Origin of the sequence: Shewanella sairae (assembly GCF_023283535.1) — a bacterium.
In the GTDB taxonomy this organism is placed as follows: Bacteria; Pseudomonadota; Gammaproteobacteria; order Enterobacterales; family Shewanellaceae; genus Shewanella; species Shewanella sairae.
The window spans coordinates 1-44,047 of sequence record NZ_JAKILT010000048.1 but is presented as its reverse complement, the minus strand read 5'-3'; the positions used below and the strand labels follow the sequence as shown (position 1 = coordinate 44,047).

The following is a 44,047-nucleotide window of genomic DNA, read 5'->3' as shown; positions in this document are numbered from 1 at the left end:
CCTACACACGCTTGCTTTATCTAGGTTGGGCTTTAGCCCATCAGCATTGATGACAAAATCCAAATAACTGACGGCATCAATGCCGACCTACACACGCTTGCTTTATCTAGGTTGGGCTTTAGCCCATCAGCATTGATGACAAAATCCAAATAACTGACGGCATCAATGCCGACCTACCACGCTTGCTTTACGTAGGTTGGGCTTTAGCCCATCAGCATTGATGACAAAATCAGAATAACTGACGGCATAAATGCCGACCTACACACGCTTGCTTTATGTAGGTTGGGCTTTAGCCCATCAGCATTGACGACAAAACCAGAATAACTGACGGCATAAATGCCGACCTACAAGGTTAAGATGCTTTACCTAGAATCTAGGACTTAAAAGCTTAAATCCCGTATCGGTCGCGATAAGCGCTTACCGTTGCAAGCTCTGCTTCCATACCTGACTTTTCAGACAAGTAGTTAATCAAGTCTTCAAGCTTGATGATAGACACGATGTCACAGCCAAAGTCGCGCTCAACTTCTTGAATCGCAGAAAGCTCGCCCTTGCCCTTCTCTTGGCGGTCTAGTGCAATCAACACACCAGCCAATGCTGCTTTATGCGCTTCAATGATTTCCATAGATTCACGAATCGCGGTACCGGCTGTGATCACATCATCAACCAACATTACGCGGCCTTGCAGCTCGCTACCCACCAAGCTGCCACCTTCACCGTGATCTTTCTTCTCTTTACGGTTAAAGCAGTAAGGCATGTCGATATCGTGGTGATCGCACAGTGCTACCGCAGTAGTGGTTGCGATTGGAATACCTTTGTATGCAGGGCCAAATAGCAAGTCATACTCAATACCTGAGTCAACTAGCGCCGCAGCATAAAAACGACCTAGACGCGCTAAGTCACGACCCGTATTAAATAGGCCAGCGTTAAAGAAATAAGGGCTAGTGCGGCCTGACTTTAACGTAAATTCGCCAAATCGAAGTACCTGACGTTCTAGGGCAAATTCAATAAACTCACGTTGATAGGCTTTCACAATCTCTCCTTAAAAATGTAGGGGTAATACTTTGCGTATTATTTAATATTATTTGGTTTTCTTTACTTACAAAAAGGACCCCGTAGGGCCCTAATAACAAAAACGATGATTAGCTTAACGAAGCTTTCTGGATATCAACGATTTCGCGAATACCGTGCTTAGCCAAATCAAGTAGGCTCAATAGCTCTTCGTGGCTAAATGGTTCACCTTCTGCAGTACCTTGGATCTCAATGATCTTACCGGTCTCAGTCATTACCACGTTCATGTCAGTTTCAGCAGCGCTGTCTTCGATATATTCTAAATCGCAGATTGGCTCGCCTTTATAAATACCAACACTTACCGCAGCAATCAGGAACTTAAGCGGGTTAGTCTTCAAGATGCCTTTACCACGAGCCCAGTTAAGCGCGTCAACTAACGCAACACATGCGCCAGTAATCGCAGCAGTACGAGTACCACCGTCCGCTTGGATCACGTCACAGTCGATAACGATAGTGTTTTCGCCTAGTAGCTTCATGTCTACAGCAGCACGTAGTGAACGGCCAATTAGACGTTGGATTTCTTGAGTACGACCAGACTGCTTACCGCGAGCGGCTTCACGCTGCATACGGCTATGAGTAGAACGTGGCAGCATGCCATATTCAGCAGTTACCCAACCTTGGCCTTGGCCTTTAAGGAAACGCGGTACGCCTTCTTCAAAACTAGCGGTACACAGTACTTTGGTGTCACCAAATTCTACTAAAACCGAACCTTCGGCATGAGCAGTAAACTGGCGAGTAATAGTCACAGGGCGAGACTGTGCTGGAGTTCTGTTGCTTGGGCGCATGATGAATTCCTGTATTTAAGGGCATGGGGTAATTTGGCTGCATATTATAGGGACATGTGCGCCACTATGCTATCTGAATCCGTAAACTCAGCAGAAAACAGCCTTCTGATTTTGCGCATAAGCTCGCAATAACCGCAATCTATGAATAAAAGCCGACAACAGCGCCTTGTTATCACGCCTGCATGAGCAAATTTACCACTAAAGCCTGCACCTTAAATTTGTTTGGGTATATAATCACAATTCACTTAGACGAATCACACTGGAAATCATCAATGATCCAAAGCATGACAGCCTACGCTCGCATTGAGCACAAAGCAGATTGGGGCACCGCCTCATGGGAAATCCGTTCAGTTAACCAGCGCTACCTAGAAACTTACTTGCGCCTACCAGAACATTTCCGCAGCTTGGAGCCTGTTCTTAGAGATCGTCTACGTAAACGCTTAAACCGCGGTAAAATCGAAGTAAACCTTCGCTATGACCTAAACGAAAAGAGCGATAGCGAGCTACAGCTAAACCAAGATCTAGCTAAGCAAATTATCAATGCCGCTAACTGGGTGAAGAACGAAGCGGGCCAAGGCGAGCTAAACGTGGTTGACGTACTACGCTGGCCAGGTGTGATGTCAGGCTCAGAGCAAGACATGGACGCACTAGGTAAAGAGTTGTTAGTGGCTTTTGATGCGGCAATCGATCAGTTTATCGAAGCCCGTGGCCGTGAAGGTGACGCAATCAACACCATGCTACAAACTCGCTTAGACCAAATCGTTGAGCAAGTAGCAGTTGTACGTGGCCACATGCCAACCGTTATGCAATGGCAGCGTGACAAGCTAACTAACCGTTTAGCTGAAATCACCGGTGAACTTGACCCTGCTCGTATGGAGCAAGAGATGGTATTGCTAGCGCAGAAGATGGATGTTGCCGAAGAGATGGACCGTCTTGACGCCCACGTAGCAGAAACACGCCGTATTCTTAAGAAAGGTGGCGCACAAGGTCGCCGTCTAGACTTTATGATGCAAGAGTTTAACCGTGAGTCAAACACCCTAGCGTCTAAGTCAATCAGCAACGACGTCACTGCAGCAGCGGTAGAACTTAAAGTATTGATTGAGCAAATGCGTGAGCAAATTCAGAACGTAGAGTAAGTCTCTATCGATTCAAATTAGTGCTTTTAAGCCCAGTTTATCGCTGGGCTTTTGTTTGCCTTTTTCGAGAGAATTAAGCTCTTTGACTGGAACCTTAACTCCTAATTACTCAGCCGTCAGTCGTTTTGCTCTATCCTTTAAACCATCGAGAATCGAATCTCTTATATGTACAGGAAAGTCACCCGGCAGCTGAGCCTTTACCCTCATAATCACATCATCGACTGAATCAGCAACCTCTCGTAAAATGGCAGTCATAGTCTGGGTATCAAACCCAATAGCCTTTGCAGTTTGCATAAAGTGTCTTGGGAAAATCTGGGCTATTTGATACTTCTTGCCTTTAGTCGCTTTAAGTCCCATCGCAAGCTTAGCATCACGAATATTTAGGCCCTTACCACCAATAACTGGATACATGGATATAATGTCGTAAAAGGGAGTAAGTCGATACCCGCCACCGGCCTCAATGAAGAGTGAGAAGTTCTTAGCATGCCCGTCTGTCGCCGCTAAAAGCCAGAACAGCACTTGCGATTTCATAAAGTTATACCTGTCTGCTTCTGAGTTCATAGAGCCCAATAAATAAGGCATGATGTGCTCAATATCAGGGCCACCATGACTTTCATACTTTTTAGCCGATGGAATATTTAATGTCTGGCAAAAGTCCTCTTGTGGCAATCGCATAATCCATTGGCTATCACTAGATAATTTACGATCAAAACGTGCGACTGCCAGCGCCTTAATATCACCCACCTTAATTATTGAGCAATGCGGCACATCTAAGCCAAACTCACTCACAATCATCATGCACAGGTATTCGTTTTCAACGCTATCAGCCATATCAATAGTAAATGAATGGCTCTGTATCTCACCAATAGGCAACTTAATGATATGTGTAGTCGGTGTCGCTTTAATTGGAAGCTGCCATCGGCCATCTAAATTAAGTAAAGCCGTCTTCTCTTGAGCTCCCGCAATTGAGATCCGAAAATCATCCTCATCGGCTAACATGCCAAGCGGGATATCTGACTGATAGCCCTTAAGCACCTTTTCCAATGCCTCATCAGATAAAGGCTTAGCTTCAATCTTTTTAACCTCAAAGGGGGGCTGTTCATGGGGTACTAACTGCAATGCTCCAACACTGTCTTGGCCGACTTTAGCGAGTAGATCGAACGCTTGAGTCGATTGCGCATTATGGCGAGCTACAATCCTGTTTCTCACCTCCATGTTATCTGGCAATAAATTATCAAAGAAGTTATAAACTTCGTCACCTTTATACACTTTCGAACGCAATGGCATAGACAGTGAAATAGGTCGACTTCCTGAAGTATCAAGCCACTGACGGGTGTACTTGAACAAATGAGAACCAGTAGTCGACTTAGTCAATTGCCCAACCAAATAGCCATTCATATAAACATCAAGAACAGCCATTACCACTCCTCCTTCCACTCTTGCTCGGGGGCAGTGCTTTTATCATCGTTCAGGCGTTCCGCGAGTTCTGAATTTCTAACCTTTATATCCAACTCTAGATTAAGTGCTGACAGAATTTTAAACAGCGTCTCTAGCTTGGTCGAGTCTGGGTTCTGCTCAAAGCTTGAAACGGTATCCTGACGAATGCCAACTTTACTAGCTACCTTGCTTTGCGAGAGCTTCATATTCAGCCGTGCATCTTTAAGATATGCGCTAAGCTGCTTTGAGTTTGTCACCTTCATGAACACTACCTGTAGAGTTAACCTTAACTCTACTTTACACGCTAAAGCAGGTAAATCAAGTTTCACACGCTGCAACCGTTAAATAAGGTTTCACACGCTATAAGCATTAAATCTAGTTTTACACGCTATAAGCGTTAAACCACTAACTACACGCTATAGCGTGTACTCATAATGTAATTGAGTTTAGGTTTATTACTAGGCTTTTCGTATAGAGCAAGAGATTGTTCTGCTAGCGCAGAAGATGGACGTTGCCGAAGAGATGGATCGTCTTGACGCTCACGTCGCAGAAACGCGCCGCATTCTTAAGAAAGGTGGCGCACAAGGTCGCCGTCTAGACTTTATGATGCAAGAGTTTAACCGTGAGTCAAACACCCTAGCGTCTAAGTCAATCAGTGCCGAAGTCACTGCAGCAGCGGTAGAGCTTAAAATTACTTATCGAGCAAATGCGCGAACAGATCCAGAACGTGGAATAAGCTTTCTGCGTTTGGATAAGTCGCTTTGAAAAACAAGCAGTAATATATTAGTAGAGCCCAGCTAAATGCTGGGCTTTTAATTGGCTGTGGATCAGTATTTTAAGTTCAGGTGATTAGTTTTAACGTCACTACTTATTTCTATTAATCAATTCAGTTATTCTTAGCTAACTTCAAATAATCAAAGCACTTTTAATGAATCAAACCGGCGTATACGAGCAACTGATAACTCAGTTAGTCGAGCAGAAATTAGATCGAAAAGCTTTCTATGTTGGCGAACGTTCATTAGAGAATGGTGAAGCCGCCTCTTGGCTCTCTCGCTTTTTAACTCGAATTATCGAAATAGCGATAGACTCAGTACCTAGTAGCGATAACCGTGTTTTTGAGCAAATAAGTTTAGCCAATAAAGTCATCGAATGGCTTAGTGCTAACATTGCAGATAGTGAGCTCATCACCGAAAATCTGATTGATAGCCAAGGCAAGATCCTGACTGCATTGCTCGACAAGCAAAACCCAATATCCTCAGATTTCCCAAAGTATATTGAAGGCGTTATGCCGCTAACAGGACTCACTCAGAGCGAGTTATTTTGCGGAAGTAATGCAGGCGTATCTCTTGAAACTGAGATTAAACGTGAAATCCAGTCATCTGATAAGATCTATTGGCTAGTCTCATTTATCAAATGGGCTGGGATCAGGATCTTTAAAAAAGAACTTGAAGAATTTACTCGCAGCGGTAAACAGCTAAAGATTATCACCACCTCCTATATGGGCGCGACAGATGCCAAAGCTGTTGAGTTTTTGGCAGCTTTGCCAAATACGCAAGTGAAACTGAGCTACAACACCAATAGAGAACGCTTACACGCAAAATCCTATTTATTTATGCGTAACTCGAGCTTTCATACTGGTTATATCGGTTCATCTAACCTGTCACACTCTGCCTTAACTAGTGGGCTAGAGTGGAACTTAAAGATCACATCGCAAGAGATCCCGCATATTATTGAAAAATCTCTCAGTACATTTGAAACCTACTGGGAGTCACCAGATTTTGAATATTTTGATGGTAAAACCCAAAGCAAAGAGCGCTTAGTTAACGCCTTGCAAGAAGCCAGAGGCACTTACGATACATCCGCACAAAGCTTTTATTTTGATATAAAACCTCACTCACATCAGCGAGCTATTTTAGACAAACTAAAAGTAGAACGTGAGCTACACGGTAGGTATCGAAACCTTGTCGTTGCAGCGACAGGCACAGGCAAAACGATTATCTCAGCATTTGATTTCGCTGAATTTTATGCAGAGAATCCTGAGGCTAAGTTTTTATTTTTAGCGCATAGAGAGGAAATCTTAAAACAAGCGAGAAGTGCATATCGCGGTGTGTTAAAAAACAACCAATTTGGCGAATTGCTCGTAGGACAAAATAAACCACAAAGGTTTAATCAGTTGTTTGCATCTATCCAAAGCTTAAACAATCAGCTAGCGACGATTCAATTAACCGAAGGGTACTTTGATTACATTGTTATCGATGAAGTCCATCACGTTGCAGCAAACAGTTATCGAGCTATTCTAAAACACTTTACGCCACAAGTTTTACTCGGTTTAACAGCCACACCAGAACGCCATGATGGCGCTGATATTCTTAAAGACTTTTGTAATGTCATTGCAGCTGAAATCAGGTTACCAGAAGCTATTAATCAACGTCATTTATCACCGTTCCAATACTTCGCAATTGATGATGACACCGATCTCACAAAGGTTTCATGGGCAAAAGGCCGTTATGATGTCGCCGAACTAACTAAACTCTACACACACAATGACCAAAGAGTCTTGCGAATACTGCAAAGCTTAGAAGAGATCATTACAGACATATCGCAGATGCGCGCATTGGCGTTTTGCGTAAGTAAAGATCACGCTAAATTCATGGCGCAAAAGTTCACTTTAAGCAATATCCCTTGCGGCGTACTCACCAGTGACAATTCAAAAGAACGAGACATTCAGCTGCAACGTTTGAAATCAAAAGAAATTAACGTGTTGTTTGTGGTTGATATATTCAACGAAGGTGTCGATATTCCGGAGCTAGACACATTACTGTTTTTAAGACCAACAGAAAGTCTGACTATCTTTCTTCAACAATTAGGTCGTGGCTTACGACTGACTAAAGATAAAGAGTGCTGTACCGTCATTGATTTCGTTGGTAACTCTCGTCCTGAGTATGACTTTTCGCATAAGTTTAGAGCGCTTATCGGCAAAACCAACCAATCTATTTCAAAGGAGATCAAACAAGGGTTTCCACATTTACCTTTGGGCTGCCGAATAGAACTTCAAGAAAAAACGCAGCAAATGATCTTAAGGAACATATCGCTAGCAACCTTAAACAAAAACAGACTGCTTGGCTTAATTTCAAGCTACCCTAACGTGACAGATTTACCTCTTACGCTAGCAAACTTTCTGCATATCTATCCTGACTTGTCATTAGAGGATATCTATAAAGTAAAAGTAGGTAAGTTTGGTGGTTGGCGAGCACTTGTAGAAACAAGCCGCGGTGAAGAAATACAGCAGAACGAACTAGACATTTATGCCGCTTACTATCGTGCAATCAACAATCGCTTATTAAGCTGCACTTCTATCTCTTATTTGCGGTTTATCAAAGCATTATATGGAAACAACTTATCAGTGACCACTCAAGCTGCTGTAGGGTCTGATGCAGAACAACACCGTCCAGTTTTCTCAACCATGTGTCATTATGACTTTTGGGATAAAACGGGTAAGCAAGCCGGATTTGATACCATTGAGCAGAGTTTACTTGCGCTAAAACATAAGAAACTACAAGACGAGCTTAATGACGTTATTTCACTGCTTATTGAACGCTTAGCCACACAAGAATTTAAGATGCCTGCCGTAGGTAATATTGTGGTGGATGGCTCTCCGTTAAAGATGCATGTACGTTATCCCAAAGAACACATATTGGTCGCGTTTGGTGATAGTACATTTGATAAGAAATCATCCAGTAGAGAAGGTGTACTTAATATTGCAGGTGCCAATACTGAACTGCTGTTTGTTACCTTAGATAAATGCGAAAAGCAGTTTTCAGCAACAACCATGTACCATGACTACGCGATCAGCCCCACGCTATTTCATTGGCAAACCCAGAACAGTGCCAAGCCAACCTCAGGTAGAGGATTAGGCTATATAACGCAGCAAGAAAACAACAAGACGTTCATCTTATTTGTTAGAGAACAAGCTAAAGATGAATATGGGAAAACCATGGGATTTGTCAATTTTGGACCAGTAGACTTTGTTAAGTATGAAGGCTCTCAACCAATGAATATTACATGGAAGCTAAAACAAGCTATGCCTGCATATATGTGGCATGACACAGCTAAGCTAGCTGTTGGCTGATAGGTAGCTTTGCTAAACACACCACCAGCCTATTCCCAATGATAAAATGAGTGGCCCTTTCTCAAAGTAGAAGTGCGCCACTCGCTCATCTTAGCAAGCGAAAGCCTCCTTTTTTGACAATTTCAGAGCCCCTTCAAGCCGCGGATTCCTCACTTTCCACCGCCAACTCTGTCCTACTCAGCTCTAATTCGCCCCACTAACTAGCCTGTTTTTTTAAACACTGTTTTCTAATTTAAAATCATTGCCAAACGCGACGCGCTCAACAAATAAACGCCTTTTGAAATATCCTTACAAAATAAGTGGTTACAGCTGCATGAATTTAGCTACAAAAGCTAAAAACTGAGCACTTTTTAGGCCACCGAAACCGCAACAAGTATTTTACTTTTCATTTCGTTGTTTAGCCTAAATCTCGTTGCTACCATCCGCGCACTTTCCATTCGAAGTTATTTGTCATGCCAACTTGCGAGCAGCCAACAGCTGAAAAGTTAGACCCTGAACACGTAAACTCTGAACAGTCACACAATGAAAAGTTACCCTCAAAAATGCTAAATCCTATCTTAGTTCAAGGCGCGATGGACGTTGAAGTCGAAACGCTTGTTGCCGCCCTTAGTGATGTAAAACAACAAACATTTGGTGCGTGGACGTTCTGGCAAGGCCTATTAGATGGCTACCCAGTTGTAGTATCGCGTACCGAGATTGGTTTGGCTAACGCCGCCGCCTCTACCACTTTGGGCATTGTGCATTACCAGCCAAAAGTGATCATCAATCAGGGCACCTCTGGTGGCCACGATCCTAAGCTTTATCGCTCTGACATCGTCATTGGTGAAACCAGCTTTAACATGGGCGCTTACAAGATTGAGTTCGTGGAAAAAGGCCAAGGCATCCACCCAACTACTTGGCAGAACTTCGATATGCCAATGTACCTACGTGAAAACGGTGTGGTGGTTGAGCACAATCACTTTAAAGCCGACCCAAAACTTGTTGAAATCGCCCTGTCGCAAGCAAGCAGCTACACCCACGGCAAAGTGGTCGTGGGTAGAATTGGTAGCTGTGATGAATGGAACCGCGAAGTTGACCGCATTAACTGGTTCCACGAGACCATGGGCACTTCAGTTGAAGAGATGGAAACCTCTGCGGCTGCGCAAGTTGCCGAAGCTTACAAACTGCCTTTTGTGAGTATTCGCGTGCTGTCTAATACCGACCAACATAAGCAAGACTTTGAGCCGCAAACGGCGATTGATTGTCAGGTTTATGTGCTTGATGTCATCAAAGCATTAATTAAGACCTTTTAAAGCCAGTTAAAAAAACATCTAATCAACAAGATGAATGACGGGAATAACAATGCTATTCCCGCCCGCTTTCGCTCGCTTTTAAAACGCTAATTTAACGCTTCATTGTTATAAAAAATGCTTTAAAGAATGCTTTAAACATTGCTCTAAAAATCGGGGAGAACATTAGCCTCCCCTTTACATCAACTTAGATAGTAATAGACAAATTCAATGCAAATTTTAATCAGTATTGTTGGCATCATCACCATTCTTGTCGTGGCTTTTTTGGCCTCTGAAAACCGTAAAGCCATTAACTACCGCACGGTTGGTTTGGCGTTTTTACTGCAGTTAATCATGGGTGCGTTTGTCATCTATTCATCGTTCGGCCAGGCCGTTATCTTTAATATGGCAGAAGCGGTTTCGACCGTGATTGGTTACAGCAACGAAGGCATGTCGTTTATGTTTGGCGGCCTTGTAAGCGATAAGATGTATGAGCTGTTTGGCCCAGGCGGCTTTGTTATCGCCTTTAAAGTGCTACCGATTATCGTGTTTTTCTCGGCAATTTCAGCAGTGCTATATTACCTAGGCATTATGCAATGGGTAGTTCGCATCGTGGGCGGTGCGCTGCAAAAAATCCTTAATACCAGCAAAGCAGAGTCTATGTCTGCTAGCGCTAACATCTTCTTAGGTGTGACCGAAGCGCCGCTGCTGATTAAGCCTTATATTCCTAAGATGAGCCGCGCAGAATTGTTTGCAGTAATGTGTGGTGGTTTAGCCTCGATTGCTGGCACCATGCTAGCGGGTTATGCCCAGCTAGGCATTAAGATGGAATACCTGTTAGCAGCCTCATTTATGGCGGCGCCAGGTGGTTTACTGTTTGCTAAGTTATTAATTCCGCAAACTGATAAAGTAAACGACCAAGATCTAACAGTTGTTGAGGAAAATCCACCAGCCAACATTATTGATGCGGCAACAACGGGCACCATGAATGGCCTGTCGTTAGCTATGGCAGTGGGCGCTATGCTATTTGCCTTTGTCAGCTTAGTGGCACTAATGAATGGCATGTTAGGTGGTATTGGTAATTGGTTTGGTTTTGACGGCCTAACCTTGCAGCTAATTTTAGGTTATGTGTTTGCCCCTATCGCTTGGTTGATGGGGGTGGCATGGGATGAAGCGCTACTTGCAGGTTCGTTCATCGGCCAGAAGATTGTGATTAACGAGTTCTTTGCTTATATCAACCTAGCACCATACCTAAGCGGTGATGCGATTGTTGAAGCAACGGGTATGCCGATGTCTGAGCGCACCCAAGTGATTTTATCATTCGCACTGTGTGGCTTTGCTAACCTTGGTACTGTTGCGATTGCAATTGCCGGTATTGGCGGTTTAGTGCCAGAGCGCCGCTCTGAGATTGCATCACTAGGTTTGAAAGCATTATTCGCGGGTATCTTGTCTAACCTAATGGCGGCAACCATTGCCGGTTTGTTTATGAGCTTTGTTTAATCGGCTCATTGTTCACAGCATTAGTAGCTAGTTAGCCAGCAGGCCCATATGGCGTAACGTCATATGGGCCTGTTTTGTTTTACACGCTATAACCGTTACAACTTAATTTACATGCTGTTGCGTGTAACGTTAAAAAACGAGAGTAATTAATCCGTTTTTACTAAATCACTTTTCGCTAAATCAGTACGGAACATCGGGGTGATATTAGCTCTTGCTTGCTCGGCGGCGGTTTCGGCGTCGCCGGCACAGATAGCTTGCACTAATGCCTGATGGCTTGAGGCACTATCCGACAAGTCGTAATCTTGGTGAGTAATGGCAATGTAGGCCTGCAGTGGATATAAGATCTGCTTATATTGATTGAGCATGCGTTCACTGCCACAGATCTCAATGATCAGCTGATGTAACTGCCAGTCCATCACACTGATGCGGCGGGTGTCGTCACTGTGCTGTAAACACAACAGTTGATACTCTTGAAAGAAATCCGCTAAGCGGCGTTTATCGTCGCTGCAGGCCCACTTGGCTGCCATCGCAGCGGCTTCGCCTTCTAACGCAACACGTAAATGATACAGCTCCCATAAGTCTTGCTCATTTATCTCAACCACTTGCCAGCCTGAATAGGGCTTTTGAATGACTAAGCCCTCATTGACTAGCGAGTTCAGCGCCATACGCACTGTGCTGCGCGACAGCTCTAGCTGCTTGGCTAACGCGCTTTCCACCAGCTTTTCGCCGAGTTTGATATGGCCTTCCAATATATGCGTGCGCAGATAACGGATGGCTTGCGACTCCAAACTTTCTTTAATGATTTTCATATCGTTTACTGATGGCTCAAATAGTGCGTAGGTATCATGTTAAGTAACCAAACAAGCGAAATAAACTCGACTAATGTCGAAGCTACTCCAGCATGGCTTGGTGAACAAACTGGATAAAGCTATGGGCTTGTGGCGATAACGGCTTATTTTTACGAGTCAAAATATAATATGCCCGCTGATGGCGCACTTTTAACTCAGGAAACGGCATCACCAAACGACCATCGGCAAGCTCTTCTTGGATCTGCTGATGGGCACACACTGCCACACCTAAGCCACTCATGGCCAGCGACATCACCACTTGGCTTTCACTGGCGTAGTGGCACTTTTGCAGCTCTAGCTTGGCCACTGGATAATAATTTAGCCAATAGCGCCAGTCGAAGTTGTCTCGGTCATGAATAATACTGGCATCGGCTAAGTCTGCTGGCTTGGTAAGCGGTTTGCGCTTGAGGTACTCTGGCGAGCACACCGGCACGTAATCTAGACTACACAAAAACTGCGAATCAAAACCTTCCCATTCACCGTCGCCCCACTTAATAGCGAGCTCAGTTTGCGGTAAAAAGTCAAAGTGATTAGTGGTCAGCATCTGCCCGACTAATAACTTAGGGTACTGAGCCAAGAACTTAGGCAGTAATTTACTGATCACTTGGCGGCTAAACACTGGCTCCATCTCAATGTGCAGCGTGTAGTGCTCGGCATCATTATGGAAACCGTCAACCACGCCCATTAACTCTTGGATCGGTTGATTGATCTGTAACAGTAATCGCTTACCATCTTCGGTTAATTGAATTTGCCTGCCACCACGATAAAACAACTTAGTCCGCAGCACTGCCTCAAGTTTAGCCACTTGTTGGCTAATGGCTGACTGAGTTAGGCACAGTTCGCGGCTAGCCTCGGTAAAGCTTTGCTTATCTGCCACCGCTTTAAATGCCATAAACCAAGATAACTGCGGTAAGCGGGCACTTGCTGAACTAACTTGAGTTGTATTCATAACATCCTGCGATGGTAAGCCCCTACCGCAACGTTGTAGGATAAGGGCATTGCACTATTAACGATTAACAGCTAACAATTATTAACTGCTAATACGTTAAAACTGATTAGCAGCCAGGCTTAAAACGTAATACCGTTTCTAAGCGTTGGTCTTTTTGGTACAAGCTGCAATAGCTGTAACCAATCTCTTCAATATTGGTCTGCTGCCCTTGGGCAACACAGCCAACTTTGGCGACGATGCGCTCTGCAACACTTTCTACACCTTCTTCGGCGCGCATGATACCAGAAGCGTCAATATCTATATCTTCATTTAGTAAATATTGGTTACCGCTCACACGGATCACTGGCACGATAGGGTTATTGAAACCAGCACCACCGGTTGTCCATAAAATCAGATGGGCGCCCAATGCCGCAAAGTGCATACCTGCACTACCACACAAGTGTGTGGCTTCTGATAGGTAGAAACCAGCCGTGGTTGGTTTTTCATGCACCAAATGGTTTATCTGCAACACACCTTGGATTGGGCGAGTGCCGGTTTTGCTCAGTGCACCAAAAGACTTCTCTTCTAACGTCGTTAAGCCGCCAACACTGTTACCAATACTCATGGTTTCTACTTCTGCACCGTCTACGTGCCAGCGCGCTTCTTCTTCATGGATTAAACGCTCTAGCTTGTCAGCGACTTCAGGTGTTACCGCGCGCTGACGTAAAATAGTTTCGCAGCCCACAAGCTCAATCAGCTCACCGGCAATCGCGGTTGCGCCTAAATCCACTAAGGTATCAACCGCGCGGCCAACACTTGGGTTTGAGGCAATACCAGAACTGGTATCAGAGCCACCACATTTTACCCCAACCACTAGCTTAGAAATCGGCGTTTCTATTCGCGGCGCGGCATTAGCCGCTTGCTGTAACTCTTGCGCTAATGCTTTACCTTGGTTAATGGTCGCACGTGTGCCTTGCTGCTTGATGCACACCAATGAAAACGCTGGGCGACCGCTAGCGCGAATAGGCGCGGAGACGATTTCAGGATCGATACTGCCACAGCCCATAGCTAGCACCAGTACACCGGCAACATTGGGGTTATTGCCCGTATGTACCATGGTGTTGATCATCTCTTCGTTACCACCATACATACAGGTGTTGTAGTTGGTGACCACAATGCCATTATCAATGCTGTCGGCAATGGCGCGAGCTATGCCGTCGCAACATTCATCTACCGCCATAATCAATACATGATTACGAATACCTACTGTGCCGTCTGCGCGGCCAAAGCCCATAAATGTGTTCATCATGCTTGCTCAATGCCCATCTGTTTAATAATTTCTTCAATGATGTTGTCAGGAATATCTAATCGTTGGCTACGCACATTTTGCACATGGGCTAATTCGCCGCGAGGGATCGCCATAATCGCCACACCTACTGGGTAACCCGCTTTAGTAATAAGCTGCTGGTCGGCAATATCAGTTAACGCCACTTTATTACCAAAAGTAATGGCTTGTAGGCAGGTAACAACATCAATGACTTGGTTGTTGGCAGAGATAATTTCTATCTCATCGCCTTTAACGGCATCAACAAGTAGCGTGGCTACATTGTCGTTAGGGTCGAGCTGGATGGCTTTTTTCATTCTTACTAGCGATAAATTGTCAGACAATCCTACAATTTAATTGTTTTTTGCTATTTTTCAATCCATAAATCGCCATCTTGTGTGCTCAAATAGGCTTGGTTTATATGAAATGTGATGCAGCATCCACTTTGAGCGCTATCTCTTTTGCTAATAACAGCAGCTAATGCAACAACCTCGGCGACTTTGTTTGCAGCACCGTATCTCTGGCAATCACCTGTTGCGGCTTAAAAAAGGCGATGTAGGCCACACAAGTGCCGAGTTAGCAACACAAGCTATTAACAGCTACCACACTGACTCAACCTCGACTGAGAAATCACTACAGAAAGTTTAATGTTTAAGCCATCACAATGGTAAAACCACCTACGTGACCTAGCTCTTACTATTACATTTGGTAATAGCTAAATAAGCTTTTATTGTTGTCACTCTGCGCCAAACTCGCTCAAAATCCGCCCGAATAAAATTCCCTGTGTGGTTTACCTAATATACGTAAGCCGCACTTCTACCTTTTGTAAGGATGTAGTCGTGACTGATACAACAGCGACACCGGCAGCAGAACAAAATGCTCCCCAGCAATCCCCAGTTCAAAACGATAAAGTGCAAAACGACAAGCTGCTGATCTCAGTAAGCTTGGCAGTAGTATTTGCTGTTGTAATGATGCTGGTATTTAACCCAGATCAAGTGCAAGCAGCGGGTAAAACTGCGTTCGCAGCATTAACCAATACTTTTGGTTCTTTCATTCAGCTGTTTGCCTTTGCATCTGTTTGTACCATGTTGTACATCGCAACCAGCCGTTACGGCACTATTAAGCTTGGCGATGGCGCACCTGAATACACCAACATGAGCTGGTTGTTCATGTTTATCTGTGCTGGTTTAGGTTCGGCGACCATGTACTGGGCGTTTATGGAGTGGGCTTACTACTACAATGGTATTGGTCTAAACATTGAAGGCCAGAGCAACGAAGCGCTACGTACTAGCTTGTCTTACGTGATGTTCCACTGGGGGATTACCCCTTGGGCTATCTACGGTCTTGCGTCTATCGCAATGGCGTACCACTTCCACGTAAACCGCGCTAAAGGTCTTAACCTATCATCGCTAATGGTCTCTATCCTTGGCATGAAAGAAGACAGCACGGCTAGCCGTATTATGGGTCGCACGCTAGATCTTATTTTCCTATTCGCAACGTTTGGCGGTCTTATCCTAACCACTACAGTTACGGTAAACACAGTATCAACTGGTTTTGCTGAGCTGTTTGGCATGGAAAACACCTTCGCGATGAAGACGATTCTATTACCACTAATTACTCTGACATTTACCTTAAGCTCTTACATTGGTATTGCTGAAGGCCTACAAAAAATTGCTCACGCAGCTTGTGGCATGTGTTTTGTGTTTGCTGTGATTGTATTGGTTCTAGGTGACACTGGTTTTATCGTTGACTTCTTTGTTAACTCACTAGGTCTGACTCTGACTAACTTCGTTGAGATGAGCCTATTCACTGACGCGACCAATGGCGGCACCTTCAACAAAGACTGGACTGTGTTCTACTGGTTATACTGGTTCACTTACACTCCAGCGGTAGCAATCTTCGTTACCCGTATCTCTAAGGGTCGTACTATCCGTCAAGTAGTTTTAGGTCTGATTGCCGGTGGTTGTGCGGGATGTTGGTTCTTCTTCGGCGCACTAACAGGTTACTCTGTTGACGCTATGGTTGATGGTGTTATCAATGCTCCAGCACTACTAAACAGTGCTAATGGCGACATCGCAGTGGCTCAGCTAATTGCTAACCTGCCATTTGGTACCATCTTGTCAGTATTCTACTTCGTACTAATGATGTTGTTCCTAGCTTCTCACTTAGATGCGACTGCGTTTACTGTAGCGGCGGTAAGTACTAAGAACCTTAAGCAAGGTCAAGATCCAAGCCGTGAACTACGCGTGTTCTGGTGCATTATGCTAAGTCTATTACCGCTAGCAATGCTATATATCAATGCGTCGCTAGACACATTGAAAACAGCGGTAACCCTAACTGCAGCACCATTTGTAATCGTACTCATGCTATGTATGTTCGGTCTAAAGAAATTCCTATCAAACCACAAGTTTGATGACGTTGCAGAGAAATAAATCATGTTGAAAATTACCGATATTGAAGTGATCCACCTACGCGTTCCAGCAATGGATGCCGATTGTGAATGGGGTGAAGACGCCGTCATCGTTAAGGTGCACACTGATAAAGGTATCGTGGGTATTGGCGAAGCTGACTCTAGCCCACTAGTGGTTCAAGCTTGTATCGAAGCACCACAAACTAACTTCTACTGCAACGGTCTTAAGCGTCTGTTGATTGGTGAAAACGCGCTAGAAATTGAGCGTCTGTGGAACAAGATGTACTGGGGTTCTAACTACATGGGTCGTCGCGGTGCTGGCATTCACGCCATTAGCGCTATCGACATCGCCCTGTGGGATATCGCCGGTCAGTTCTACGGTGTGCCAGTACATACGTTACTAGGCGGTAAGTACCGTGAAAAAATCCGTTGTTACGGTACTTTCATTCCAGCTGACAAGCCAGAAGACAACGTAGCCGTAGTACAAAGCTTGAAAGACCAAGGCTTTACCAGTATTAAGTTTGGCGGCGGCGTGATGGGCGATGACCCAGACACTGACTACGCTATTGTTAAAGCGGTACGTGAAGCAGCGGGTCCAGAGATGGAAGTGCAGATCGACTTAGCGTCTAAGTGGCACACTTGTGGTCATTCAGCCATGATGGCAAAGCGTCTAGAAGAGTTTAACCTCAACTGGATTGAAGAGCCGGTATTAGCTGACAGCTTGATCAGCTATGAAAAGCTATCACGCCAAGTGTCGCAAAAGATTGCTGGCGGTGAGTCTTTGACTACGCGTTACGAGTTCCAAGAATTTATCACTAAGTCTAATGCCGATATCGTTCAGCCAGACATCACCCGTTGTGGTGGTATCACTGAAATGAAGAAGATTTACGACATCGCACAGATGAACGGTACTCAGCTGATCCCTCATGGTTTCAGCACTGGCATTTTGTTGCATGCTTCAGTGCATTTCTTAGCGGCTTGCGAACAAGGCACGCTGATGGAATTCTCACAGAGCAGCAGCCCACTGTTCACTAGCTTAGTGAAAAACCAACTGCAGTTCGACAACGGCTATGTAGCCGTTTGCGACAAGCCTGGTTTAGGTATCGAGCTAGACGAAGAGTTGATTGCCAAATACCGTGTGAACTAGTATCGAGAAAATCAGCATCGAGTGAACTATTCGCCCAGTGCTGGTTTAATCGAGTGACTAAATAGACAATGCCAGTAAGCTTGCTTACTGGCATTTTTATATTCTGCAATTCAAGCTTCAGCTGCTCAGCAAGAAGCCTTATCTTACTAGTGTTTAGCTTCAACAACAGCCATACTCTTAGCAACACCTTAGGCAATTAGAGACATTTCCATGTGTGGTCGACTCAATATTATTGATGACATGTTTGTACAAGCATTGATGGAAGACTTGCGGATTAAAAATCAGCAACAGATGCTGTTTGGACGCTTTAAAATGCCGACTAATGACATCAGTATTGTGCGTGAGATTGATGGCGAGCGCCGATTACAGACCGCCACTTGGTGGTTACTGCTTGAAACCGCTTACGAAGGCTTTAAGCCTAGCCGTTACACTTCATTTAATAGCCGATTTGATAAACTAAATACGCCCAATAGCGCGGGCTTTCAGCCATTTAGAGAGAGCCGATGTTTAGTACTAGCCAGCGGCTTTGGCGAAACAGAAAACAAAGGTAAAGATAGCTATTACCACGACTTTATCGCCGAGAACTCAGCGATAGCTTTTGGCGGATTATTTCGAGACTGGCAACACCCAAAAACCGGTGAAACAATCACATCTTGCTCTATTATCACTAATCCACCGCATCCTGACTTAATGCCATATCACAGCAAAGCCAGTCCGTTGATTCTGCCACAAAATAGTGAAGTGCTTGATGCTTGGCTAAACCCTGCTAACCAGCAAGTAGAGATGTTTGATGATTTGCTAAAACCGGCACTGAGGCATGACTTTACAGTGCAGCAAATAAATAAGCCGAGCCAGTATCAACCTATTGGTCAAACTGCTCGGCTTATTCCTAACGACTATTATTCCTAACGACGATTTTGCCTAGGCCGTATTAAATAAAAACCTATTTTAGGTAAGCGCTTAATGTGTCTTGCTGGTTTAATAAGCTTTGATACATGGTGAACTGATTCGCAGCGCGCTCTAGGTTGTGGCCTTGATGGTGAATTTGAAAATACACATCACCATTTAAATGGTCGGTTAAGAACCTCACACCAATCATCAAACACATGACTCTTGCACCAAGCCATAAGCTCTTGCGCTCATCATCTAAAAGCACATCACCCAGCTCGCTTAAATAACCTTTACAGATGGCACCAAAAATAGACTCTCGTACCTGCACTTTGTCTAGCGCGGTAGAGTCTTCCTCTTCTGGGCTGCAGAAAGTACGTACCATGTCACCAAAGTCATACATCAGATAACCTTTCATGCAGGTATCTAAATCGATAATAGCTAAGCTCGACATGTCACGCTTATCAAACAGCATATTGTTGATTTTGGTATCATTATGACAAATGCGTCGCGGCAGTTTAGCTTCTACGTCTTGCAGCTCTTGTAGTAAAGATTGCTGAGACAACACAAAATCAATCCATTGCTGGCAGTCTTGTGCTCGCCCGTGGCTATTATTGCTAACCGCTTGCTTTAACGCCTCAATACGCCCTGGCAAAAAATGGAAGTTAGGAATAGCGTCTTCTAGTAACTCAGCATCAAGATCGGTCAAGGCACTAGAAAAATGTCCAAAAGCTTTTGCTGCTATTTCGGCGTCAGCCTCACAACTCACCACGTCAATACTGTGGCTAAATGGCAAATAGTTAATCGCACGCCAAAAGCCATGCTCGTTAAGATCAACATACAGCTCATCATCACTGGTGCTTTCAGGCGCGACAACTTTTAACAGGTACTCGCCAGTAATGACCTTAGCTTGCAAATGCTGGCTCACTTTAAAGGCGTTATTCACCAGTGCAGTAGGTGTTTGAAAAACTTCAGTGTTAATTTTCTGAAGTACAAACTCTCGGTCTTGGCCACGCACTAAAAAGGTATGGTTAATATGACCATTTCCTAACGAGGACACTTTGGTGTCTTCCGCATTAACACCAAAATGCGACAAAACATTTTGTCTTATAAAATCAATCACCCAACACTCCAGTATTTCTGTATCTCTGCTATCTGGCATTGCGTATCCAGATGTTCCCTGCAGCTTCTTATTAAAAAAAGGATTTAACTTGCTACTATTACTGATTACACAGTGTTTGTTGTAGCTTCTCTCTCACCCAAGTCACATCTTTAGGGTAAGTCACGCCATACCAAGATTCCTTAGCAACACTGACATTAACGGTTTTGCTAGGTATTGCAGCCGACTGCTCATCGAGCCTAGCTTGCACTACCGTTGGTAAATAACATTCAGCTTTTGGATGTTGACCATTAAGCTCAAGAAAGTGATTAAACTGCTGCTCAATTACGCTAAAAATATCAGCTTTGAAGCCCCAACAAGTCATCGATACCACGGCATCTTCGGCAATCGCTAACCGCTGTTCGTTTAACGTACCCGTTAAACCTGATACTTCACAGCGAATGTCTAGCCATTCGGCAACGTCAACCAATTTTCCCGCGGCTACCTGACATAAGCCTCGATTAACGCCACCATTGTCTGACAGTGTCAGCCCTATTGGATAGGCGACCATCATCCAGTCATCATTAGCAGCAACCAAACCGTCAGCTAACAAACTAAAAGCACTGTCGCCATAAAAATCATCGGCATTAATCACCGCCATTGGGCCATGCACATGCTCTCTAGCACTCCAAAGTGCATGGGCTGTACCCCAAGGCTTTTGACGCTGGGCTAAATCAACATATTTAGCAGCACCTGCAGGCAAGTCATCCATAGATTGAATGCAATATTCACAGCTAAAGTCATCAGCCAGCTTACCCGCAAGCGCTTCATCAAGCATTGCGGTTAGTTCAGGTCGAATAACCAATACTGCGCGATTAAACCCGGCTTTGTAAGCACTTGCTAACGAGAGCTCCAACATGGTTTCGCCGTTAGGTCCCAGCTGTGCCAGTTGTTTATCGCCACCAAATCGGCTACCTAGACCCGCAGCAAGGATAACTAAAGTGAGATCCGGCTTATGGTTAGTCATTAAATTTTCACTCTCTCAAACAATCAATGCATCGCCGTGCGACAAGGCGAGGCAGTTTAATGAGTCTATTAGCTAAGATCCAGCGTAAAAATAGCACGCCTAACACTTGCCTATAGGTAATCTCTAAAAGCCGCTTCTTTGCCTAAGGCCGCTTGGCTGCCCTTGAGGCTAAAGTTATAGCCACAAAGGCTAACGTTACCTCTGCGAGCCATATCAACAACAATCGCTTCTGTATCTAAAGGAGAGAAACGTGCCTCAGTGCCAGTATCTGCAAGTAAATCAACTATCATTGGTCGATATTCGGTGCCATTGTTAAAGCGTAAACGCGAACAGGTTTTATCACCTTTAGCGGTTGCTAATGACCACAAGTTAGTTGGCGAACCAGTGTCACCAAGCCAGCGCATAATTAAGACATCGTCTTCAAGTACCAAGCTAAAACCATCAGGCATTGTAGTTGAAATACGTTTTGCTTCAGGCGCACTAATTACCTGGTTTTCTACAGCTTCAGGCTTGCTATCACTTGTCTCAGACTCTGGAAGCAAGGACCATAAACTCATAAACAACATGCTGCCAACGATTGCAGCAGCACCAATCATGGCACCTTTCTTATTGTTTCGAAGCCATTGTTCAAGCTGCAATAGAGTAAATTTAGACGGTTTTTCACGACGACGCTGCTGATAATCATTCTCTGATGGTGGCGCTTCGTACTGCACTTGAGCAGAGTCTTGATCGACTTCAACCTCTGCAGCGATAAAAGCATCATTGAGTGCAGAGTCTGCACCACCTAAGGTAGGTTCAACTCTCATGCGAGGATTGTCTTTACGCGCGGGACGTGCAACCTCAGCCATATCAACGGGACCAGAATAACCTTGAACGTAATGTGTTTTTGCTACCGCAGGCAATAATGCTAAATAGCCAATAGTCATCGCCGCCACAAGCATTAAGGTCAATAACAACATCATGCTTTGGATATGAACTAGGGTGACGAGTACCAAGAGAAAAGGTAATAAAGTCAGCAACACAAAATGCGCTGGTTTGGCGCAGTCACGCAGCCTACGTAAACTTGTTAATGCCAATACTGGCGCCAAGATAATTGCAGGGATATATAGCCCAGCGCTAGGACCAAGCAATACCACAGCAAGCATTAACGCAAAATAAACCAACCCACTAATCGATGCGAAACGTTGCGCATTATCTAAACCCGCAAAACAAAAAACCGACTTTATCTGCATACTTCAACTGACCCTACATAATTCAATATATGTTGCCGCAATCCAACTTAGGGCTTACGGCATTAGCTATTTATGCTCAGGCGAAAGCACAAAATCAAAACAAGTAGACTACCGAATTTAGTCCTCAATGTCAGTGTTTTCGGGCAATAAACTCTAGTTTAGCCGCTTTATAAACTGAGTTTAAAACCGTTAAACACAGCATTTAGATACGCAATAAATGCATCTGTGACTAGCACAAATATCACCCTAGGCTGTATAATGGCTCGCTTAATCTTTTACCCGCACGATTTGAGCTTACCGCTCCAATTAAGTGCACACATCGGATATAGCAGCTAATGACCGCTCGCGGAAACCTATTTATCGTCTCGGCGCCAAGTGGCGCAGGTAAATCATCGCTTATTTCAGCCCTGTTAAGGGATCAACCTGTAGATATGCAAGTTTCAGTTTCGCACACCACAAGACAACCACGTCCAGGTGAAGAAAACGGTCAACATTATCACTTCGTCAATCAAGACGAATTTAAGAGCCTAATCGCAGATGAAGCTTTTTTTGAATGGGCTGAAGTATTCGGTAACTATTATGGCACTTCACGTGTCACGATTGAGCAAACGTTGGCAAAAGGTATCGATGTATTTTTAGATATCGACTGGCAAGGTGCCCAACAAGTTAAAAAGCTAATGCCTGAATCGATTGGCGTTTTTATTTTACCGCCATCAAAAACAGAGCTAGAGCGCCGTTTAACGGGCCGCGGTCAAGACAGCGCAGAAGTGATTGCAGGCCGCATGGCACAAGCAGTTTCTGAGATGTCACACTACAATGAATATGACTTCGTTATCGTTAATGATGATTTCGACAAAGCATTGGCTGATTTATTAGCGATCATTCGCAGTCAAAGATTAACCTCTGCTAGCCAAATTCATACGCAGAATGGTATGATTAAAGATCTGTTGGCAGGCTAACTGTCTTCATGTACAATTTTGCGTCATTTTTTCAATCGATAAAACACTGGAGTTTCCAAACATGGCTCGCGTAACTGTAGAAGATGCCGTAAACCAAATCGGCAACCGTTTTGATATGATTCTGGTTGCAGCGCGTCGTGCTCGCCAAATCGCTGTTCAGGGTAAAGACCCTATGGTTGAAGAAGAGAACGACAAGCCAACGGTTATCGCCCTGCGCGAAATCGAACTAGGTTTAGTCACAGCTGATACTTTGGATGCCGATGAGCGCCAAACAGTTCGTGAACGTGAAGCAGCTGAAATTGCTGCTGTTGCTGCCATCGCTGAAGGCCGCAACAACGTCATATAAGGAGTAGAGTCACTTGTATCTGTTTGAAGGTCTCAAGGAGTCTGCTTCAGGTTATTTAGAACCTGAGCAGGTAGAATTACTCAAGCAGGCCTATCAGGTGGCGCGTGATGCCCATGAAGGTCAGATGCGCACGAGTGGCGAACCTTATATTACCCACCCGGTTGCGGTTGCCCGCATCCTGGCCGATATGCGTCTCGATCATGAGACGCTTATGGCCGCCCTCTTGCACGACACTATCGAAGATACCCCGGTAACCAAAGAAGAACTGGCTGAGCTATTTAGCGAGTCGATTGCTGAACTGGTTGAAGGTGTTTCTAAATTAGACAAGCTTAAATTCCGCGACAAGAAAGAAGCCCAAGCTGAAAACTTCCGCAAAATGATGATGGCGATGACCCAAGATATTCGTGTCATCTTAATCAAGCTTGCCGATAGAACTCACAATATGCGCACCTTAGGTGCTCTGCGCCCAGATAAGCGCCGTCGTATTGCCCGTGAAACCCTCGAAATTTACGCCCCAATCGCCAACCGTCTTGGTATTCATAATATTAAGAGCGAGTTAGAAGAGCTAGGCTTCCAAGCCTACTATCCGATGCGACATCGCGTACTTAAAGAGGTGGTTAAATCTGCTCGCGGCAATCGTAAAGAAATTATTCAGAGTATCGAAGCAGCAATTACTACACGTCTAGAAGATACTGGCCTACAAGGCACAGTGAAAGGTCGTGAGAAAAACCTTTATTCCATCTATAACAAGATGTGTAATAAAGAACTGCAGTTCCAAGAAGTCATGGATATCTATGCCTTTAGAGTCATTGTTGACTCTATCGATACTTGCTACCGCGTAATGGGTGCTATGCACGGCCTTTATAAGCCACATCCAGGTCGCTTCAAAGATTATATCGCTATCCCTAAAGCTAACGGCTATCAGTCACTGCATACTTCGCTTTTTGGCCCTCACGGAGTACCGGTTGAGATTCAAATTCGCACCGAAGATATGGACCAAATGGCTGATAAAGGGGTCGCGGCTCACTGGCTGTATAAGAAAGGCAGCTCAGCAGAGCAAGGCACCACAACCCAAGTGCGTGCCCGTAAGTGGATGCAAAGCTTGCTGGAACTTCAGCAAAGCGCCAGCACCTCTTTTGAATTCGTTGAAAACTTTAAGACTGAACTCTTCCCTGAAGAGATTTATGTGTTCACCCCTGAAGGCCGTATTTTAGAGCTACCAGTGGGCGCGACACCTGTCGACTTTGCTTACGAAGTGCATACAGACGTAGGTAATACCTGCGTCGGCGCTAAAGTTAACCGCCAAGCGTATCCGCTCAGTCAGCCACTTATCTCCGGCCAAACCGTTGAGATTATTACCGCTAACGGCGCACGCCCTAATGCGGCCTGGCTTAACTTTGTGGTTACCGGTAAAGCACGCGCTAAGATTCGCCAGTTACTTAAGAGCTTAAAAGAAGACGACGCTGTACTACTCGGAAAGCGCCTACTGAATCACGCTCTGGGTGAAACCAAGCTAGATGGTTTATCACAAGAACAGATAGACAAAGTTGTTAGCGATACCAAGCATGACTCGCTTAACTCGCTTCTTGCTGATATTGGTTTAGGTAACGCAATGAGCATTGTGATTGCACAGCGCTTACTTGGCGACCAGATAACGCCTGAAGATCATAAAGAAAACAACACCATGTCTATTCGTGGTGCTGAAGGCATGCTGGTTACCTTTGCAAACTGTTGTCGCCCAATTCCTGGGGATGCCGTTATTGCCCACGTGAGTCCAGGTAAAGGGCTCGTGGTACACATGGAAAGCTGTGCCAATATTCGTGGCTACCAAGGCGAGCCAGACAAGTACATTCCAGTACAATGGGATAGTGCAGAAGGCGTTGAGTATCAAGCTAACTTACGCGTTGAAATTGTTAACCACCAAGGTGCATTAGCGAAAATCACCTCTATCGTTGCCTCGGCAGGTTCAAATATTCACAACTTAACCACTGAAGAACGTGATGGTCGTGTGTTCCTGATCAACTTACGTATTTCAGTGCGTGACCGTATTCATTTAGCGAACGTAATGCGCCGGATCAGGGTGTTACCTGAAGTATTACGTACATCTAGGAATCGTTAACACACAGCATTGTAATCAGTTAATACAAGGACAGATCATGGCAGAAAAAATCATTATCGCGACCGCTAAAGCGCCACAAGCAATTGGCACTTACTCTCAAGCAGTTAAAGTGGGTAGCACGGTTTATCTCTCTGGTCAGATCCCATTAGATCCTGAAACAATGGCAATGGTAAGTGACGAGTTTGAAGCGCAAGTTGTACAGGTATTTGAAAACTTAACTGCCGTTTGCCAAGCGGCTGGCGGCTCACTTAGCGATATCGTAAAGCTGAATATCTTTATGACTGACCTAAGTAACTTCGCCACGGTTAATGACGTTATGGGCCGCTACTTTGAGCAGCCTTACCCTGCACGTGCAGCGATTGGTGTAAAGCAACTACCAAAAGATTCACTTGTTGAGATGGACGGAGTGATGGAGCTTTAATCAACCCTCACTTTATCAATTGGGCGCTACGGCGCCCATTTTGTTTTAACCCCATTATTTAATACCATACTAATTTAGAAGCCAATCATGAGTCCTGAACGTTTCGCCCGCATCAATGAGATGTTAGATAATCGCCAACCCGATCTCACCGTCTGCTTAGATACCGTACACAAGGGTAATAATATTGCCGCGGTACTGCGTACTGCTGATGCCGCCGGCATTCACGAAGTCCACGCGGTTTGGTCTGAGCTAGAAATGCGCGTATCAGGCAATACCGCTTCAGGCAGCCAGCAATGGGTAAAGACTCGCGTACATCAGAGTATGGCGCAAGCGGTTGAAGAGTTTCGCGCTAAAGACATGCAAATTCTAGCGACCACGTTTTCCGATACGGCCGTCGATTTCAGAGCGATTGATTACACTAAGCCCACTGTGATTATTATGGGTAACGAGCGCGATGGCGTGAGCCCTGAAGGAATCGCTGCAGCAGACCAGCACATCATTATCCCTATGATAGGCATGGTGCAGTCGCTAAACGTATCAGTAGCGTCCGCACTGATCATGTATGAAGCTCAGCGTCAACGCACTGAAGCAGGCATGTATGGCACCCGCAAACTCGATGAAGCTTATTGCCAAATAAAGCTATTCGAGCAAGGCCACCCGATTTATGCCAAAGCTTGTCGCCGTAAAAAGCTACCTTACCCAGCCGTTGATGAAAGCGGACAAATTGTTGCCGATGATGACTGGTGGCAAAAAATGCGGGCCCCTTCTGACGAAGAGTAAAAACTGACAAGTCAGCACTATAACGTCATTTAGTGCTGACCCATTCCCCTATCGACAACCTCTCTTCCCCCACATAAATCATTTCCTTGTCATTCGCGCCCTTTCATCACTACAACAAAATTGTAACACCCGTTTGAAAAAGTTTGTCTTAGATCACATTTTTCGCCATACTCAAGATGAAACCAGCTTATTAAACGAACGATTAAAACAACTATATAGATATAAGCTGAATTGGAATCAACTGAATCAATATGGAAATGCGATGGAATCTTCTATGAAAACACCAATTGAGATGCTTGAACATTGGGTTGAAAAACAAGGCGATCAAGTTTATCTAAAGCAGCCAATTGATGGTCAATACAAGACTTTTACTTGGCGTGATGTACAAACCAAAATGCAGCAGATTGCTGGCGCATTAAGACATCTCGGCCTCAATCCTGGCGACAAAGTTGCCGTACTTTCTAAAAACTGTGCCGAATGGTTTATTACTGACTTAGCCCTAATGCATGGCGGCTATATTAGTGTCCCTATCTACCCAACCGCTAACGCAGACACCATTCGCTACACCCTAGAACACAGCGAAGCTAAAGCGATTTTTATCGGCAAGCTAGATTACTGGGCCGATCAAGAAGCGGGCGTAGGCGGCGATATTCTACGTCTTGCTATGCCATACGACACCATGCCGTCTCAATACCACTGGGACAAGATGCTCAATATGGGTCAGCCTTTAATTGATGCACCGCTACCAACACCTGAGCAGATCATGACCATCATCTACACCTCAGGTTCTACCGGTAAACCTAAGGGCGCAATTCAGAATTTCGCTAGCTACGCATGGACCTGTACTGCGGTAGTGCGCGATCTAAAAACGGATGTTGAAGACAGACTACTGTCTTATTTGCCACTGGCACATATTACTGAGCGTGTGGCGATTCAAGGCTCATCATTCTATTCAGGCAGTAGCGTTGCTTTTGTTGAAAGCCTAGACAGTTTTGTTGCTGATGTGCAGCGCGCAAGACCGACAGTTTTCTTCTCGGTGCCACGCCTTTGGAGCCTATTCCAAAAAAATATTATCGACAAAATTGGCTACAGCAAGCTTAACTTCCTGCTAAAAGTACCGATTGTTAGTGGTATCGTTAAGCGTAAAATCCATCAAGGGCTAGGTTTAGAGCATTGTCACCTGCTGGGTTCAGGCTCAGCCCCCATTCCGCCATCATTGGTTGAGTGGTATCACAAGATTGGTTTGAACATCTCTGAAGCCTGGGGCATGACGGAAAACTGTGCTTACTCGATTATTAACCATCCGTTTGATCCTCGTAAAATAGGCTCAGTTGGTCGCGCCGTTGAAGGTTGTGAGGCTAAGCAGTCTGATGTTGGTGAATTACTGGTTAAGAGTCCAGGCTTAATGCAAGGCTATTACAAGCAAGAAGAAGAAAGTGCCAAATGCTTTGATGCGGAAGGTTTCTTCCATACAGGCGATCTTTGTTCTATCGACGATGAAGGCAACGTCAGCATTACTGGCCGCGTTAAAGACAACTTTAAAACGGCTAAGGGTAAGTATGTAGCCCCTGTCCCCATCGAGCGTAAACTGGCACAAGATCCCCATGTAGAGATGATCTGTGTTATTGGTTCTGGTCTGCCGCACCCTATCGCGTTAGTACAGCTATCAGAAGGTGCAGCTCTACAACCAAGAGAAGAAGTACGAGCCTCACTAAAAGATACTGTTGATGCGGTGAACCCACATCTTGAGTCACATGAAACTGTCGACGCTATTGTTATCGTCAGTGAGCCTTGGGACGTTGAAAACGACGTGTTGACCCCAACATTGAAAATTAAACGTCATGTACTTGAGAAGAAGTTTAGCGAGAAAGTGGATGGCACTCGCGGCGGCAAAGTTTGCTGGGAAGATGAAATTTGAACTTTTTTTGTAAAACTAGGTAAGTTATTACGGCACACTTCAAAGTGTGCCGTTTTGTTTTTGTGACAAATAATCAGCAATTAACTAAATTTAATGAGTAACACGCAGTTTTTTATTGCGCAATTTTGGAAAGAAACTATTCTTGCCATCCTTTCAAAGAAACCCAATTTATAGAGTCAACCATGTTTATTTTATTGTCGATACTCGGCGGCTTTCTAATTCTTACTGTTGGCGCAGAAGCCTTAGTAAGAGGAGCAAGCCAAATAGCCCTAAGATTAGGGCTTACACCACTTATTATTGGTTTAACCATTGTTGCCTTTGGTACCAGTGCGCCAGAACTTGCAGTAAGCGTAAAATCTGCGATTGCCGGTAATAGTGGTATCGCTTTAGGTAACGTGATTGGCTCTAACATTGCCAACATCGGCCTAATTTTAGGTATTACCGCGCTTATCCGTCCGATCAAAATTGAGTCGCAAATGGTGCGTCGTGATATTCCAATCATGATTGCTGCGTCACTATTATTCTGGAGCCTGCTACTCGATGCTGGCTTAAGCTTCTGGGACGGCGCAATTTTATTTGCATTACTAGTGGCTTACTTAACTTTCAGCTATTTCGCTGCTGAAAAGCAAACTGACGATGATGTTGAAGATACTAAGCAAAACCCAATGCTATCTGTGCTATTTATCGTTATCGGTATCAGCATGTTAGTGGGTGGCGGCATTTTATTCGTTGATGGCGCTGTTGCTCTGGCGCAATCATTTGGCATTAGCGAAGTGATTATCGGTTTAACAATTGTTGCTATCGGCACCAGTATGCCAGAGCTTGTGACTTCTATCGTGGCAGCACTTAAAGGTCAAAGCGACATCGCAATTGGTAACGTTGTTGGCTCAAACCTATTCAATATTTTGGGTATTTTAGGTGTGACTGCACTTATCCACCCAATCAGCGGCTGTGAAATTACCACTTTAGACTGGAGTGCGATGATTGCCTTTGCGGTGATCTTACTGCCTTTTGCTTACACAGGTCTGCGTATTGGTCGTCGTGAAGCTGCAATACTGGTATTAAGCTATCTAGGTTACATCGGCTACTTGGTCGCTCAAGTTTAAACGCTAAACCTTTAGTTCAAAGCTAAATAGAAATGGCCTAAAGTGCACTGCACTTTAGGCCATTTTTTTGTCCCTAATTCCCATCAGCATAAACAGCCTCTTTATAAAAAATTACAAATGTCACCCTAAACTGGTGACGTTTGTGTCTGCATTTATCTGTCGCAATCTTCAATACTAGAACCGTACCCAAGAATACCGCCCACGACCAGGGTCGGTAAAACACTCAAATGGAGATTGATATGAAAACACTATTATTCGTTACATCACTTGGTATTTCATCTGCTTTAGGTAGCCAAATCGCCAATGCTGAAAGTATTGAAAATATTGATGCCGCTGCAAACCATATGGATGTAAAAACACTGACAGATTACGCCCAACAGGGTAATGACTATAGCCAAGCTTATGCTAATTATCGTCTAGCAATCAGTGCTAATATTTTAGGCCAACCACAACTTGCCCTTGCAGCTCTAGAAGATGCCAAAGAGACTCTCGAAAGCCTAATCAGTGCCAGCAGTAATGCCGACAACCTTGCACTGCTATCATCTGTCTACGGCATGCTTATCGCGCTTGATAACAGCAAAGCCGTTACTTATGGCCCGAAAGCTGGCAAGGCAATACAACAAGCCAAGCAACTTGAGGCTGATAACCCAAGAGTCGCGCTAGTACAGGCCATTAGCGCATTTAATACACCCGCTATGTACGGTGGTAGTATGCAGCGCGCAGCAGACTTAGCGACTCAAGCCATTGAACTTTACGCCAATCCTTGCGATAACATCTGTTGGGGATACGCTGAAGCCTATACTTGGCGAGGGCTAGCCAAGCAAAGCTTAGGGGATTTAGAGGGGGCTGTTGCTGATTGGCAGCAAGCATTAACAGTAGAGTCAGACTACGCTTGGGCGCAGTTTCTTTTACAACAGAACACTCAACAAAACACCAAAAGCTAGCGGTGTAATTGAGTCAAAAAGAAAAACAGTTCGAAAATGGAGAGTGCTGCACTTAAAGCCCTCTCCAACTAAAAGGAATTAACCATGACGCAAGACATACCAAACCCAGCAAGCAAGACAGAAGACAAGTATGCATGGGTCTATCTGATCAATTTAGTTTTCTACTTTATCCCCTATTTCATTATCGATATGCCGCAGTGGCAAATTCTGCTTAGTTTGGCTGCATTAGCGCCGTTTATTTATTGCTACTTCTGGGCTTATCGAAGTAACAGCAGTCGTGCACACCTGCCCATACTAGCGATGATCGCCATTGCGATAGCTGTCACCCCAATTAATACCGGCTCGTTATCGCTATTTACCTTTGCCGCCTTTTTTATCGGTTTTTTCTACCCACTTCAAAAAGCAGCGCTGGCTTTAATTAGCCTCATAGGCGTGCTGGCATTACTCAATCTAAGCCTTAACTTTGATCATTATTATTGGGTCATTTATGGCGCAGGGTTAATTGCCGGCGTTGGCCTATTTGGTGTGATTGAGCGCAGACGTATTGAAAATCTATGTAAACAGCAAAAAAGCCAACAAGAGATCCATCAGCTAGCCACGATGCTGGAGCGGGAACGGATAGCCCGCGATCTACACGATATTATGGGCCACAGTCTTTCGTCTATCTCACTCAAAGCCGAGCTTGCCGAAAAACTATTGGCTAAGAATGATATTGAGCAAGCACAGCAACAACTAAGCGAACTCAATAGTATTGCCCGAGACAGCCTAAGCCAGATCCGCCAAACCGTATCGGGTTATAAGCATAAAGGTCTTGCCGCCAGCGTAACTAACTTATGCCAAACCTTGCGTGATAAAGGCTTAAGTGTGCAACTAGAGGGAGATATCCCTAATCTAAGTAGCGATCTCGAGACCCATTTAATTCTCAGTTTGACTGAGTTGTGCAATAACGTTATCCGCCATAGCCAGGCACAGGAATGCAGCTTAAGCTTTAGCCAGAATGAGCAACAGATTATTATTCAGATCACTGATAATGGTCAGCTAGACAATTTAGAGCAAGGTAACGGTCTCAAAGGGATCCGCGAACGTTTGCAACAGTTTCAGGGCACGCTGTCATGGGATTTAAGCCAGCAATGCCAATTTACCATTAGACTGCCACAGTCAGGAATGCCACAACGATGAAAATACTCTTAGCCGAAGATCAAGCCATGGTACGCGGGGCGCTCAGTGCATTGCTCAGTTTGAGTGGTGAGTTTGATGTGGTGCAAGCTGCCGATGGTGATGCAGCTTTAAAGTTACTGCAACAGCAAGAGTTTGACTTACTCCTTAGCGATATAGAAATGCCTGGTCTCACCGGGCTAGAGCTCGCCACTTGGTGCCAAAGCCATAAACCTGAATTAAAGATAGTCATCGTCACCACCTTTGGCCGTGCAGGTTACATTAAACGTGCGATAGAGTCTGGGGTTGGTGGATTTTTACTAAAAGATGCTCCATCAGACACATTGATTGCCGCCATCAACCAAGTCATGGCTGGCAAGCGGGTAATCGACCCGGAACTTGCCATTATGGCAATTGGTGAGCAAGATCCACTTAACGATAAAGAGCGTCGCGCACTCAGGCTAGCCGCTGAAGGCAAAAGTACAGCAGACATAGCAAACACATTGTTTATTGCCGAAGGCACAGTAAGAAATTATCTTAGTGAGGCGATGAGCAAGTTACATGCCACTAACCGTATTGATGCCGCTAGAATCGCCAAACAGAAAGGCTGGTTATGATCAGCATTAGCCATCAAATTTGCGTAAACCAATAACTCTGATAATATATGTATAAATTTACAGTGTTTGAGTGCTAACCTTTTGCAAAGACTCGATCTTGTCCCTATTACAGCTCTCAAAGGCGTCGCGAAAAAGATGGCCGAGAGATTAGCAAAGCTGAGTATAACAACAGTGCAAGATCTGTTGTTCCATCTGCCGCTGCGCTATGAGGACCGCACTCAAGTCTACCCTATTGCCTCGCTTTACCCTGGCAGTTACGGCACCATCGAAGCCGTTATTCAATCGAGCCAAATTATTCAAGGCCGCAAGCGCATGCTCACTTGCACCGTGCGCGATGATACCGGCAGCCTCACCTTACGTTTTTTTAATTTCTCTGTTGCCCAGCGTAACGGCTTAGAGATAGGCATGACTATTCGTGCCTATGGTGAGATCCGTCGCAGTAATCATGGCGTTGAAATTATTCATCCTGAATATAAATTGATTGCTGCGGGTGAAGATCTACAGTTAAGCGACACACTGACGCCAGTCTATCCAACTACTGAAGGCTTGAAGCAAGCCAGCTGGATAAAGCTCACCGAGCAAGCATTGGCGATGCTAGACGATGGTGGCTTACCAGAGCTATTGCCGCCTAATCTGCAACCGAACAATTTAGATTTAAAGCAAGCCTTGCACATTTTGCATCGCCCCAATAATCAAGTATCGCTATTTGAGTTAGAGCAAGGCACCCACCCTGCTCAACAGCGATTAATTCAAGAAGAACTGCTTGCACATAACCTGAGTATGCTGCGCCTACGTCAGCGCAGTAATCGCGACCATGCTGTGAGCATGAATGCCACAGGTCAATTGCTCAATCCATTTTTAGCATCACTGCCATTTAAGCCAACGGGTGCACAGCAACGAGTGGTTGCCGATATTGGCCGCGACCTAGAAAAGCATGAACCTATGATGCGCCTAGTCCAAGGTGATGTCGGCTCAGGCAAAACCTTAGTCGCCGCATTAGCTGCACTGCAAGCCATTGAAAGTGGCTATCAAGTGGCCATGATGGCACCAACTGAATTGCTTGCCGAGCAGCATGCCATTAACTTCGCTGCCTGGTTTGAACCACTCGGACTCAAAGTGGGTTGGCTTGCGGGTAAACTAAAAGGCAAAGCCAGAACGCAATCATTGGCTGATATCGAGTCTGGTGACGCACATATTGTGATTGGCACCCATGCCATTTTCCAAGAGCAGGTGGTATTCAATAAACTCGCTTTGATCATTATCGATGAGCAACATAGATTTGGTGTACATCAGCGTTTAGGTCTACGTGAAAAAGGTATTAGCCAAGGCTTTCATCCGCATCAATTGATTATGACGGCTACGCCTATTCCGCGAACGTTAGCAATGACAGCTTATGCCGACTTAGACACTTCGATTATCGATGAGCTGCCCCCCGGCAGAACGCCAGTAACAACGGTGGCAATAGCGGATCAACGCCGTGATGATGTGATTGAGCGCGTTAGGCAAGCAGCCATTAACGACAAGCGCCAAACTTACTGGGTATGTACGCTCATTGAAGAGTCTGAAGTACTCGAATGCCAAGCCGCGGAAGATACTGCAGAAGAGCTAAAACGTGCGCTACCAGAGCTAAAGATTGGTTTAGTGCATGGTCGAATGAAACCAGCTGAAAAACAACAGATCATGGCTGACTTTAAAGCCGGCGCACTTAATTTATTGGTTGCTACTACTGTAATTGAAGTCGGTGTGGATGTACCTAACGCCAGCTTAATGATTATCGAAAACCCTGAACGTTTAGGCTTAGCACAACTGCATCAGTTACGCGGACGCGTGGGGCGTGGTGCAATAGCCAGCCACTGTGTATTACTCTACAAGGCGCCACTATCTGCAACAGCCACTAAACGCCTTGGGGTACTAAGGCAGAGTAATGATGGCTTTGTGATTGCCCAACAAGACTTAGAGATCCGCGGTCCAGGTGAAGTGCTCGGCACCAAGCAGACAGGTATTGCCGATATGAAAATTGCCGACTTAATGCGCGATCAAGCACTTATCCCTCATGTGCAAAAACTCGCAGCCCATGTTATGCAGCAAGCGCCTGAATGTGCTGATGCCATTATTGAGCGATGGCTCGGCGATCGTGAGCAGTTTGTACAAGCGTAAACCACTGCTTAAGCCTGTTATAGAAATTAAATATCCTTAATAGAGCCTCAGCCTATAGACAATCTGTTGGAATTTTGCAGAATGGGTGAGAGCTATAATTTATCATTAGTCGTATCACTGCACGGTAGCAGAGGAGTTAAAATGCAACTCAGTCAAGAAGATAGAATTTCACCACAGGAAAAGAGTTCAGGCACCAATGGGCTGGCGATTTTGGCAATTGTTGCCGTTGTGGCGCTATCAGCTGGCGGCTACTACTACCTCAGTGGTAATGAGAAAACTGAAGAACCACAGATAATTGCGCCTGTTGTTATTCCAGATCCTGTGCCAGCAGAACCACTAGAAACAGAAGCAGTGCCTGAGCCTGAAGTGGTAGTGGTTACCCCTGAACCAGAGCCTGTTGCTGAAGTTGAGCCTGTACCAGAGCCAGAACCACTGCCAGCTTTAGCTAACAGTGATAAGTATGTGCATCAGCAAGTGACAGCTGTAGCCGACGGTATGGAGATCGAGCCTTTGCTCATCGAAGATAACGTGATCCGTCAATTTGTAGTGTTTGTTGATAACCTAGCTCAAGGCGAATTAGCACGAAAGGTTAGCCCATTAAAATCACCAAGCACTAGCTTTACTGTCTCTGATATTGCCAATAAAACTTATATCAATCCAGACAGTTACCATAGATACGACTTGTATGCCGATTTTTTAGCGAGTCTCAACGATGAGCAGTTAGGCAAAACATTTAAAGAAGCAACGCCGTTGCTAAATGAAGCGTTTGCTGAACTGGGCTACAGTAAAACTTCATTTAATGAGCGCATGCAACAAGCCATTGAAGTGATGCTTGATGCACCAATCATTGAGCAGCCTATTGAGCTAGATGGCGTCAGTGTTAACTACCAGTTTGTGGATCCTAAACTTGAAGCTCTGCCAAACGCGCAAAAGTTAATGATCCGCATGGGACCAGAAAACTCACGCAAGGTGAAATCAGCACTGCGTAAATTACAGAAACAGCTGAACTAAATACTCAAACATCCCGCACTTAAAAAGAGCCCTAATGTTTAGGGCTCTTTTTATATCCAACATACCTCTTACCTTTAAATGACACCTGTATCGTAAAAGGACTTATGGCAGCTAAGTTTTTTGATGTAGAATAATGTCATCAATTTCAGCTTTTATTTGGCTCCAAATACTGCGTCAGCGGTATAAACCAAAAGAGCTTTCCATTAGTCAGGCAATACGAAGGGAAATTCGTAACAGAGGCAATGCATTTGAAGTTCAGCATTCTTTCGTGGGGCGCATGGTCGCCGCAGCACCAACAAGCCGAGGATTGGCAAAATTGGCCTGCAAAAAACTCAGCAGAAGCTGAGCAAGTAAGCACAACGCCAAAGCTTGCTCATGTGCCTGCGATGCAACGTAGACGCCTAAGCAAACTAACCAAAATCATACTAGAAGCCGTGCATCAATGCAGTCCTGCAGCCCAATGCCGTAGCATTTTCGCTTCCCAACATGGTGAAATAAACCGCACTATAGGCTTGCTAAACGATATCGTCGATGAATCGCCACTCTCTCCGACTGGCTTTAGCCAATCGGTGCACAACACTGCGAGTGGTATCTTCAGTATTTTCAATGACAATCGAGCTGCTTCGACTTCAATTGCTGCCGGCAAAAATACGCTTTCTCAAGCCTTTATCGAAGCTTACGGCCAGCTGCATGCCGACCCTGAACCGCTTTTATTAGTCTATGCCGACGAACCTGTGCCACAAGTTTATCGCCAATTTAGCTCCGAGCCTGAGTGGCCAATCGCCATCGCATTTATGCTCTCACCAGCAAATGATTCAAAGCAAGCCATTGCCAGCCTGAGACTCACGCCCATATCGAACCAGCACCAATACCCACTAAACTATGGTGAGTTATTAGCTTGTATTGCCAATAAGCGCAATATCAGCGGCATCTTATCGGGTTGGCACTGGGAGCTGACTTGTGACTAACCGAGCGCCACACCCTCAGCCTATAGCACCTAAACTTACTGGGCTAGCCTACGTTCCGCGTTGGATCGGAGGCACAGCTTGCTACATGGCATTTGGTCTAGGTGGTTTACTGAGTTCATTAACAATTTTGCCTATTCTAAGGTTTTGGCCAGGTACAACTCAACAACGTATACAGCGAGTACAACGCGCCGTGCATATTATGTTTAAAGGCTTTGTGCGCATGATGACTTGGGTAGGGCTGATTAATGTCAGCGTTGATGACTTAAGCCGCCTTAGCAACGCCAAAGGCATGATAGTTACAGCCAATCATCCAACCTTGGTCGATGTAGTAGTGTTAATTAGTTTAATGCCTAATGCCGGTTGTATTGTTAAGCAAGGGCTTTGGCGTAATCCATTTTTACGCGGCGTGGTGTCATGTGCAGGTTACATTCCTAATCGCGGCGCCGAATTATTACTAAAAGATTGCAAAGCAGTGCTTGATCGCGGCACCAATTTAATTATCTTCCCTGAAGGTACCCGTACCGTTATAGGCGAAAAAATTAATGACTTTGCCCGTGGAGCCGCCAATATCACTCTGCGCACTCAAAGCGACTTATTGCCGGTTTTTTTAAAAACTAATACAGTGGGTTTTAGTAAGCAGCAAAAGTGGTATCAACTGCCAAGGCGAACAATTGGTATGCATGTAGAAATAGGCGAAACCCAGCACCATTTACGCTATGATGCCGAAGCCGGTGGCGATGCCAAAATGGCACGAAAACTGACTCGTGACTTAGAAAACTATTATAAACAACAATTAGATAGATACTTATGAGCTTAGATAACGAAATAAAACAACTGATCATCGGCTGTCTGGATCTTGAAGACGTTAGTATTGATGATATCGATTCTGATGCCGCGCTATTTGGCGATGGTCTAGGTCTCGACTCTATCGACGCTTTAGAGCTAGGCTTAGCAATCAAGAAGCAATTTGATGTAAAAATTGAAGCTAACTCTGAAGCAACAAAGCAGCACTTCTATAGCGTTGCTAGCCTAGTCAGCTTTATTGAGTCGCAGCGCGCCTAGGAGGAAGTATGCAAAGTCGTGAACAGATCCTAGAAATGCTAACGCAGATTTTAGTTGATGAGTTTGAAATTGACGCAGACGATATCACTCTAGACGCTTCATTGTATGAAGAGCTCGATCTCGATAGCATTGATGCGGTTGATCTGGTGATCAAACTGCAGCAAATGACAGGTAAAAAGATTAAGCCAGAAGAATTCAAAGCGGTAAGAACCGTTGATGATGTAGTGTCTGCAATTGAAGGCTTAGTTAAAGACTAATGCGGCTGTTTCTGCAAATAGTGACAAGCTTAGTGGTTATCACCTATCCACTGGCAGTTTACTTTGGTTTGCACTATTTGCCTGCGGGCAGCATAGCATTAGCATTATGCGCCATTTTAGTCATACGCCTGCTGATACAAAAGCAGCAAGTAAAAGCCTTGATGCTGCCCATTGTTGTAGGAATTGCTCTCACCGCTGGTAGCTTTATCGCCAAACAAAACGAATGGTTATTGTATTACCCGGTGGTGATTAACTTAACCATGCTGGCACTTTTTGGCTACTCGCTAAAACAAGGTCCTAGCATGATTGAAAGGCTCGCCAGATTAAAAGAGCCTGATTTACCAGATGAAGCGATTACTTATCTCAACAAAGTGACCTTGATTTGGTGCGGCTTATTTATCTTTAATGGCTGTATGGCGCTGTATACCGCGCTCTATACCAGTATCGAAATATGGACGCTTTACAACGGGCTCATTGCGTATCTGCTTATCGGATCGTTACTGGGTGGTGAATGGTTATATCGAACTATTTGGTTAAAAAAGTCATGACGAATCTACTAAAATCTTGGCTACGCCAAGGTCCTGCAACGCAGCAGTTAATCAGCTTTAATCACCACGATATCGTCACCGGTGGGGTATTTTCCGCGCAGGTTGCCCAGCTTTATCAGCAACTAACTGATTCTGAAGCCCAACGTTGGCTACTCAGCAGTGAAAGCAGCGATCTTTTTGCTGTCGGCCTTTGTGCTGGCTTATTAGCTGGCAAACAAGTGATCCTGCCAGCTAATACTCAAGCTGGTACATTAAGCGAGTTAACCCATGAGTTCGATGGCATCATTGCCAATATGCCCATCTGTGAAGGTAAAGCCTTTATACGCCTAGATAAAGATCTCAATCCACCTGCTAGCACTTGGCCGCAAACCAATAATTGGGGCGAGTTAGTGTTATTTACCTCGGGCAGCAGCGGTAAACCTAAACGCGTGGCCAAATCCATTGACCAACTAGATGCCGAAGTCAGCGTGCTTGAACACACGTTTGCTCAGCACCTGCCCCATTGCAGCGTTATTTCTACGGTTTCACACCAGCATATCTATGGTTTGCTGTTTAAAGTGCTTTGGCCTTTGGCGGCTAGCCGTCCATTTTTAAGTGATTTAGTCGAGTACCCAGAAACCTTAAGTTACTACGCTAATTTGTTCCCAAACCTATGCTTAATCAGCAGCCCAGCTCAGCTTTCTCGACTTCCTGATGCATTAGATAACGAGCGCCAACTACGTGCGCCGAGCCTAGTTTTTAGTTCTGGCGGCCCACTAAGCTTTGAGGCCTCAAAAGCCGTAGCAAACTGTTATGGTCAGCCCCCTATTGAAGTCTTTGGCAGTACAGAAACCGGCGGCATCGCTTATCGCCGTCAACATCAGAAAAATGCGAGCTGGCAAACATTTGCATCGATCGCCATTGAGCAAAACCAAGAAGATGGTGCGCTGCTACTTAAATCACCCTATTTACCAGATAACGAGTGGTTAAAGTGTGACGACAAAATTAGCTTAAATACTGACGGTACTTTTTCATTGCAAGGTCGCTTAGATCGCATTATTAAAGTCGAAGAAAAGCGTCTATCGTTAGTACAAATGGAGTCATTACTTGAGAGCCACCCTTTTGTGGCTCAAGCAGCACTCATAATGCTAGAGCAACCACGTGTGCAACTTGGCGCAGCTATCGAGCTATCGGCACAAGGCGTACAGCAATTGGAGCAACACGGTAAGCTAGCGTTAAATAACCAGCTTAAAAACCATCTTCTAAGTCAATTTGAGCGAGTCACTTTACCTAGGCGCTGGCGCTACCCTGACGCTTTGCCGGTAAACGCACAAGGCAAGCGCGTACACGCCAATATGTTATCTCTATTCGACATCGATAAGTTTAAAAGCAAATGATTATATCGACTCTGCCAACCATTATTAGCCAGAGCAGCGATACAGATAGCGCCACATGGCGTCTGGATATCGCCGCTGACCTTAATTATTTCAACGGCCATTTTCCCGAACAGCCTGTGCTCCCCGGCGTAACCCAACTGGATTGGGCGATAAAACTTGGCTGTGCGCATTTTGGCTACGGCGTAGATATCGCCACGTTGGAAGTACTCAAATTTCAGCAGTTAATGCTGCCCGGCACGCAAGTTGATTTAAGCATTAGCCATAATGCTGCTAAAGCTAAACTGGTATTTGCCTACAGCGATGGCGATAAACGCTTCGCCTCAGGCCGCATAGCCTTAAATGCAGCGTTAAATACTGCGCTAGACACAGACCAAACAACAGGCGCAAGCTAATGCGTATTGCCCTCGTTGTCCCCAACTATAACCATCGCGGCGCTATCGAGAAAACCCTTGAGCGCTTAGCGAGTTTTGAGCTGCCTTGCTACTTAGTTAACGATGGTAGCGATGATGAAACCCGCTTTTTACTGATCGAGCTAGCAGAAAAATACCCTTGGGTGACCTTGCTTCACCACCCGTTTAATCGCGGTAAAGGCGCGGCGGTCATGACAGGCCTACGTACGGCTTATGCCGACGGCTTTACCCATGCTTTGCAAGTTGATGCTGATGGTCAGCATGACTTAGGTGATATTCCGGCGATGATTGAGCGAGCAGAATCGGAGCCAGAAGCCTTGATATCAGGGTTACCACAATACGATGAATCCGTGCCTAAAGGGCGTTTATATGGCCGTTACATCACCCACTTTTGGGTGTGGATAGAAACCTTAAGCTTTGATATCCAAGACTCCATGTGCGGCTTCCGTATTTACCCCCTTGCCGCCACTGAAAAGCTGTTTCTAAGCCACGCCTTAGGCGAACGTATGGACTTTGATATCGAAGTGCTCGTACGCCTTTATTGGCAAGGCGTTAAGGTTATCCACTTGCCAACGCGAGTGATTTACCCGGAAGATGGCGTTAGCCATTTTCAAGGTCTAAGAGATAACCTGCGCATTTCTTTAATGCACAGCAAACTCTTCTTTGGCATGTTACTGCGCCAACCTAAAAAGTTGTTCTACAAGCTTAAGCACTCATTTGCAGGCTCAAACCAAAATAAACATTGGTCGAGCATGACTGAGCGTGGCAGTTATTGGGGCATAAAACTGATAGCCGAAAGCTACCGTTTTGGCGGTCATTGGTTATGCCGCGCCATTATGTATCCGGTCATTGTCTATTTCTTCTTAACCGGCACCACCGCCAGAGCCGCATCGACTCAGTTTTTAACCCAAGTCAAAGCCAGGCAACCTAATCACCCGCAATTAGGTGAGCCACTTAGCTGGCGCGACAGCCTAAAGCACTTTTTTGCCTTTGGGAATGCCGCTCTCGATAGAATCGACGCTTGGTGCGACCGTATCAAACTCGAACAGGTCGACTTTCCTAATCGCGAGATGCTCGCCAATGAACTCGCGGCGGGAAATGGTGCGGTATTACTGGTCTCTCATTTAGGTAACTTAGAGCTGTGCCGGGCAATCTCAATCCACCAGCGCAAAGTAAAAGTTAATGTGATGGTGCTTACCGAAAATGCCGAAAATTTCAACAAGGTGCTAAAACAGCTTAATCCAGATAGCGCGCTAAACCTCATTCAGGTGACTGAATTAGGTCCCAGCACTTCTATGCTGCTGCAGCAAAAAATTGAAAATGGTGAGTTGGTAGTCATTGCGGGTGACAGAACTTCATCCCAAACCGCAGGTAGAGTGATTTATCAAGATTTTTTAGGTAAGCAAGCACCGTTTCCACAAGGTCCTTTCATTCTGGCAGGCCTGTTAGACTGCCCAGTTTATACCATGTTCTGTTTACGTCAAAATGGCCGCTACCACGTACATTTAGAACACTTTGCCACCACCTTAAAAGGCCCAAGAGCTGGTCGAAGTGAGCGGCTCGAACTCGCCGTTAAAGAATTTAGCAGCCGCTTAGAGCGCTTTGCGCTGAGCGAGCCGCTGCAATGGTTTAATTTTTATGATTTTTGGCGCAAGGACGAAGAGTTCCAGCGCGAAAATGCACAAAACAGTGATTGCAGTAGTAATACGGGTGATCCCAAAGGACAATCAAGCAAATGATCCAACACACAACCCAAAACGCTAACCTAAACACCGTTGAATTTGGCTACAACAGCCTTTCACTTGAAGATGTGGTGGCTATAGCTAAAGGCGCAACAGCAAAGCTAAATCAAAGCGCTGAATACCAAACCTATATCCAAAAAGGCGCGCTGTTTATCGACAGCCTGCTCAAGGAAGAAGGTGTGGTTTATGGCGTTACTACTGGTTACGGCGACTCTTGTACTGTTACTGTGGGTTTAGATTTAGTCCATGAACTACCACTGCATTTGACTCGTTTTCATGGCTGCGGCATGGGAGAAATCCTATCGCCAATGCAAGCTCGTGCAGTCATGGCGTGCAGACTGAGTTCACTAGCTGTCGGTAAGTCTGGCGTTACTTACGAGCTACTGAAGCGCATAGAAACCCTGCTAAACCTTAATATTACCCCCGTTATCCCAGAAGAAGGCTCTGTTGGCGCAAGTGGTGACTTAACGCCGCTATCTTACTTGGCTGCCGTATTAATCGGTGAGCGCGATGTGATTTATCAAGGTGAGCGCCGCGCAACGAGTGATGTGTATAAAGAACTAAATATCGTGCCACTTAAGCTACGCCCAAAAGAAGGCCTAGCATTAATGAACGGTACTGCGGTTATGACCGCCCTTGCCTGTTTGGCTTATGACCGTGCCCAGTACATGGCGCGCCTTGCTAGCCGTATTACCGCTATGGCATCGCTAACCTTAAAAGGCAACTCTAACCACTTTGACGATATTTTGTTTGCCGCCAAACCTCACCCAGGGCAAAACCAGATCGCCGCGTGGATCCGTGAAGATTTAAATCACCATATCCATCCGCGTAATTCTGACAGACTGCAAGACAGATATTCGATTCGCTGCGCGCCGCATGTTATTGGGGTTTTGCAGGACGCACTGCCATTTATGCGTCAGTTTATTGAAACTGAGCTTAACAGCGCCAATGATAATCCGATTGTTGACGGCGAAGGCGAGCACATTTTGCATGGCGGACACTTCTATGGTGGTCATATCGCCTTCGCCATGGACGCGATGAAAAATGCCGTGGCCAATATTGCCGATCTTATCGACCGCCAAATGGCTTTGGTCATGGATCAAAAATTCAATAATGGCTTACCCGCAAACTTGTCTGGTGCAACGGGCAGCCGTAAAGCGATTAACCATGGCTTTAAAGCGGTACAAATCGGTGTATCGGCATGGACAGCTGAAGCGCTGAAAAACACTATGCCAGCCAGTGTATTTTCACGTTCTACCGAATGCCACAACCAGGATAAGGTCAGCATGGGGACTATCTCTGCTCGCGACTGTATGCGCGTATTACAGCTTACTGAGCAAGTTGCTGCCGCAGCGTTACTTGCCATGTCTCAAGGTATTCGCTTACGCATCGCCCAACAGGAGTTAGTCGAGAGCTCTATCACCCCTTCTTTGGCCAATACGCTGGCTCAAGTTGAAGCCGATTTTGAACTACTGACCGAAGACAGACCCCTAGAGCAAACACTGCGTTCAACCGTGGACAAGATCCAAAGCGGTTATTGGGAAGTGTGCGGAAAATAATAAGGACATTATTTAATGAAAGGCATTTTACATGCTGAAATGGAAGTCGAAATTCCATTTCACGATGTCGATTCTATGGGCTATATCGGTTGGCATGGTAACGGTTTGTTTGTAGAACATCATCAGGATATCAGTCGAGGGCTCTGCTAATGAAAGGTATCTTACATGCTGAAATGGAGGTTGAAATTCCATTTCACGACGTGGATTCGATGGGCTATAACGGTTGGCATGGTAACGGTTTGTTTGTAGAACATCATCAGGATATCAGTCGAGGACTCTGCTAATGAAAGGTATCTTACATGCTGAAATGGAGGTTGAAATTCCATTTCACGACGTGGATTCGATGGGCTATAACGGTTGGCATGG

The 44,047-nt window shown here is 45.2% G+C and carries 41 protein-coding genes and 1 pseudogene; 30 read left to right on the top strand and 12 right to left on the bottom strand.

All coding sequences use genetic code 11. The features are described from left to right. Positions 1-388: 388 nt before the first annotated feature. Together pyrE and rph are read right to left on the bottom strand one after the other, a co-directional pair. Positions 389-1,030 (bottom strand): orotate phosphoribosyltransferase, encoded by a 642-nt coding sequence (pyrE, locus tag L2748_RS17620; protein WP_220780428.1) that lies wholly within the window; start codon positions 1,028-1,030, stop codon positions 389-391. 109 nt (positions 1,031-1,139) lie between these two features. Then, positions 1,140-1,853: a ribonuclease PH gene (gene rph / locus L2748_RS17615; RefSeq protein WP_012157036.1), complete on the bottom strand. Its 714-nt coding sequence runs from the start codon at positions 1,851-1,853 to the stop codon at positions 1,140-1,142. 272 nt (positions 1,854-2,125) lie between these two features. On the opposite strand from rph, the gene L2748_RS17610 reads away from it, so the two are divergent. Beyond that, on the top strand, positions 2,126-2,989 hold the full coding sequence (locus L2748_RS17610; RefSeq protein ID WP_220780429.1) for a YicC/YloC family endoribonuclease: 864 nt from the start codon (positions 2,126-2,128) through the stop codon (positions 2,987-2,989). Between the two features lie 105 nt (positions 2,990-3,094). Here the strand turns inward: L2748_RS17610 and L2748_RS17605 are convergent, their stop codons facing one another. Beyond that, entirely contained in the window at positions 3,095-4,408 is a 1,314-nt protein-coding gene (locus L2748_RS17605; RefSeq protein ID WP_220780430.1) for a type II toxin-antitoxin system HipA family toxin, read from the bottom strand. Continuing rightward, complete coding sequence (locus L2748_RS17600) at positions 4,408-4,689, bottom strand: helix-turn-helix domain-containing protein (RefSeq protein ID WP_220780431.1); 282 nt, start codon at positions 4,687-4,689, stop codon at positions 4,408-4,410. Before L2748_RS17600 ends, L2748_RS17605 begins: the two co-directional genes overlap by 1 nt. 205 nt (positions 4,690-4,894) lie before the next feature. Between L2748_RS17600 and L2748_RS17595 the strand changes: the two are divergent. The 4 genes and pseudogenes from L2748_RS17595 to L2748_RS17580 all read left to right on the top strand — a co-directional run. Further along, positions 4,895-5,162, top strand: a pseudogene (locus L2748_RS17595) (endoribonuclease YicC domain-containing protein); the annotation flags it as partial. Between the two features lie 192 nt (positions 5,163-5,354). Beyond that, a complete protein-coding gene (locus tag L2748_RS17590; protein ID WP_220780432.1) occupies positions 5,355-8,555 on the top strand; it encodes a DUF3427 domain-containing protein in 3,201 nt (1,066 codons plus the stop codon). A gap of 452 nt (positions 8,556-9,007) precedes the next feature. Further along, positions 9,008-9,847: a 5'-methylthioadenosine/S-adenosylhomocysteine nucleosidase gene (locus tag L2748_RS17585; RefSeq protein ID WP_220780433.1), complete on the top strand. Its 840-nt coding sequence runs from the start codon at positions 9,008-9,010 to the stop codon at positions 9,845-9,847. 207 nt (positions 9,848-10,054) lie between these two features. Then, a complete protein-coding gene (locus L2748_RS17580) occupies positions 10,055-11,323 on the top strand; it encodes a NupC/NupG family nucleoside CNT transporter (RefSeq protein WP_220780434.1) in 1,269 nt (422 codons plus the stop codon). A 146-nt stretch (positions 11,324-11,469) separates the two neighbouring features. On the opposite strand, the gene L2748_RS17575 is transcribed toward L2748_RS17580, so the two are convergent. The 4 genes from L2748_RS17575 to L2748_RS17560 form a co-directional block, all read right to left on the bottom strand. Further along, the gene (locus tag L2748_RS17575; RefSeq protein ID WP_220780435.1) at positions 11,470-12,132 is read right to left on the bottom strand and encodes a GntR family transcriptional regulator; all 663 of its coding nucleotides are present in this window, start codon (positions 12,130-12,132) and stop codon (positions 11,470-11,472) included. Between the two features lie 82 nt (positions 12,133-12,214). Next, entirely contained in the window at positions 12,215-13,120 is a 906-nt protein-coding gene (locus L2748_RS17570; RefSeq protein WP_220780436.1) for a LysR substrate-binding domain-containing protein, read from the bottom strand. Positions 13,121-13,226: 106 nt separating this feature from the next. After that, positions 13,227-14,408 carry a UxaA family hydrolase gene (locus L2748_RS17565; protein ID WP_220780437.1) on the bottom strand — a complete coding sequence of 394 codons (1,182 nt, stop codon included), beginning with the start codon at positions 14,406-14,408 and terminating at the stop codon, positions 13,227-13,229. After that, on the bottom strand, positions 14,405-14,740 hold the full coding sequence (locus tag L2748_RS17560) for an SAF domain-containing protein (RefSeq protein ID WP_220780438.1): 336 nt from the start codon (positions 14,738-14,740) through the stop codon (positions 14,405-14,407). Before L2748_RS17560 ends, L2748_RS17565 begins: the two co-directional genes overlap by 4 nt. 522 nt (positions 14,741-15,262) lie before the next feature. Here L2748_RS17560 and L2748_RS17555 point away from each other — a divergent pair. The 3 genes from L2748_RS17555 (at position 15,263) to L2748_RS17545 (ending at position 18,889) form a co-directional block, all read left to right on the top strand. Further along, entirely contained in the window at positions 15,263-16,855 is a 1,593-nt protein-coding gene (locus L2748_RS17555; protein ID WP_220780439.1) for a BCCT family transporter, read from the top strand. A 3-nt stretch (positions 16,856-16,858) separates the two neighbouring features. After that, positions 16,859-17,980 (top strand): mandelate racemase/muconate lactonizing enzyme family protein, encoded by a 1,122-nt coding sequence (locus L2748_RS17550; protein ID WP_220780440.1) that lies wholly within the window; start codon positions 16,859-16,861, stop codon positions 17,978-17,980. Positions 17,981-18,190: 210 nt separating this feature from the next. Then, entirely contained in the window at positions 18,191-18,889 is a 699-nt protein-coding gene (locus tag L2748_RS17545; RefSeq protein ID WP_220780441.1) for an SOS response-associated peptidase family protein, read from the top strand. A 34-nt stretch (positions 18,890-18,923) separates the two neighbouring features. Here the strand turns inward: L2748_RS17545 and L2748_RS17540 are convergent, their stop codons facing one another. From L2748_RS17540 to L2748_RS17530, 3 genes are all read right to left on the bottom strand, one after another. Then, positions 18,924-19,991: a phosphotransferase enzyme family protein gene (locus L2748_RS17540; protein WP_220780481.1), complete on the bottom strand. Its 1,068-nt coding sequence runs from the start codon at positions 19,989-19,991 to the stop codon at positions 18,924-18,926. Positions 19,992-20,088: 97 nt separating this feature from the next. Next, a complete protein-coding gene (locus L2748_RS17535; protein WP_220780442.1) occupies positions 20,089-20,994 on the bottom strand; it encodes an NTP transferase domain-containing protein in 906 nt (301 codons plus the stop codon). A 110-nt stretch (positions 20,995-21,104) separates the two neighbouring features. Beyond that, positions 21,105-22,226, bottom strand: a complete 1,122-nt coding sequence (locus tag L2748_RS17530) for a DUF805 domain-containing protein (RefSeq protein WP_220780443.1) — start codon at positions 22,224-22,226, stop codon at positions 21,105-21,107. Positions 22,227-22,561: 335 nt separating this feature from the next. Here L2748_RS17530 and gmk point away from each other — a divergent pair, with 335 nt between their 5' ends. The 22 genes from gmk (at position 22,562) to L2748_RS24475 (ending at position 43,831) form a co-directional block, all read left to right on the top strand. After that, complete coding sequence (gene gmk, locus L2748_RS17525; protein ID WP_220780444.1) at positions 22,562-23,185, top strand: guanylate kinase; 624 nt, start codon at positions 22,562-22,564, stop codon at positions 23,183-23,185. Between the two features lie 61 nt (positions 23,186-23,246). Further along, a complete protein-coding gene (gene rpoZ, locus L2748_RS17520; RefSeq protein WP_012004474.1) occupies positions 23,247-23,531 on the top strand; it encodes a DNA-directed RNA polymerase subunit omega in 285 nt (94 codons plus the stop codon). Positions 23,532-23,544: 13 nt separating this feature from the next. Beyond that, positions 23,545-25,650, top strand: a complete 2,106-nt coding sequence (gene spoT, locus L2748_RS17515) for a bifunctional GTP diphosphokinase/guanosine-3',5'-bis pyrophosphate 3'-pyrophosphohydrolase (RefSeq protein ID WP_220780445.1) — start codon at positions 23,545-23,547, stop codon at positions 25,648-25,650. Positions 25,651-25,687: 37 nt separating this feature from the next. Continuing rightward, entirely contained in the window at positions 25,688-26,071 is a 384-nt protein-coding gene (locus L2748_RS17510; protein WP_220780446.1) for a RidA family protein, read from the top strand. Positions 26,072-26,158: 87 nt separating this feature from the next. Continuing rightward, positions 26,159-26,851, top strand: a complete 693-nt coding sequence (trmH, locus tag L2748_RS17505) for a tRNA (guanosine(18)-2'-O)-methyltransferase TrmH (protein ID WP_220780447.1) — start codon at positions 26,159-26,161, stop codon at positions 26,849-26,851. Between the two features lie 262 nt (positions 26,852-27,113). Next, the gene (locus L2748_RS17500; RefSeq protein ID WP_220780448.1) at positions 27,114-28,769 is read left to right on the top strand and encodes an AMP-binding protein; all 1,656 of its coding nucleotides are present in this window, start codon (positions 27,114-27,116) and stop codon (positions 28,767-28,769) included. 182 nt (positions 28,770-28,951) lie between these two features. Further along, a complete protein-coding gene (locus L2748_RS17495; protein WP_220780449.1) occupies positions 28,952-29,875 on the top strand; it encodes a calcium/sodium antiporter in 924 nt (307 codons plus the stop codon). Between the two features lie 239 nt (positions 29,876-30,114). Next, entirely contained in the window at positions 30,115-30,819 is a 705-nt protein-coding gene (locus L2748_RS17490; RefSeq protein ID WP_220780450.1) for a tetratricopeptide repeat protein, read from the top strand. A gap of 84 nt (positions 30,820-30,903) precedes the next feature. Next, positions 30,904-31,998, top strand: coding sequence for a sensor histidine kinase (locus L2748_RS17485; RefSeq protein WP_220780451.1), 1,095 nt, complete (start codon positions 30,904-30,906; stop codon positions 31,996-31,998). Further along, positions 31,995-32,591, top strand: a complete 597-nt coding sequence (locus L2748_RS17480) for a response regulator transcription factor (protein ID WP_220780452.1) — start codon at positions 31,995-31,997, stop codon at positions 32,589-32,591. Before L2748_RS17485 ends, L2748_RS17480 begins: the two co-directional genes overlap by 4 nt. A gap of 81 nt (positions 32,592-32,672) precedes the next feature. Then, positions 32,673-34,748 (top strand): ATP-dependent DNA helicase RecG, encoded by a 2,076-nt coding sequence (gene recG / locus L2748_RS17475; RefSeq protein ID WP_220780453.1) that lies wholly within the window; start codon positions 32,673-32,675, stop codon positions 34,746-34,748. A 141-nt stretch (positions 34,749-34,889) separates the two neighbouring features. Then, the gene (locus L2748_RS17470) at positions 34,890-35,759 is read left to right on the top strand and encodes a DUF3014 domain-containing protein (RefSeq protein WP_220780454.1); all 870 of its coding nucleotides are present in this window, start codon (positions 34,890-34,892) and stop codon (positions 35,757-35,759) included. Positions 35,760-36,001: 242 nt separating this feature from the next. Continuing rightward, complete coding sequence (locus tag L2748_RS17465) at positions 36,002-36,727, top strand: beta-ketoacyl synthase chain length factor (protein WP_220780455.1); 726 nt, start codon at positions 36,002-36,004, stop codon at positions 36,725-36,727. Continuing rightward, entirely contained in the window at positions 36,720-37,538 is an 819-nt protein-coding gene (locus L2748_RS17460) for a lysophospholipid acyltransferase family protein (protein ID WP_246616118.1), read from the top strand. The genes L2748_RS17465 and L2748_RS17460 overlap by 8 nt, the downstream gene beginning before the upstream one ends. Next, positions 37,535-37,789 (top strand): phosphopantetheine-binding protein, encoded by a 255-nt coding sequence (locus tag L2748_RS17455; RefSeq protein ID WP_220780456.1) that lies wholly within the window; start codon positions 37,535-37,537, stop codon positions 37,787-37,789. The genes L2748_RS17460 and L2748_RS17455 overlap by 4 nt, the downstream gene beginning before the upstream one ends. A gap of 8 nt (positions 37,790-37,797) precedes the next feature. Further along, positions 37,798-38,046, top strand: coding sequence for an acyl carrier protein (locus L2748_RS17450; protein WP_220780457.1), 249 nt, complete (start codon positions 37,798-37,800; stop codon positions 38,044-38,046). Further along, positions 38,046-38,594: a COG4648 family protein gene (locus L2748_RS17445; RefSeq protein WP_220780458.1), complete on the top strand. Its 549-nt coding sequence runs from the start codon at positions 38,046-38,048 to the stop codon at positions 38,592-38,594. The genes L2748_RS17450 and L2748_RS17445 overlap by 1 nt, the downstream gene beginning before the upstream one ends. After that, positions 38,591-39,970, top strand: a complete 1,380-nt coding sequence (locus L2748_RS17440; RefSeq protein WP_220780459.1) for an AMP-binding protein — start codon at positions 38,591-38,593, stop codon at positions 39,968-39,970. Before L2748_RS17445 ends, L2748_RS17440 begins: the two co-directional genes overlap by 4 nt. Next, positions 39,967-40,362, top strand: a complete 396-nt coding sequence (locus L2748_RS17435; RefSeq protein WP_220780460.1) for an ApeI family dehydratase — start codon at positions 39,967-39,969, stop codon at positions 40,360-40,362. The genes L2748_RS17440 and L2748_RS17435 overlap by 4 nt, the downstream gene beginning before the upstream one ends. Continuing rightward, the gene (locus L2748_RS17430) at positions 40,362-42,119 is read left to right on the top strand and encodes a glycosyltransferase family 2 protein (protein ID WP_220780461.1); all 1,758 of its coding nucleotides are present in this window, start codon (positions 40,362-40,364) and stop codon (positions 42,117-42,119) included. The genes L2748_RS17435 and L2748_RS17430 overlap by 1 nt, the downstream gene beginning before the upstream one ends. Then, positions 42,116-43,681 carry an HAL/PAL/TAL family ammonia-lyase gene (locus L2748_RS17425; protein WP_220780462.1) on the top strand — a complete coding sequence of 522 codons (1,566 nt, stop codon included), beginning with the start codon at positions 42,116-42,118 and terminating at the stop codon, positions 43,679-43,681. Before L2748_RS17430 ends, L2748_RS17425 begins: the two co-directional genes overlap by 4 nt. A gap of 15 nt (positions 43,682-43,696) precedes the next feature. Then, positions 43,697-43,831: a hypothetical protein gene (locus L2748_RS24475; protein WP_276516282.1), complete on the top strand. Its 135-nt coding sequence runs from the start codon at positions 43,697-43,699 to the stop codon at positions 43,829-43,831. A gap of 11 nt (positions 43,832-43,842) precedes the next feature. On the opposite strand, the gene L2748_RS17420 is transcribed toward L2748_RS24475, so the two are convergent. After that, positions 43,843-44,047, bottom strand: a 205-nt coding sequence (locus L2748_RS17420) for a hypothetical protein (protein ID WP_248957722.1), incomplete at its 5' end; no start/stop codon positions are given.

Excerpts from the sequence above, each read along its gene's own strand:
- L2748_RS17465 (WP_220780455.1), top strand. The coding sequence starts at position 36,002 with ATGCATTTGAAGTTCAGCATTCTTTCGTGGGGCGCATGGTCGCCGCAG.
- L2748_RS17585 (WP_220780433.1), top strand. The coding sequence starts at position 9,008 with ATGCCAACTTGCGAGCAGCCAACAGCTGAAAAGTTAGACCCTGAACAC.
- L2748_RS17440 (WP_220780459.1), top strand. The coding sequence starts at position 38,591 with ATGACGAATCTACTAAAATCTTGGCTACGCCAAGGTCCTGCAACGCAG.
- L2748_RS17510 (WP_220780446.1), top strand. The coding sequence starts at position 25,688 with ATGGCAGAAAAAATCATTATCGCGACCGCTAAAGCGCCACAAGCAATT.
- L2748_RS17610 (WP_220780429.1), top strand. The coding sequence starts at position 2,126 with ATGATCCAAAGCATGACAGCCTACGCTCGCATTGAGCACAAAGCAGAT.
- L2748_RS17500 (WP_220780448.1), top strand. The coding sequence starts at position 27,114 with ATGGAATCTTCTATGAAAACACCAATTGAGATGCTTGAACATTGGGTT.
- L2748_RS17480 (WP_220780452.1), top strand. The coding sequence starts at position 31,995 with ATGAAAATACTCTTAGCCGAAGATCAAGCCATGGTACGCGGGGCGCTC.
- L2748_RS17425 (WP_220780462.1), top strand. The coding sequence starts at position 42,116 with ATGATCCAACACACAACCCAAAACGCTAACCTAAACACCGTTGAATTT.
- L2748_RS17535 (WP_220780442.1), bottom strand. The coding sequence starts at position 20,994 with ATGACTAACCATAAGCCGGATCTCACTTTAGTTATCCTTGCTGCGGGT.
- L2748_RS17570 (WP_220780436.1), bottom strand. The coding sequence starts at position 13,120 with ATGAATACAACTCAAGTTAGTTCAGCAAGTGCCCGCTTACCGCAGTTA.
- L2748_RS17435 (WP_220780460.1), top strand. The coding sequence starts at position 39,967 with ATGATTATATCGACTCTGCCAACCATTATTAGCCAGAGCAGCGATACA.
- trmH (WP_220780447.1), top strand. The coding sequence starts at position 26,159 with ATGAGTCCTGAACGTTTCGCCCGCATCAATGAGATGTTAGATAATCGC.
- L2748_RS17545 (WP_220780441.1), top strand. The coding sequence starts at position 18,191 with ATGTGTGGTCGACTCAATATTATTGATGACATGTTTGTACAAGCATTG.
- L2748_RS17605 (WP_220780430.1), bottom strand. The coding sequence starts at position 4,408 with ATGGCTGTTCTTGATGTTTATATGAATGGCTATTTGGTTGGGCAATTG.
- L2748_RS24475 (WP_276516282.1), top strand. The coding sequence starts at position 43,697 with ATGAAAGGCATTTTACATGCTGAAATGGAAGTCGAAATTCCATTTCAC.
- L2748_RS17455 (WP_220780456.1), top strand. The coding sequence starts at position 37,535 with ATGAGCTTAGATAACGAAATAAAACAACTGATCATCGGCTGTCTGGAT.
- L2748_RS17550 (WP_220780440.1), top strand. The coding sequence starts at position 16,859 with ATGTTGAAAATTACCGATATTGAAGTGATCCACCTACGCGTTCCAGCA.
- L2748_RS17430 (WP_220780461.1), top strand. The coding sequence starts at position 40,362 with ATGCGTATTGCCCTCGTTGTCCCCAACTATAACCATCGCGGCGCTATC.
- L2748_RS17580 (WP_220780434.1), top strand. The coding sequence starts at position 10,055 with ATGCAAATTTTAATCAGTATTGTTGGCATCATCACCATTCTTGTCGTG.
- L2748_RS17485 (WP_220780451.1), top strand. The coding sequence starts at position 30,904 with ATGACGCAAGACATACCAAACCCAGCAAGCAAGACAGAAGACAAGTAT.
- L2748_RS17590 (WP_220780432.1), top strand. The coding sequence starts at position 5,355 with ATGAATCAAACCGGCGTATACGAGCAACTGATAACTCAGTTAGTCGAG.
- L2748_RS17530 (WP_220780443.1), bottom strand. The coding sequence starts at position 22,226 with ATGCAGATAAAGTCGGTTTTTTGTTTTGCGGGTTTAGATAATGCGCAA.
- L2748_RS17560 (WP_220780438.1), bottom strand. The coding sequence starts at position 14,740 with ATGAAAAAAGCCATCCAGCTCGACCCTAACGACAATGTAGCCACGCTA.
- L2748_RS17600 (WP_220780431.1), bottom strand. The coding sequence starts at position 4,689 with ATGAAGGTGACAAACTCAAAGCAGCTTAGCGCATATCTTAAAGATGCA.
- L2748_RS17565 (WP_220780437.1), bottom strand. The coding sequence starts at position 14,408 with ATGATGAACACATTTATGGGCTTTGGCCGCGCAGACGGCACAGTAGGT.
- L2748_RS17490 (WP_220780450.1), top strand. The coding sequence starts at position 30,115 with ATGAAAACACTATTATTCGTTACATCACTTGGTATTTCATCTGCTTTA.
- rpoZ (WP_012004474.1), top strand. The coding sequence starts at position 23,247 with ATGGCTCGCGTAACTGTAGAAGATGCCGTAAACCAAATCGGCAACCGT.
- L2748_RS17445 (WP_220780458.1), top strand. The coding sequence starts at position 38,046 with ATGCGGCTGTTTCTGCAAATAGTGACAAGCTTAGTGGTTATCACCTAT.
- gmk (WP_220780444.1), top strand. The coding sequence starts at position 22,562 with ATGACCGCTCGCGGAAACCTATTTATCGTCTCGGCGCCAAGTGGCGCA.
- L2748_RS17450 (WP_220780457.1), top strand. The coding sequence starts at position 37,798 with ATGCAAAGTCGTGAACAGATCCTAGAAATGCTAACGCAGATTTTAGTT.
- L2748_RS17575 (WP_220780435.1), bottom strand. The coding sequence starts at position 12,132 with ATGAAAATCATTAAAGAAAGTTTGGAGTCGCAAGCCATCCGTTATCTG.
- L2748_RS17470 (WP_220780454.1), top strand. The coding sequence starts at position 34,890 with ATGCAACTCAGTCAAGAAGATAGAATTTCACCACAGGAAAAGAGTTCA.
- rph (WP_012157036.1), bottom strand. The coding sequence starts at position 1,853 with ATGCGCCCAAGCAACAGAACTCCAGCACAGTCTCGCCCTGTGACTATT.
- L2748_RS17495 (WP_220780449.1), top strand. The coding sequence starts at position 28,952 with ATGTTTATTTTATTGTCGATACTCGGCGGCTTTCTAATTCTTACTGTT.